Here is a 57,671-nt window from a genome sequence, read left to right as displayed (position 1 = left end):
GTGTGTCTCATTTGCTTTAATATTTGAAGTTTTAAGGATGCACACGACAATAATAGGCAATGATAAGCAAGATCACAAAAGCCACTGTGCAATAACTCTCATTTGCGAAAACTAGAATTTATTTTTTTAAGTTTGCTGATGGGCCGCGATTTATCACAAAACATACAAAATTAATAGGATCGCTTTAAACCTTTCCAGCCTGTTCGAATTAAAAATTGTTCCCAGGAAAGGCTTTGCGGATTAACTTTTTTGCTCCATTGTAAATCGCGATTTTCTGCAAAATAACCATATTCAACAGCATACTCGGCCATTCCAATTATCTCCTCCACTAAAGTTTCATTGGAACTGAATTCTGGAAAATGTTTCAGAAAATCGTTTCGCGTATATGCCGAACTGTACATAGCTTTCTTGCCCGTAACCTTTATAAAAGTATCAACTATTTCCTGAGGCGATAAAATATCACCAATCACAGGTAATGAGCTGCCTGCATATTTATCTGCATTAGAGAAAATTTCTAAAACAGCTGGACCTGTAGCAGTAAGAGGATCAACAAACGGTGCACGAAAGTCTTTTGGTAAGTAAATTGGAAAGACAAGAACATCATCTTGGATAATCGGGGTATAAAATTCGAGGAAGTTCGTATAAAAAAAGGCCATATAAATGAATGAACTTTTAATTGGCAGTGTTCGTATATACGTCTCAATATTGGCTTTGTCGGTGAAATGGGGCGCAAACTTTTTCCTGACGTAATTCTATCAACATTTTCCAGGCTGCTAAAAATTAGGTGCTCAGCTTTTGCGTCAAGTGCTGCATCTGCAAGCTCCTTTCCCAATGCAAATTCATGCGTTTGCGGAGGTACAATACTGGGTGTTATCAAAAAAATGCCGTATGAGCCACGGAAAGCCTCTACAAAATCTTTTTTATAACCCAAAGCAAGAGGTATACTAATTAGTTCAACTCCTTGTTCTATCAGACTTACTGCTTCCGGAGAATCGAGTCTTCTGGTAATACCACGTACTTGATATTGTCCGCTCTGTATTAGGGACTGTGCAACGCTGTAGCCTTGTTTTCCTAAAATACCAACAATGGTAATAAGCGGTTTGCTACTTTTAATACTTGATTTGGCTGCGCTAAAATTTTTTTCCATAAGTTCTATTACTTTGATTAATTTTGGACTATAAAAATTATAGTTGCAAAACTATTCATAGTTAGATAAATTTGCAATAACTATCTATTTGGATAGTTGGTCTAAAAAAGAAGTTTATGAAAATTGAATGTCAAAGTGATTATATAAAACTGGATAGCAAATTGTACCCATGCACTGTTAGTATAGCTATGGATTTAATTGGTGGAAAGTGGAAAGCGGTTATTTTGTATCATTTAAAAGACACCGATAAACGGTATAGTGAACTTAGAAGAGATATTCCGGCTATTACAGAAATGACTTTAAGCCTCCAGTTAAAGCAGCTTGAAAATGACGGTCTTTTATCACGCACTGTTGAAGGGAAAAACCTCCGATAAAAGTTGTCTACAGTTTAACAGATTTTGGAAAATCCTGCATTCCATTACTAAATGCAATAACGGAATGGGGAAATAAGGCTGCCATACATAAAGGTGAATTTGTAAATCACAAAATACTTTAAAACAGTAGATTGTAAATTTTAACAATCGCATAAAGGGCCATAAACGATATCGCTGGCCGTTAATTTGTAAATGCTTTTAAGATTATTGCCTGGTGGCAATTTTAGTAAGCATTTAAATAGTACTTTTGGAAATTGTAAAACCGTTTTGACATGATAAATTCTGAAAACCCAGTTGGAACTACTAAAGACTTAAATGAAATCGAGCCAGTAAAAATTATATTGGCTGAGGATGACAAAGATGATCAGGAATTATTTAAGGAAGCTCTTGATGCAACAAAAGTTCCTACTGAAGTTATTACAGTAGACAACGGCGAGGAACTGGTTAATGCCTTAAAGGATGGGTCTGAACCAAAACCTGATATTGTTTTTATCGATATAAATATGCCGATTAAAGGAGGTAAGGAGGCGCTGGAAGAAATAAAAAGCGATCAGGAACTGAAGGAGATTCCTGCGGTTATGCTCTCGACTTCTAATAACCCTAAAGATATTGAAGATACTTTCAATAAGGGAGCAAACCTGTATATACAAAAACCAAATTCTTTTAGCAGTTTTATTCTCATTCTGAAAAAAGTATTTATTCTGCACTGGACAAAAGCTTTAATGAATCCGGTTAAAAATATTTTTTTTGTTTCTGAAAAGAATATATCTCCGAAGGATTAAATAGGTTTTAATCGAACCCATTTCCCTTGCAGTACTGAAAGTAAAATTATAATTACAGCAATCTTTGTGTTTTTTAATAAAGAATCGATCACCACTCAGATATTTTAATTGTTTATTGGCAGGTAGACGTTAAATACCGCTCCATTTTCATTGCTTTGTAGGGCGTCAATTTCACCATTATGATTCTGGACAATTTTTTTGCACATAGCAAGTCCGATTCCTGTGCCTGCAAATTCACTTTTACCGTGCAGCTTTTGGAATATATTGAAAATTTTCTCTGTATCTTCAGGCTTCATGCCGATGCCATTATCAGTAAATTGAATTTTATAATAAGCCAGCCCTTCTTTTAGATTTACTGACTGGATCTCATCGGGAGAGGCAATACTACAATGAATATGAATTTTGGGCTGCACACCAGGGCGTATAAATTTTAATGCGTTCCCTATCAGATTAAAAAACAGCTGGGACATCTGCAAGGGAATGCCTTTGATGACCGGAAGCGCATTCCATGTAACTTTAGCACCTGTGCGCGCCATTACTACATCATAATCTTCCAGCGCATTTTTGGCCGTATCATCAAGGTTTACCGTAACGAAATTGGCATCGTCTTTCGGCAGGGCAGAATAGGCGAGCACATCTCGAATAAGTTTGCCCATACGGCTTGTGGCGTCTTTTATTTTATCTATGTATCCTAGTGATTTTTCGTCAAGATGTTCCGTGATTTTGCCCTCCAGCAACTGCACAAAGGTGCTGATTTTGCGAAGCGGTTCCTGCAGGTCATGCGAAGCTATGTAGGCAAACTGTTCCAATTCCTGATTAGAATGTATCAATTGCACGTTGGTCTGTTCCAATTCTTCATTTGTAGCCCTTAATTCCTCTATAACAGCGCCAATTTCTTCGGTACGCTGCTGTATCTGGTTTTCCAGTTCCATCTGCAGTTCCATCTGGATGGTAATATCCTGGGCAGTCCCGTTCATACGGACAGGTTTGCCCTCGGGATCAAAAACAGTTTTACCCTGCGCATGCAATATTCTTTTCTTTCCGGTAGTGGGATGTATTACCGTGTAGGTCTCATCATACAGCCCTCCTGAAGCAGGATTCAGTCCCCATGCCACGGCATTTGCTACTCGTTCGCGGTCTTCTTCGAGCAGAATCGGTATAACTTCATTATAGTCCTGGGCGGCAGGATCATATCCAAACCATTCAATAAGACGGTCTGAATAGGTTAACCCGTTTGACGCCACATCAATACTCCATGTGCCAAGCTGGGCAAGCTCAACTGCGCCTCTCATGTTTTGTTCGGCTTCTTCCAGCTTATTGCGCGCAATTACCTCTTCGGTTACGTCAATAGCCGTACAGATGACACCATGGATTCTGCCTTTTGCATCGTACAATGGCTTGTAAGTGTAATCATAATAACCGTAATATGGCGAACCATTCTTAACAAACATGATGCGGGCGGCGGTTTCGGTATGAATTTTTCCCGTATTTAAAACATTACTATAGGCCTGAAACAGATGCGTCTCTTTTATTTCCGGTACTGTTTCAGTTATAGGCCTGCCGATAATCGAATCTCCTTTGCCAAATATTTCAAGCATTTTCTCGTTGGCTTCGCGTAAAACCATTTCAGGTCCGGTGTACACCAATTTCGCCACCGGTGAATTATAAAAAACGGTACGCGCAAATTTTTCGCTTTCTTCCACTTTATGCCTTTGATTGACCTGCACTGTATTGTCCATTACCCAAACAGCCACTTTTTTTACATCTCCGGAAGCATCTTTTAAAGGGGCATAAACAAAAGTCACGTAACGAGTCTCTTCCTTTCCGTGTCTGATCAGCTCAAGTTCAGCCTCATTGACAGAGTAGGACTTCCCTTGAGAAATAACATCCGCCAATGCACTTTCGTAGTAGGAGCGTACTTCAGCGAAAGTATCCCAGTAAAAATGACCAAGGATTGCTTCTCGCGGTTTTCCGGCCACTTCTATAAAGCTGTCATTTACAATTTCGGCAACCAGCGTTTGGGCATCTAAAACGCAGATGCCGACCGGCGCATTCATAACTAGTAAATAGAGTTCCTGTTGATTTTCGATATTCATATACTTTAGATTAAATAAGGGAGCAGAAGATTCGAAAGTTCTTTGATACTGCTGGGTTTGTCAGGAAACCGCTGGCACCTTCAGCTTTGAGCTTACAGCTGTTACAGAATCCGAAGATGTAGAAAAAATAATTAAAAGAATAATTACTGGTATATCCTGTAAACCTGCTGTCGCTTTTAAGTATCCTGAAATTCTTTGCAATGCTTCGGACGCATCAGTAAACGAAACCTAGCTAACAGCATCGGATAATTGAGTTACTGCCGTGGCAAAAAAATCAATATCGTCATCGTCGTCATCAATGTAAATTGTTTTATATCTCATTATAGAAAGTTAATAATTATAATGAAAATAAAAAAATATTTTATTGAATCCTTAGATTAGACTATTATAATGATACGTCACTTTCCTTATCGATTATGTTTTCCACATTTCTAAATATTAGTTTACAATGTTTTTAATTATCATAGTGGTAAAAGTACAAGTAAAAAAAACTTTAATTTATAATATCGAAAAGGAGGTTTATATAATTATCATTGATTAGTCCCAATTAGACCTATGAACAAAATCCAAACTGTTGGAACTAATTAAATGTAACAGTATTGTATAATTAAAAGTAAAAGCAACGATATATCGTTGGCAGTCAATTTTCGTATATTTTAAATTTAAATAAAGAATTATCAATACCTTCGTTAAGCTGATTAATTCCAAAAAAAATGCTCTTAAAGCACTACAGAATAATTCTGTTTCTCCTTGTATGGTTTACATTTGGAGAAGTAAACGCATTGGCTTTTTCGAAGAGCACAATGGAGATAGGAATTGTAGAAAAAGAGCTGTCTAATCTGAGAAATGACCTGGCTCAAGAAGTAGTTTATAACGAACTGCAAGTAAAAAAAGCAGAAGAATTACTAAGTAAATTACCTGAAAGCACAGACAAAATAAAAATTTTATTAAAAGTAAGTGACTGGTATGAAGCTTCTTACAATAACCCTAAAACATTGCAAAAGGCATTTCAATATGCTGAGGAAGCCCTTCGGATAAGCCAGATACTTCATTCTAATATTTATTCTGGTAAATGTTATCTTCAACTTTCTATGGTCCAGGAGTTGAGAAATAACAATTCGATGATAGAAGTCAACGCCAGAAAAGCAATAGAAGTATTAACCAAAACAAATCAAACAGATGATTTGGGAGAATCATGGGTAATGGTTTGGTCAGCTAAAATGCGTACTAATGCACCAATAGCAGAGAGATTAGATCCAATTTTTAAAGCAGCTTCTCTATTTGAAAAGTCCGGAAATAATAAAAGAAGCGGTGACTGCTACAGAGAAATCAGCGAATTGTATTTTTCAATCTCAGATTTTCACAACGCTCTAAATTCACTCAAAAAAGCTATATTTTTCTATAAAAAAGCCAATCTTAAAGAAAGCGATATTTATCCTATTTCCTCCAGACTCAATATTATCTATGAAACTGAAAAGAAAAGCATGGATATTATCAAACTTAAAAACAAAACACTGTTGCAGCAAAGCAAACTTAAAAACGAAGTGTTTTTACGTAATTCCATGGTCATTTTTGTTTTGCTTTTACTTATAATACTTGGATTACTTTATAAAAGTTTTATGTTTAAGAAGAAAACAAACAAGGTACTCGAAATACAACAAAATGAAATCAACAAAAAAATAATACACTGCAAAAGCTGGTCGTTGAAAAAGAATGGCTTTTGCGTGAAATTCATCACAGAGTAAAAAATAACCTGCACATGGTGGTCGGTTTGCTTGCAAGTCAGACTGAATTTTTAAAAAATGAAGAAGCTCTTCAGGCAATTAATAGTAGTCAGAACAGAATTCATGCCATGTCTTTAATCCATCAGAAATTATATCAATCAGAGAATTTATCGATAATTGATATGCCGTCTTATATATTTGAATTAACAGAATATCTAAAAGATTCATTCGAAATCAGAAAATCAATAAGGTTTGTATTAGATGTTGACAGCTTTAATCTGCCTTTGTCCCATTCAATACCTATTGGACTAATTTTTAACGAAGCAGTTACAAATGCTATTAAATATGCTTTTCCAGATCATAAAAACGGATTAATTAATATTTCCCTTAAAACAGAGGATCATAAAAATTATATTTTAATAATTCAGGACAATGGTATTGGTCTTCCTGCGGATTTTGACCCTTATAACAATCCTTCATTGGGAATAAAATTGATGCATGGACTTTCTGCTGATATCGATGGAAAGTTTCTAATTACTAATGCAAATGGTACTAAAATAACGCTGAAATTCATTTTTAACGAAAATAGTTCTCATTTATAATTTCGATAAAATGGCAAAACAATTAAAAATACTTATAGTTGAAGATCAGTTTGTTGAGGCAAATCATTTACGACTGATGCTGAAAAAAGCCGGACACTCTGTTATTGGGATGGCAAGGTCAGTTCCTGATGCTAAATATTATATTGCAGAGCAGAGGCCGGAATTGGTATTATTAGATATTTTCCTTTCAGGAAAAGAGACCGGTATTGATCTTGCCGAAATACTCAAAAACGAAAATATTCCTTTTATTTATCTCTCTGCCAACTCTAATGAAGAAGTTCTTAGCAAAGCTAAACTGACTCATCCCCAGGGCTTTTTGGTAAAACCTTTTAGAGAAAAAGATTTGTTGGTAACAATTGAAATTGCCGAATATCACCAGCAATATGGAATAGAATCATCAATTAGAAAAGAGCTTTTGTTTCAAAAACAATTAAAAACTATAGTAACGAAAAGCGGTACCTGGGATGAAAGGGTTCTCAATATTATTACCGCCCTGCAGTCTCTTATTTCTTTTGATCTTGTAATGGCTGTTTTTTATATGGAAAATAAATTATCCAGCAGAGTTTTGGGTTACGCAAGAACAGGTTTACACGAATATCAACGAATAGGAATTGAGGAGTTGCAAAATATTACCGCCTTAAAAGAATCTGAGATTACTGAATTGAGAAACAAAAGCAGCGTCGAGACAGATGCGACATTCTATAATGGTCAGGATTTTATAAAAATATGCGATAAAACCCCTATCAAAAAATTGATTGCGACCTCAATGAATATGAAATCGAATCTCATGCTGCCGGTTCCCTTGACATTGACAGAAAATGGCGGGCTATATCTGTCTTTTTTCAGCAGGCAGACAGACAATTACAATAAAAATCATTTAACGCTGTGTGAAAGACTTCAGGAGCCTTTGATTTTTGCAATTGAAAATTTGATCAGTCATGACAAAAAACGGGATAAAAAAACACTTCTTCTGAAAATATTGTGTCAGTTAATAATATAAAAGATGCAGGTTTTGAATCGATCATTGGTAAAAGTCCGGCGTTGTTAAAAATATTTGATCATATTTTACAAGTTGCTCCCGCCGATACAACAGTTTTAATTACCGGGGAAAGCGGTACTGGCAAAGAGAGTATCGCCCATAGTATTAAGGAACTTTCAAATAGAAAAAATCAGCCGTTTGTAAAAATTAATTGTTCAGCACTTCCCCAAAGTCTGATAGAATCAGAATTATTCGGACATGAGAAAGGATCTTTTACCGGTGCAGCAGAAAGACGAATTGGTAAATTTGAACAGGCAGATAACGGCACTTTGTTTTTGGATGAAATTGGTGATATGCCCTTAGAAATGCAGGCAAAATTACTGCGGGCAATCCAGGAAAAAGAAATTGAACGTGTTGGAGGAAATGCCTCAATAAAAGTTAATGTGCGAATTATTGCAGCTACAAATTGTAATCTTGAAAAAGAAGTTGCTGACGGCCGTTTTAGACTTGATTTATATTACAGGTTAAATGTGTTTCCAATTCAGCTGCCCCCTTTAAGAGAGCGGAAAGAAGATATTGGACTTCTTGCCCGTCATTTTATTGCTGTCTATAGTTCTAAAACGGGAAAAAATGTGACCGAAATATCAGAAAGTGCTTTAAAAAGTCTTTTATTGTATCAATGGCCAGGGAATATTCGTGAACTCGAAAACCTTATTGAAAGAAGTATTCTTTTGGCAAAAACAAATACCATAGAGCACATTCCGCTTCCGGCTTTTGATGACGCTAAAATAAATACTAAGTCAAATGACTGGTATTTTAAAACTATTCAGGAAAACGAAAGGGAGCACATCATCAATGTGCTTGAAAAATGCAATGGAAGAATAAGAGGTATCGGAGGAGCATCAGAAATCTTAGGATTACCGCCTACAACATTAGCTTCGAGAATGCAAAAATTGGGTATAAAGAGAAGCCACTTTTAAATGATGAATTATGAATTATGAGTTATGAATGAAAAGTAACGCGTAGTTGAAACGTAAAATGTGCTTTTAATTTTTTTTAATATTATTATTTGTATTGTATATTTTTCAAATTGCTTTCTACTTTTACTTCTAACTCATAACTCAAAATTCATAACTCAAAAAACGATATTAAGTTGCTTTATTTTCGTTGTACGACGAAATATAGTCGTTCCAAATTTCAATTTAAATATTTAATTAATTGAAAATCAATTAAGTACAAAATAGGTTCGGTTTTAGTTTCTTCTTTGGCATAACATTAAAAAAAATGTATTATGCTGACTGAAAACCCTACTACAATACTTTTTATTACAGGTGCATTTGTAAGCAATAAATGCTGGGATGACTGGAAAGTCTTTTTCGAAAGTAAAGGATTTACAACTCTGGCGCCAGCGTGGCCGTACAAAGACGCTCCGGCTGCTGTTTTACGAGATCGTCATCCAGATCCTCAAATTGCCGGTCTACGCTTGACCGCTTTGATAGATCATTTTGAAAATATCACAAAAAACCTTCCTCAAAAGCCCATAATAATCGGCCATTCTATTGGTGGGCTTATAGCTCAAATACTTTTACAGCGTAATTTAGCCTCGGCCGCAATTGCCATACATTCGGTTCCTCCTCAGGGAATTATGACCTTTAAATTTTCATTTTTAAAAGCCGGCTGGGGACCGCTTGGTTTTTTTACCTCTGCAAAGAAAACTTTCTTAATGACTTTTAGCCAATGGCAATATGCATTTACTAACGGAATGCCAGAAGAATGGCAGGAAAAAGCATATTATGATTCTGTTATTCCCGAATCTAAATTAATCGTGCGAGATACCATAACCTCGGCTGCAAAAGTAGATTTTAATGCTTCTCACAATCCATTATTGTTAATTGCAGGATCTGCAGATCATACTATTCCCGAGTCACTTAACTATTCTAATTACAAAAAATATACGGATAAAAATTCTATTACAGATTTTAAGGTTTTTCCCGAAAGAAATCACTTTGTTTTAAATCAGCCGGGCTGGCAGGAGATTGCAGTCTTTATACAAGATTGGATAGGAAAACTGCCAGCTTAAAAAAATATAATAACCAATTATTCTAATAACCAATTAAAATTTTAAATTATGAAAACGAATTTATTAAACACTACTTTTTTAAACTTTAAAAGTAAAACAGTCCACATTTTAACCTTTTTATTTTTACTAATGGTTTTAATATCCTGTAATAAAAAAACAGAAGAAACTACTGTAACAGAAACCACACCTGCGACATCATCCGAAACAACTCAGGCAGTACCTGCAAATCCACCTGCAAATTTCAAACATGCCTATGAAGAAGTAAATGGAGTTAAAATTCATTACGTGATTGGCGGAAAAGGAGATCCGCTGGTATTGGTTCATGGTTTTGGACAAAACTGGTACATGTGGAATCGTTTACTTCCGGAACTTTCAAAACATTTTACCGTTATCGCTCCGGATTTAAGAGGTGTTGGGGAATCTGATAAGCCAGAAGGAGGTTATGACAAAAAAAATATGGCAAAAGATATTCATGAACTGGTAAAAAAATTAGGATACAATAATATCAATCTGGCAGGACATGACATCGGACTTATGGTGGCTTATGCTTATGCTGCACAATATGGAAGTGAAGTTAAAAAATTAGCTTTGATGGATGCACTTCTTCCTGGTATCGAACCGGTTTGGTCGCAGGTTTCGGCTTCTGCATGGTGGTTTGGATTTTTTGCCTGGCCAGCTTCGGGAGATATTGTAAAAGGAAAAGAAAAAGAGTTTTTAACCAATTTCTGGCCAATGGTAGGACATGTTAAAGACCCGTTTACTGCTGAGGAAACGGCTGAATTCGTAAGAGCTTACGCTGTTAAAGATGGTGCGAAATCAAGTTTTAAATGGTTTGGAGCATTTCCGCAGGACGGGAAAGACAATTTAATTTTGGCAAAAACAAAACTTAAAATGCCGTTGCTTGCTATGGGAGGAGAATATTTTGCCGCAGCTTTCTTAAAAGAGCACTCTAAATTGGTTGCAGAAAATGTAACCGAATCTAAAATTGCAGGTTCAGGACACTGGTTGGTTCAGGAAAATACAGCTCAGGTACAAAAAGATCTTTTGGCATTTTTCCTTGCGAAATAAAGCTCTAAAATAAACAGACCAATTAAATCTCATAAAATGAAACAAATATTTATCATACTATTATTTTTCTTTGGTCTGTTAATGCAGTCTCAGGAAAAAGCCGATCTGATTATTTACAATGGAAAAATTGCAACCATGCAAAAATCAGGCGAATTTGTGCAGGCGTTGGCAATAAAAGACGGGATTATTCTGGAAACAGGAACTTCAAAAAGTATTCTGGAAAGTTATAAAACCTCATCTGCAAAAAGCATCGATGCAAAAGGAAAAACGGTTATTCCGGGTCTAAACGACAGTCATATTCATGTTATTCGCGAAGGCTTAAATTATAATGCAGAATTGCGTTGGGATGGCGTAAAAACCTTAAAAAGAGCTATGGAAATGCTCAAAGAACAAGCAGCCAGAACACCGCCGGGAGTTTGGATCAAAGTAATTGGAGGCTGGAATGAATTTGGATTTGAGGAAAAAAGACAGCCAACCATTGAAGAAATAAATGCCGCAGTACCTGATAAACCTGTGTTTATAACCTATTTATACGGCAAAGCTTTTTTAAACAAAAAAGGAATCGAAGTTTTGGGTTATACCAAAGATACACATTACGAAGGAAGTGTTCTCGAACAAGACAAAAATGGAAACTTAACTGGATTAATGTTTGCAAAAGAAACTCCAAAAGCCATTTATACCACTTTGGGATTAACCACAAAATTAACTCCCGAAGAAAGAATCAACAGTTCACTTCAGTTTAATCGTGAACTCAACCGTTTTGGATTAACGTCTGTAATCGATGCGGCAGGAGGTTCTCAAAACTTTCCTTCAGATTATGCAACTTCTATGGAATTGGCCAAACAGGGAAAACTAAATCTTAGAATCTCATATTATCTCTTTGCACAGCAAAAAGGCAAGGAACTTCAGGATTATGAGAAGTGGGTTGCCGAAACGATCATTAATAAAAATGATAATCTTTTGACAGCCAATGGTTATACCGAAGAAGGGGCAGGAGAAAATATTGTGGCATCTGCAGCAGATTTTGAAAATTTTCTGGAACCCAGAATTGTTCTTTCTGATGAAATGGAAAAAGATTTGGAACCTATAATTCGCTTGCTTGTTAAAAACAAATGGCCTTTTCGATTGCACGCCACTTACGGCGAATCGATTGACAGAATGCTGAATGTATTTGAAAAAGTAAATAAAGAAATTCCGTTTAACGGATTACGTTGGTTTTTTGACCATGCAGAAACCATTACACCTCAGGAATTAGAAAGAGTAAAAGCATTAAATGGGGGAATTGCAGTTCAATTCAGAATGTATTTTCAGGGCGAATTGTATGAGAAAATGTATGGCGCCCCAAAAACACAATTGCCTCCGATAAAAAAAATGCTCGAAATGGGAATACCTGTCGGAATGGGAACTGATGCAACCCGTATTTCAACTTATAATCCCTGGATGGCGCTGCATTGGCTCATTACAGGAAAAACATTAGGAGGAATGCAGTTTTGGCCGAAAGATCAGGTTTTAGATAAGTTTACTGCACTTCAATTATATACTTCAGGCAGCGCTTGGTTTTCAGGTGAAGAAAAAGAGAAAGGAAAACTGGTAAAAGGAATGTATGCCGATTTTTCGATTTTATCAGAGGATTATTTTACAGTTCCAGCCGATAAAGTACGAAATATCGAATCGGATCTGACTGTTGTAAACGGAAAAATTGTTTATGGAGCAAGAGATTTTAAAGTATTTGATCCTGTAATTGCACCTGTAATTCCGGATTGGTCGCCGGTGAAATATTTCGGAGGATACGCTAAAAAACTTTAATCATAAATAAAATTCGTTGGGTGTAATTAGTTTTAATATATAAAATGCAGACTTTAAAATAAATGCCACAGATTAAAAAGATTAAAAAATCTGCTTAATCTGCCAAATCTGCGTGAAAAACTAGCACATAGATTTATGTGTTTTTAAACCAATTATATCCAATGAATTTAATCAAACAAAATCTATAAAAATTTAGATCATGAAAATTCAAAAAATAATCTCTGCATTGACAATTATCATGTTGTGTACATTAGTGAATACAACGGCTTATGCACAATTTCCAATGCCCAGTCACGTACCCATTTGGGACGCAAACAAAGTGACTTTAAAACTGCATAAAATTTCAGAAAATGTTTATGCCGTATCTCCAAGTACAACCGAAACCGAAACCACAAAAGGAATTGCGCAGGCAACTTCGGCAGGCTTTATTGTGGGCGATAAAGGGGTTTTGCTTATCGAAACGATGTTAAGCAAAGGATTATACGATCAGCTTTATAAATTAATACGATCTGTAACGCCAAAACCTATAGTTTATGCTATAAATACAAGCGATCACGGCGATCATTGTTTCGGAAATTATTTACTTCCAAAGGAAACAATTGTCATTCAGAATGAATTCTGCAAAGACAATCTGGCTAAGAATTATGATAATATCAAACAGTTTATGATCATGCTTTTTGGAAAAGGAAGAGGAATTGAAGAGAGCGTTTACCGTCCTGCCGACATTACAATAGCCATCAACCAAACCATGAAAATTGATATGGGAAAAGGCAATATCGTTGAAATTATAAATGTGGGAACCGCGCAATCTCCAGCAGATCTTTTTGTGTATTTAAAAGCGCCTTCAGGAAATGTGTTGTGGGCAGGAAATCCTTTTATTGCTGAGAGTCCGACAATTCCGTGGTTATTTGACGGCTATTTTTTGGAACCGGTTCAAAACCTGAACAAAATTTACAATATGATTTCTGATAAAGATATTGTAGTTCCGGGACATGGTAGAATTACCAATAAAGCAGGAATTAAATGTACAATAGATTATGTTACGGCTTTGCAGTCTAATGTTGAAAATGCCGTAAAAAAAGGTTTGACATTAGAAGAAACTAAAGTTGCTGTAACCATGAAGGAATTTGATAAAGGATATGAACTTTTTAACTGGCTTCATTTCAATTTTAATGTTCCAAATGCATATAAAGATATTAAGCAAAACGGGGTTAAATAATTAAAAAATAACCCTGTTGGGAGTAATTATTTTTAAACACATAGAAACATAGGATTATTGAACTCAAAAAAGACGTTTCACTTGCATTAACAAACATAGCTATGTGTTAAGAAACGAGTTTCTTTTTGATTTTCTTTTTTTCAAAATTATAAAATCTATGTTTCTATGTGTTTAAAAATAATCTCAATAGCGTGATAATAATAAAAATTGAATTATGAAAAACAAAATCCTATTAGTGGTTTTATTGCTTTCATTTTCTGGTTTTGCACAGCGGTACCCTGATTTTAAATCACTTCGGTTTGATGAGAATTATAGTGTTTTGGAAAATGATACAGTAAGCAATGACTGGTATAAAACAGTAAAATTTCTGCCAATTTCTGCTTCTAAAAAAACGTATATCAGTTTTGGGGGCGATATACGTTTTCAGTACTTCTATGCTAAAAATGAAAATTGGGGCGATGGTCCGCAGGATAACGATGGTTATGTTTTAGGAAGATATTTGTTTCATGCCGATTTTCATGCAGGAAAATTTTTCAGAGCTTTTGTTCAGACACAAAGTAGTATGGCAGATGGCAGAATTGATCCGAATCCTGTGGAACAAAACCCACTGGAAGTACATCAGATTTTTACTGATTTCAATATTATAAATGAAGGCAGCAAAAGACTTATTTTAAGAGTAGGAAGGCAGGAACTCACATACGGATCTCAACGTTTGGTTGCCGTTAGGGAAGGACCGAATAACAGGCAGTCGTTTGACGGAATTAAAGCAATTGTATCCAGACAAAATTTTACAACCGATTTGTTTTATACACATTACGTTGTCGCGCACGATGGTATTTTTGACGACGACTCGAATAAAGACCGACAATTATGGGGAAGTTATTTGGTGTTTAACAAAATACCAATTATCAAAAATATTGATGTTTATTATTTAGGTTACGAAAGAGCCAATGCAGCATTTTTTGACGCAACAGGTAAAGAGAAACGACAATCTGTTGGAACAAGAATTTGGGGAAAAACAGAAAACTGGCGTTATGACGCAGAAGCTGTTTACCAATTTGGTGATGTTGCTGACAAAAACATAAGTGCCTGGACAGCTTCAATAAATGCAGGATATCGTTTTAATACCGTCAAATTTCGTCCGGAAATTGGTTTTAAAACCGAAATTATAAGTGGAGACAAAACGGCGGGCGACTCTAATCTGCAAACTTTTAATCCGCTTTTTCCAAGAGGTGCTTATTTTGGACTAGCTTCTGTAATTGGGCCATCGAATTTAATTGATTTTCATCCTTCATTGAGTCTTGAAATTGTTAAAAACGTCGATTGGGTTATTGATTATGATATGTTTTGGAGATACAGCAGCAACGATGGTATTTATGCACCAAATACAGCATTGATTTATCCCGGAGACACAACGACAGAAAAGAAAATCGGAAACCAATTAGAAAGTGAAATCATCTGGGAGCCTAATCAATATCTGTATTTCAGGCTCGAAGCGACTTGGTTTCAGGCTAAAGATTATATAAAAGCATCAGGAACCGGTAAAAACATATTTTTTACGGGAATTACGATGCAGCTCCATTTTTAAGTTTTAAAATTGAATTGCATCAGAAACATTAAAAAATCTCATTATGAAAAAAGCTGTTTTTAAATCAAAAATGGAAACAATAATATTAATAACAGCAATGCTATTGATTGGTTTCTCGGCACAAGCCCAAGTATACTCTGAAGAAGAAATAAAAACAAAAGAAACCGTAGAGAAGTTTTTTGGATATATAGGATCTAAAAACCCGGAAGGAATTGCTTCCATGGTTTCAGAAAAAGTAGATTGGTATATTTTCGAATCGAAGTATATGCCGTGGACAGGACATCGTTCAAAGCGAGAAGAAATTTCAGTGCTGTTCAAAACACTCTTTAGTTATTTTGTTGACGGAAGTGAAAAGCTGGAGGCGAAATCTTTTTTATTGAGAGGAAATGAAGTGGCTGTCTTTGGCTTTGTTGAAAGAACAGTGAAAAAAACGGAAAACATTTCAAGATGCCTTTAGCGATTCATATCACGGTTGAAAATAATCTGATCTCCAAATTTTCACTTTATGAAGAAACGCTGATTATTGAAAAAGTACTTAAATAAAATCAAGAGATATGAAAGATAGAAGAACATTTATAAAACAAGCAGGTCTTGCTGGTCTCGCGGGATTCGTTCCGATAAACCCATTGCTGGCAAGCGATCTCAAAACAGATAAATCTGTACAAGATGAAGTTTCTAGTACCAAATGGCCTGACGGATCGCGTTTGGTAGTATCGATATCTATGCAATTTGAAGCAGGCGGACAGCCTGTAAATGCTGAAAGCCCATTTCCGCAAAACATGCAGAAAGGATTTATAGACCTTCCGGGCGAGTCCTGGTATCAGTATGGATATAAAGAAGGAATTCCCAGAATGCTCGACAATTGGGATAAATTTGGAATCAAGGTTACCTCGCACATGGTTGGTTCGGCAGTATTAAAAAATCCGGAGCTTGCCAAAGAAATTGTACAAAGAGGACACGAAGCTGCAGCCCATGGTATGGACTGGGCGACGCAATATTCTATGCCGTATGAAACAGAAAAAAAGTTTATCAAAGACGGTGCAGATGCTATTAAAAAAGTTACCGGTTTTGAACCTGTCGGCTATAATGCAAATTGGTTAAGACGCGGAACAAATACATTGGAAATTTTACAGGAACTGGGCTTTAAATACCATATTGATGATTTAAGCCGTGACGAGCCTTTTTTATTAAAAGTAAAAGGAAATGATTTTGCAGTGGTTCCGTACACCATTCGCTGTAATGATATTGTGTTGGTAGAAGGCAAAAACTTTAGTGCAGATCAATTTGCGCGTCAGGTTATAATGGAATTTGACCAGCTTTATATAGAATCTGAAAAAAGCGCCGACAAATGTCAATAAGTTTTCATGATCGAATAGGAGGGACACCGCAAATGGTCGCAGCCACGACACAAATCCTTAGTTATATTCAAAAACATAAAGGAGTTAGTTTTAGACGAAAAGACGAGATTGCTCAAATGGCTTATCAGGATAAAAATATCATTAGAGAATGATTCAAAAGCACTTAAAAGACAATTCAACATTTAAAATAAACAATTATGAAAAATGAAAGCAAAACGTGGTTTATAACAGGAACTTCTCAGGGAATTGGTCTTGTTTTAGTCAAACAACTATTGGCTCAAGGATTTAATGTTGTTGCTACTGCAAGAAATGTAGAATCGCTTAAAAAAGCGGTCGGCAATTCGTCTGATCAGTTTTTACCATTGCAGGTCAATTTGATCAGTGAAGAAAGCGTAAAGCAAGCTGTTAATTCAGCGATTGAGCAATTTGGCTCTATTGAATATTTGGTCAATAATGCCGGTTATGGTTTAATAGGCGGAATTGAAGAAAGCTCGGATGTTGAAGTTCGTGCCAATTTTGATGTAAATGTTTTTGGTTTGCTAAATGTTACAAGAGCAATTTTACCTCATATGAGAGCCGCACAATTTGGACACATTATAAATCTTTCTTCTGTTTTTGGCTTAATTGCCGGGGCAGGCTGGGGAATTTATTGCGCTACTAAGTTTGCCGTAGAAGGGCTTTCTGAAGCACTTGCACAAGAGGTTAAGCCATTTGGAATTAATGTAACCATTATAGAACCCGGTTATGTACGTACGAACTTTTTAAATAGTTCGTCATTAATTGCTTCGAAAAATCCTATTGAAGAATATACAGCTATACGTGAAAGTGTAAAGGCACATCAAAATGATATTCCGGGCAATCAACCAGGAGATCCTGAAAAAGTTGCCGAATTAATTATAAAAGTAACACAAAAAGCAGAACCACCGCTTCGTTTGCTGACAGGATCTGATGCATATGGATTTGCTACCTATAAAATTGATTCGTTGAAAAATGAAATTGAAGCAAATAAAGAACTTACTTTTTCGACAGATTACAAGTTATAATTCAAATACATAAATAACAATTATAATGTTTTCGTATTGATCCATAAAAAAAACCCATTTCGTAAGAAATGGGATTTTTTAGTTTGTACCTATTGATGTCAAGTATAAATATCATTTCCTAATAGAGCGGTGCTGAGAAAAGCCTTGCCATAAATATCTTAGCGGAAGCGATTTATCCTTCTACTGTTCCATTGCGTCATTGACATAGACAGGGATAGCATGTGAATTTAAAATCTACTTTAAAAATAAAAAACTGGCTCAATTCTTTAAATTAAGCCAGTCTTGATCTTGCAAAAAAACTAATTACTAGTTACAGAATAACTGTTACATGTAAAATTTGCCCCATTTCCGTTTGTCCCATAACAGGATGAGATTTCAAATCCATATTGTATGTCTCCAACGGTGACATTACCAAACCATCCCTTGTTTTTTATCCAATTATAGATTGCTTTTGCATCTATTGTGCCGCTGTTGGTTTTTGTCGTGCGTAAAAATGAATAAACATTATTAGATCCATTGTTTCCGCGGAATACGTTCCAGGTGTGACCACCTATGCTTTGGTTTGTGTATACCGGAACAGAAGCACCAGTTGATGAATAATTATAAGAAATTGGTTTTACATTTCCTGAACCGTCCGAATTTCCTGTGTAGTTTAACCACAGCATTATTTCATTGGCTTTATTGCTATCCCAAAGATCATAAGCAGACACCCATGCTCCACCACTTGGAGTAGTTGCATTAAAGCTGGTACTAAGAGTGTTGATTGTATTTAACACTTTACCTACATATTTGGTTGAATTTGGGTATGATTTAATACCTGCAGTATTTGGATGGTTTGCCCAAATACCCCAATTACTGTAATTATTTGCCCATATGGATTGGCTTCCTGCACCAGAACCCCATATATTATTATAAACGGTATAACCGCCATTTGACCAACTAGCATATTGATCAGATGATGACCATGCAGCTTTAACTTCTGAGTCATTCTTTACCTCGCTTGTTTCGCACCCTATAAACATTAGGCTTAATACTACAAATAAAATTGTTTTTCTCATAAATTTTAATTTTTAAGGTTAAATAATTAGTTGTACTAAGGTATTGATAATTAAATATTTATATTAATATTTATTAAAAACATGCTTATTTTTAAACAATAATCATAAATAACGGATTTTAACGCATTAAAATTTAAAAATATTTTTTAGTTATGGTAAAAATGACTATATATAAAATAAAAAACTGAGAATAATATAATTTGTAAATAATAAAACAGACTTATTCTCATTATCGTAAGAATAAGTCTATTTTTTTGTAGTGAAAATAAATTGTTTATCAATGTGTTGTTATGGTTAATAACAACTTCTAGAAGAGAATTAGTTTACTTTCCTAAATTTGAAACCCATATGTTTCCTGATTTTCCAGCACCCATTTCTACATAAGTATTACTCATCATGGCTTTACAATGGTCTTCGCTGTTTTTCCAGCCTATTACAACTTCGGCAGAAGTACTGTAATTGCGAGCAATCACTTCACCTACGTATTTTCCGGTATAACCAACAGCAGCGGCTCTTTGTATAGGACTTGTCCCTTCAGGCGATATATGCGCGAAATAATTACGTGCATTCATATCCTTAGCATAATTAATAGCTGTTTTTGTTAATAATGTATTGCTTACCAATGCAGGTACAGCAGGCATATCATCGGATCCACATTTACATCCTGTTGTTCTAAGTTTATTTATTTCAATCAAAACAGAATCAGTAACGTCTGTCCCATCAATGAGAGTATCATCATCATTACTACATGAGATAAATAATAAGGAGGTCAAAAGAATATAAATAACACGCTTTGGAAACATAATAATTGATTATTTATTAAGGAGGTATAAAAGATATTTGTTTTATTGTTTTAAGATTTTCTAAAATTAAGGTTCTTTGCTTTTATTATTGAAATTTTTTCTCAAAAAGATAAACAACAGTTTAGTTCATCACTTGTAACTCTACGGGGAAACCAAACCGCTGGGTATTTACATATTCATACGTATTAAATGGGGGTAAAAGAACATAAAAAAAGCTCCAAATCAACAATTTGGAGCTTTTTTATTTGTGACCTCGACTGGACAAATTTCTATAAATTTTATGGAAGATTAATGTAAAAATTGTGTCACTTTTACCAGAATTTGCACCCTATTTTAGATATACTTTTTTTAATTGTCGCAGAACGAACCAATTTGCTTTAAATGCCTTTCGGTCTGGTATTTATTAAAATTGTCCCATTTTGGAGCGGTACTTGTTTTTTGTCCGTACATGGCATCCAGGCAAATGTTGTTGTCCTTGTATTTGTCATGTAAAACAGCTAAAATTTTAAAGAAAAATTCATCCAGCATGATGATGGCTTCAAATTCTGATTTTAGGGTACTGTAATTAGAATCTGAAGGATTTAATAGTTGCAGTAAATTTAAAAGCTCTTTCTTTTCTTCTTCATTGATTTCAGTGGCATAACCCGTTTTTAAGGTTTTAAAGACCAGATTATTCCAGGCTTTGCTGTCATGTCCCCATTGCACATCAGGCAGGTTCAGGGAATGTTCGCAAATTAGAATAATAGAAAAAAGAACATCATTTAAATACTCCGCCGGGAATTCGTCAAAGCTTCTGAATTCGAAACCGCTCTGGTACATTTTTTCCTGATTAAAATCAAGCCCCACTTCCGAAAGCATTTCATATTCCATATCGGCTTCAATCTGATCGCGCCACCAGATATTTTCTTCTTTTGTAAATTTCAGTAGTTTTCTAAAATTGTCTACCTTATAGGTTAGAATTTTACCTTTTGGCATTGATTTGTTATAAGTCCCAACACCAATGTAACGGGACATGGCATTTCGCATTGAACCCAAAGTGAATTTTTTGTCTAAACTGTATTTATCACTTATCACGCCCATAATATCAGGGCTTCCGAGCGTGGATATGAAAAAAGGCTCAAACCACTGTAATAGATAAATGGCGTTAGCATGTGTTTTTTCAAAATCATTGTAATCCACAATTCTGCTGTCTTCTGTTAATGACGGTAAGGTGATATGAAAATGGTAGGTTCCGTTATTGAATAAAACCAGGTTTTCCTGATTGGTCATAAACATATTAAGGCCGTTATTATAATCCGGAAAATTTAATTTTCCGTTTAACACAGACGATTCGTTGATTTTATCCAAAAACAGTTTTTTGGTAGCTTTCAATTCTTTGCAGGAATCAGTAATTGTTCTGTTTTCAAAATATTTGGTTACAAATTCAATAGAATCACCATCAAAATGCACTGATCCCATCGTTTTGTTTCTTTGGGTAATCATACTCTGAATGTTGTATGGCTGATCTTCAAGGAAAAGTTCCATGATCGATTTGCCCAGATATTCCGGATTTTCAATCGGTTCTGCGATCGTCTCACCAACTTCCGTATCGATTACTGTTTTTACTGGCGATAATGTCTTGTGCTGATAATTGATATCGAGCTTTTCCAGCGAATGACTGTTCATCATTCGGCTTACTTTATAGTTTTCAGTCAGGTTAAAAGCTTTTTTCAGCATAGGAGCCAGGCTTTCGGGTTTATAGCATTTTCTGTAATCAATACTATATTTCTCAAAGCCAATTTTTTCTTGTATAAATTCACCAGAAACTATTAGGGGTTCTTCAAACTGCATGTAGGTTTCGTTTTCCAATCCTATTCCCCAATAATATTTTTTTGTCTGATTGTCTTTCATTTATACTTACTTTCTTTTTTAAGGTTATTTTAATTTATAAAGTCATTTTTATTCAGAAATACAAATTCAATCTGTTAAAACCAGAGACAAGAAACCTATAACGGATTAAGCATATTGTTGCCTCCATTATAAAAGTTTTCGTTTACTTTTAAAAATATAGGAATTTATATTTTAGATTTTTTGCAATTTTATCGACTGAAACATCAATTTAGAAGTAAAATTTTATGATAAGGTTATAAAATTACTTTCGTTATCAATCACTTTTGTATCAATAATTTAGGTAAGAGAATAGCTAAATCACAACTTTTGCTGTTCTTGTTTTTTCTAAGTTGCAAAAATAGTTTTTTATTATCGTATTTCCAAGTAGTTATCTCGTTGATAATCAATATTTTTTTAGAATGTTTAACGATATGGCGAATTGCGTTTTTATTCGTGATAATAAAACACATACGAGGAATACAAATCATCATTCCACCAGTCTTTTCTCACCTCCGAAAAGTAATTGTAATTCAGTTTTCCTGCCTGTGACTGCAGCGGATATACGACAACGCCATTTTCGCGGTACGCTTTATGCAGCTCAGTTTCGGGAACCACGGGAACAATGTGTCCGGAGAGACCTTTTTCTCTTCTCTTGGCGCAGATTATTCCAATTCCGCCATTGGCATTTACCTTATTCTGAATTTCATCAACAGTAGAAATTCTTTTCCATCCAAAATTTGGTCCCCATTCTAAAAACCAGTCGTGTATGGCACTGGAATAGATACGGTCTACGGTTTGTTCAAAAACAGCTTCTACATCTTGTCCTTGTATAATTTTTTCAAGGGATTCGGGAGTCCACCAAACGGTTGGAAGATATACTTTAGCAAAATAGCAATAATCATAAGAGTATACATTGCAATAGGTATCTTCTACAGTTCTTTGATATCTAAGACTGGTTTCAACGTCCAGTTTATCAATTATTCGGGCAATACTTTCTTTTTTACTCGCTGTATCTGTCAGGTCCCTGTAAGGAATGGTAGAATCCATTATCGGTTTTTCTTTCATTTCCATAGAATCCAGCCTCGATTGCAGATCTGGTAACAAATTGGCTTTCTTAATTTGAATATTCGATAGTGTATGATCATCTAAAGGTAACGATGCTACTGTTACAGTATGTTTTTTCATCTTGACTGCTTAAAATTAATTGACCTGACGCTGCTAAATTGATTAATTATACAGCGAAATTTGATTAGCCAGCGGGTAAATGTAAGGATTTTAAGTTGCTAAAGAGTTTTAGAAAAAGACAAATTACAGAAAATTGTGTGATTATTTTAATTGTTTTGCCCTTTTAAACACAAAAAAGCATACCATTTAGTACGCCTTTTGCTTTTGAAACTATGATAGATTTCGTTAATATTTGTCCTTTTTACTTCCTCTTGGTATTTTGGTTTGGATGTCCTGTTGATGATTGATGTAAATTCGTATCTTAGGTTGTCAGAGAATTTATTAGAATGCCTGTGTAAAGCTAATAGTTATCCGCGTACCATTTTCCTTGACATAATTCATATTATTAGACTGCCATTGGGAGATAACCGAATAATAATCTTTATTAAATAAATTTTCGACACCAAGGCGAATTGTACTTTTTTCTTTTAAAGTATAGCTTGAAGAAAGATTAAAAGCCGTGAAAGATTTTATTGGACCAGTTCCGTATGTGTAAGCGCCATTAACAGGCTCAAATCTGTCCCTGCCGTTTGTACTTGTCATTTGTAGAAATATTGACCAGTCTTCAAGTGGTCTAAAAACAGTATAAGCTGCTATTTTTGGCGGATTTATACGATCTCCTCCTAAATATACTTTTTTATCTGTTAGTTCGCGTTTTCCTTCCGTAAAGGAATAATTTGCTCCAATATCAATTTTTGGATGAAGACGATACTTTGCTGAGAGTTCAAAGCCATAAATTTTTTCAGGTGAGCGGGAAATCTGTGGATTACCATCAACATAAACATAAGACGCGCCTAATTTTGATGTACTGTAATAAAAAGCTCCTTCGTAAGAAAGTTTAGCCAGTGATCCGGAGAATCCAAATTCATAATTATTAGCCGTAACCGCTTTTATGGATGTATTGCTAACTGTATTTTCTTTGGCAGCGCGAAGTACCAGACCTAAATCAGCTACGCTGAAACTTTGAGAAAAACTAACAAAAGGTTTAAAAAGAGCCCATTTTGTATAACGCAGTCCGGCATTAAACATAAGGGCATCGAAATCCAATGCTCCGCCATTTACGGCAGTCCCGCCGCCTACATAAGTTCCATTTACATAATTACGAATACCAATAGTAGTGTAATCCGGTACATCGATATTTACATTCTCAAGCCTTAAACCTGTTTTTAATACCAAGTTCGGTCCAAACATGTTTTTAAGCTGAAAATAAGGTGCAATATTCGTCATATTCATTTCAGGAATTACCAGTCTTCCATCCGTAAGATGTGTATCTGTTATATCCGAAAGAATATCCAATCCATAAGTTAAATTACCTGATATAAGAGAACTGAATTCGTATGGTGTGTTTAAATTTAAGCGAAAACCCAGTTTCTTGCTTTGTGTTGCAGGCTGTCCGTTATTTTCAAAAAAGTCACTGTAGTTGATTAGTGTAAGATAGTCCTGAAAGTAAAGCGTTGCGTTAACATCCGTATTTCCAATTAAATTTTCACTAGTATAACTTAAACTTGCATTATGGTTATAAGGTGTTCCTTCAGGTTCCCCCGGGCGCTGTCCTCTAATTCCGGTAGTTGGCGAATCAAAATTACCGTAAATACCGGCTTTTGCTATATAATCGGTATGCTGTGTACTCTGAAAATAGTTATACATTAATTCCAGGCGGTTATTGGTATTGATATCATAACCAATTTTTGCAAAAGCATTCCAGTTTCTTAGATCATTCATTCCGTATTCCGGAGAAAGTACTCGTCCTTTCGAATCCCGATAAAGTCCCGTCTCTTCATAACGCCCACTGACTACGTAATCGAATTTCTTTATTTTTCCAGAAAAAAGCTGGGAAACAAAAAAACCGGCGGTTCCTTTAGGCTTTATAAGAGAGAAAGCTGTTCCTGCCTCTGTTGATCCGCTAATCGCTTTATCAGTATTGGCTTTTTTGGTAATATAATTAATCAAACCGCCGTCTGAACCATTACCATAAATAGCAGTTGCTCCCTTAATTACTTCTACACGCTCTAAAACAGTTGGATCAAGAGATCGCATGTCTTTGGCGCCATCTCTTAAAGGTGTACTTTGAGGAATACCGTCAATCATAACCAATACACGACGGCCTCTTAAAGTCTGTCCTAAATTCTGAGTTCTATTGGTAGTAAAACCAAGACCTGGTACGGATGCCCCCAGGATATCACTAAGATTAGAACTAATGCTTAATTGTTGCTGTATTTGTTTTTTGGATAATAAGGTAACTGAAGAAGGAACTTCATCTAAAACCTCTGCCTTCCTTGATGCGGAAACAACAATTTCCTGTAATTCATTATCAGCCGCTGGCTTATGAGTCAAAATACTATCCTGACTTTGTGGATCTGTTTTTTTATCTTTTTCGGTTTTAGTGTTTGATTTAGAAATTTGCTGTGCAGAGAGTGAACTTATAGTGAAGCACACCATTAAAAGTAGCGTATAAATTTTCATTGATATTATTTAGACTTAATTTAAATAGTTGCAAATATATAAAAATCAATGACAAAATCAATTGAATAATACATGCTTATTAAAGGGCGTTGGCGGGCTGGATTAAATTTTTGTTAAAAAAAACACTAACGCCGTAAATACAGAATTTCTTCAGATTTCATGTTGAACTTTGCCTTATTAATCTTTAACAGTAAGAACTTATTGTCTTAATTTAATCTGTTTTCTATGAGGAAAAACTACGTTTATTTTTTATTCAACAAGCGTAATTAGTAATTTCTAATCTTTTTAAAATGTTAAAAACCTTCCTCTTATTCCTTTTTGGTATGACTTCGATTTGTGCACAAAACACAATAAGTGATACAATTGCTGTACAAGATACCGTACCTAATTTAAAGTTTAATTACAAACAATTAATCATTCCCGGGGTTCTTTTGGGATATGGATTTATTGGTTTGGAAAGTGATCAGCTTAAGAGTTATAATTCAGAAATTAAGGAAGAAGTAAATGAGGATATTGATCATAAAGTTTCTATTGATGATTTTTCTCAGTGGGCACCCGCAGCTTCAGTTTATGCACTTAATGCTTTTGGCGTAAAAGGGAAAAATAACCTAAAAGACCGCTCTATTATTTTGGCCAGTTCTTATTTAATGATGAGCGCTTCGGTATTTGCCCTGAAAAACATTACTAAAGTTGAAAGACCAGATGGGTCTTCGAATAACTCATTTCCTTCTGGACATACAGCTACTGCTTTTGCGGGAGCCGAATTTATGTATCAGGAATATAAGGACCAATCAATTTGGTACGGAATTGCAGGATATGCAGTGGCAACAGGAACGGGACTTTTTAGAATGTATAATGACAGGCACTGGCTTACAGATGTTGTTGCTGGAGCAGGTATAGGAATATTAAGTACAAAAGCTGCTTATTGGATATATCCTTATCTGCAGAATAAGGTCTTTAAATCCTCAAAAGAAAATAAAACCACATCGATGATTATGCCTTTTTATAACGGAAAAGAATTGGGATGCAGTTTCGTAAGGCAATTTTAAAGCAGTATATAAATTAAGAATTACAAAAATTAATTTCCATAGACAGATTATGTAAGTCTCTCTATGGAATTTATGTTTTTTATAAATGAACAAGAACCTGCAAAGCGTTGGGAAGTATGCTTACTTTTATTTCATTTGTTTTTAAATTATACTGTTCTCCGTCAATTTGGGCATCAATGAAGATTTTGGACGGCATTTCGATTTGAATATCTTTTACTAAAAAGTGTCTTGCCTTTTCAAATTTTTCAATTGAATTTCGAAGCACATGATAACCCAGCATAATTTTTTCAGAAAAAGACAATTTCGGTATAATAATCATATCCAATAATCCGTCGTGAAGACTTGCTTTTGGAGTTAGGCTCATGTTATAACCCATTTCGTTTGAGTTAGATATGAATAACATCAAAGGATCTGTTTCCACAATCTGATCGTTAAAATGTACAATGGTTTTTTGCGGTTTAAATTCTAAGCTGGAAGATAATGCAGCCTTGATATAAGCGGGAAGTGTCCTTTTTCCTGCTCTCTCATATTTTTTTATAATCATGGCATCAATGCCAATACCCATATTGCTGAAAAAGTATTTGTGATTTAGCTGTCCCACATCCATCGCTGTTGCATTTCCTTTTTTAATGATAGCAATTGCTTTGTCAAAATTTCTGGGAATGTTTAAGTTTGAGGCCAGCCCGTTTCCTGAACCTACCGGAATAATTCCTAACTTAATTGAAGTTCCCACAAGGCATGAAGCTACTTCGTTGATGGTTCCGTCTCCGCCACAAGCAATTATATAATCGGGATTGTGTACAATAGCCGCTTTTGTGAGCACTATGGCATGCTTTTTTTGATTGGTATAATCAATTTCAATTTTATATTTTTCTTTCGGAAATTGACTTAAAAGATAGGAAGCAGAAAGGTTATGTTTTCCGCTTCCGGATATAGGATTGATTATAAAATGAATGTAAATCATTATTTTAAAAGTTTATTGGTAAAAAGAAAATCGGCAGTCTGGTACCATGAAATAGTTTCTTCTAAAAATGATTGATCGATAGTAAGAGCTTTAAGACTATTATCTTTTTTGTTCCATGAGTAAAAGGCTTGTTTCTTCTGATCTGATAAAATCATTACCTTTTCCTTTTTCATCAAAACCAATTTGCGATACGTTCCCATTAATGCTCTTTGTTCAAAATTGGCATCCAAAACATTTTTCCCAAAAAAATCAGATTCATAGTTCCAGTGAAACAAAGAAAAAAGAGTAGGCCATAGGTCGATTTGCGAACACTGTTTGGCTATTTTTTGATTCTGATTCTCTGGTAAATTCACAATGAAGGCCGGAATATGGTAATTGGCAACATCTATTTCATCTTTTCCGGCGCTGCTGGCGCAATGGTCTGCAATGATTACAAATACTGTGTTTTTAAACCAGGGTTTTGTTTTGGCTTTTTTGAATAATTCTTTCAAGGCAAAATCGGTGTATTTTACCGCTCCTTCACGGCTTGTTCCCGATGGAATATCAATTTTTCCCGAAGGATAAGTAAAAGGCCTGTGATTGGATGTTGTCATTACAAAATTAAAAAATGGCTTTCCGGCTTTGTATTGTAAATCTGCCACTTTTAGCATTTTATTGAAAATGTCCTGATCACAAATTCCCCACGCATTTTCAAAAGTAACTTCGTTATCATTTATATTATGGCGTACGGTTTTGATTTCGTCGCTCAAAACGCTTCCTCGTCCACGATCATAAATCGTAAATCCGTTGCCTCCAAAATAGGCATTCATATTATCAAAATAACCATCTCCGCCATAGAAAAAATTACAATCGTATTTTCGGGTTTTAAAAACATTAGAAACCGTATATAGATTTTGGTTATTAGGTCTTTTTACAATGCTCTGGCCCGGCGTGGGAGGAATACATAAGGTAACGGCCTCCATGCCTCGAACCGTTCTGGTTCCGGTGGCATATAAATCCTCAAAGAAGATACTTTTTTGGGCGAGACTGTCCAGAAATGGAGTTATGTTTTCCTTATTTCCAAACTCCTTAAGAAAACTTCCGCTAAGGCTTTCGACCAAAATAAAAACGACATTTTTGTTTTTAAGGGAAGTGGCACTGTCTGTTATTTTTCTATGAATAGAATAATCACTTTTAAAATAAACAGCATTATCAGCTGCCAGTTTCTTTCTTATAACACCAAAAGCTTTGTCGTTATGAATTGAAGTATAGAAGTCAACATATTTCATCTGGTTGTTTCTAAAAGCAGCAAAAAAGGAATAAATTCCTGATTTTGAAATTTCAGAATTATAGCGGTTTGAAGACCATTCCGCCTGGTTATTGCTAATAAAGAAACCAAAAAAATAGCCACAATAATGGATGAGGATAAAACTGAAAGTCTGGTTTTTAAAGTTGATTTTGAAGTAAAAGTTGTTGTAAAAGCTTTTTGCTGATAAAAAAGAAACAGAAATGCTGCACTTAGCAGTAAAACCCCGCCAATTAGCAAAGGAAGCGGATAAGATTGTTTGATATTGGCTACTACTTCATGCGTATAGATAAGATAATCAACGGCTATAAAATTAAATCTGGTTTTAAATTCATCCCAAAATGTCAATTCGGCAAAAAAAGTAAATACAAGAATAAAGACGGTGAGTGATGTGAAAAAATAAATAAGGACTTTATCTACAATAGATCCAATCCATTTATTGGGCATTAGACTATAATAAAATATACTGCAGAGTGAAATGAAAGTAACAGTACCAAAATCAAAAAACAAACCTGTAAAGAATGTTCTTAAAATGGAAATTAAATTCCACGAAACTTCGTCATATTGCCATATAAAAAAAGCAATTCTCAGCAACAGTGAAAGGATTAAAAACCAGATAATGAAATGAAACAACAGCGAATATCTGCCGTATTTTGAAGATAATTTATTCATATATTTTTAGTATTGAAAAGCAAATTTTATAATCCAATTCTGAATTTATTTTGAATTTTGGTTTTTATTGGGAAATCAGAATTTATAGCTGTAGCCAAAGCGAACTACTTGTGTCTCATAGTAATCCTTGCTGGTGTAGCGGAAACCTTCACCCTGAATTTCCTTTTTATTACCAGTGTATTGAAGATATCGGTGGCATTTATGAATACTTCGCCTTTTCCTTTCTGCACAGTCTTTTTTACGCCGAGATCTGTAGAAAAGCGAGAGTCAATTTTTCCCTGTGGAATAATGTCCGGTGCCAGATAAACCATAGCAACCTGTACGGAAAGTGTTTTGTTAAATTGAAAAGTATTATTCCATTTTACATTTCCCGAAGTTGCTTCCTGAAGACTTCCGCTATAAGTTGACGCAACTGGATATAAATTGGTAATCGTAAAAGCGTCTATTGTATTTTTATATAAATTTCCATTCAGATTAAAAGAATACCAAGAAGTGAGTTCTTTTGCGTAAACAAGCTCAATGCCAAAAGAAGAACTTTCCATGGCATTCTGAAACACATTATAAATGATAGGACTGCCGGGAACCGTTGTTGCAATTCGGGTAATTGTACCGTTTACAACTCTGTAATAGAGAGAACCTAAAAAATAGCCCTTCTTAAAATCGGTTTTATACCCCACTTCAAAAGCACTTGTGTACTGCGGACGAAGGGCAGGATTTCCTACTTTAATAATTTCAGCATCATCGTATTTAGGAAAAATACGAATATCGACTTCATTAGGCCTGTCAACACGGCGGTTGTAAAAAGCGGTAAATTTATTTTTATCATCTATTTTGTAAGCAAGCTTAACACTCGGAAAAGGTTCTGTATAATTATAACCGTCACTTTTATAAGTAGGGTGATTGGGGTTTACCTCATACTTTAGCTGTACATATTCATAACGCAGTCCCAACTCAGCTTCAATTCTTTCTGTTTCATAAATATAGTTTCCATAAACAGCAGGAATGATTTCTTTATAAGTGGCCCAGCCACCTGCATTGGCATCGATAGGGAGTTTTCGCCTGGAAAAACTGCATGTTGGTTGGAATTTCCCGATTTCTAAATTTAATTCCCGTTTCAAAACGACCGTATTTTAAAGGCTGAACATAATCTAAATTCAGATCGATTACTTTTTCATCTGAAAGTAATTTAAAGGCATCTTGTCCTGTAGAAGCTGGCAGAATATTATCAAAGAAATATTTTTCATCTTCCTGATGGTACGTGTAATTAATTCCCGCATTTAATTTTCGCCCAGCTTGTCTAAATTTATGCTGGTAAGAAGCGCTTGCCATCACGGTTGTCTTAAGCTCATCTTCTAAAAATTGCCATAAGCGCAAACGCTGAGAATAATCTTGGTTAAAAAAAGGCTCATCTCCGTGATCGATAATTTTTTCGCTTCCAAATAATCCGGAAAATGAAAAAGTGTTTTTGTCATTATAATTCCAGTCGATTCCGGTTTTAATAGTCGTAAAATGCGTGTCGCGATTTCGTTTGGTTTGCTGGTTAATTATGGTGCCATCATCATAGGTTCTGGTTACAAATTCATTTTTGTTTAGGGTTTCGGTATATAGGTAATCGGCTTGTAAATAAGTGTTTACTTTGTTTTTTCTGTAATTTAAAGAGAGGCTCGGATTGATTTTTGGCGTCATGTGATATTGATTGCGAATGGTGGGAAGATTCGCCTGACGCTCCCATAATGCGCCATAACCCGAACTGATTCCAATTTTACCATTTAAGCCTTCCTGTTTATTTTTTTTATAAATGATATTGATGATTCCGGCATTTCCGTTTGCATCATATTTAGAAGAAGGATTATTAATTATTTCAATTTTTTCGATGGCAGAAGCGGGAATATTATCCAGTCCTGACTGGTTTCCAAATCCTGTTAGCGCAGTTTGCTTCCCGTCAATTAAGATGGTGACTTTATCATTTCCTCTTAACTGAACTTTACCATTCTGAACCGTAACACCGGGCAAACTCTGCATCGACTGCAAAACTGAACCTCCGCTTTGCGTAATATTATCAGCGACTGCAAACACTTTTTTATCCATTGTAACAGGATTTTTTTGCATGTTGGAGCTTACCATTACTTCAGATAAAGTATTGATGTCTTCTTCAAGTTCGACAGTTCCAAGATCCAGATAATCAGAAAGACTGCCAACAAATACGGACTTTGATTTTGTTTTAAAACTAATTGAAGTTACTTCCAGCGTAAAATTTCCTGAATTTACTCCTGTTATGGTAAAGCGTCCATCTTCGCCGCTAACGGTTCCGAAGAAAATTTTAGAATCTTTTGAAGATTTTAAAACAACATTGGCATACGGTATTGCAACTTTGGATTTACTATTGGTAAGAATTCCCGAAAGAATTACTGTTTTTTTCTGGGCAGATAATTGCATTACGGCTATTAGCAGAAAAGAGAAGAGCAGTAGTGTTTTTGATTTCATTTGTACTATTAAAAAAAGAATAGTACAAAGCTCAAAAGTGATTCTGTAGGAAGTTTGAATTTTTAGAAAATCACCTCAAAAATATGCAGATTTTCAGTAAAAGAATAACGGATATCCCAATGGTTAATTTCGCAGATTTTTTTGATAATTGCCAGTCCCAGCCCATTTCCCTGAGATGACGGATTTACTTTTGAAAAACGGTTAAAGATACTCTGCGCTCCCAGCGGTGTTTCCTGACCAGTATTTACAAATTTAAGCGAGTTATTCTCTATTATAATATCTATTACACCATTTTTCACATTGTGACGAATGGCATTCAGGAATAAATTATTAAGCAGCACTTCTGTAAGTGCCGCATTTCCTTTTGTTGTAATGATATTTATAAAATGTGTATTGATTTTTATACTCTTGGATTGTGCCTGTTCGATAAAAAAGTCGAGGTGTTTATCAATATATTCGTTGAGAACAATAGTATCCTGTTCCAGATAACTTTCATTATCAATTTTAGAAAGTAAGAGCAGGTTTTTATTGAGTCTGTTCAGTCTTGAAACATCTTTATTGAGAGATCCCACCAACTCAGATTGTTCGCGGGTTAAGTCCAATTGCTGCAGCGTGTCAATTTTAGTCTGAAATAAAGCTAAAGGGGTCTGAAGTTCATGAGCTGCATTTTCTACAAATTCTCTTTGACTTTTATAAATAATAATGTTTTTTTCTATTAAGCGCTCCAGACTTTTATTAAGCCTGTCAAATTCATCAATATCTGTTGCAATAAATTGTGGCGAATTGTTTTTATCAATTTCAAACTCCTCAATCTGGCTCAGTGTATTATAGAAAGGTTTCCAGATTTGTGCAGCCGATTTTTTGGATATCCAGATAATCCCTGTCAGCAGGATAATGATGATAAAAAGGAACATGAACGCAACGCTAATGACCATTCCTTCCATTTCTACCAGATTACGCTTTTCTATATAAGTATACTTTTTTCCGTTTATTTCTACCGGGGCATAAAGTATGCGAAAAGGCTCTTTTTCATTGGCTATGGCTTCAAAAATCATCTCACCAACGATGGAATCTTTGGTTACGCCCATATCGGGCACAATAGTAACATTGTGATTGTATTTGTTCCATGCCGCAATGTCAGCAGCTTTATAATTGCTATGGCTCTCATTTACAAAAGCCCCTTTATGAAAAAGCAGTACTTCATCTGTTTCATAAATGTAGAGCCATTGGCAGGTATAATAAAATACCGGTGCTGCTATTAAAAGTATAACAACAGCATAAATAAGAAAACTGTTGGTTGTTTTAAGAAGTAGTTTTTTATTGCTCATTTTCCCATTTGTATCCTAAGCCGTATACTGTTTTTATATAATCTCCGCTGCCGGCCTGAGTTAGTTTCTTTTTAAGATTTTTGATATGGGCATATATAAAATCATGATTGTCCAGCATATCTGCCATATCACCGGAAAGATGTTCTGCAATGGCAGATTTTGATAATACTTTATTTTCGTTGCCAATTAAAAACAAAAGTAAATCTAATTCTTTTTTGGTAAGATCCAGTTTTATATCATTTACAGCTACTGTTTTGGAGAAAATATCGACCGCAATTTCATTAAAGACAACACTATTACTTCCTTTAAAATTTTTACGACGTATAAGCGCCTGCATGCGAACCAATAATTCAGCCAGATGAAAAGGTTTAGTCAAATAATCGTCAGCGCCCAGATTAAATCCCTCCAAACGCGTTTCAAGGTTTTCTTTTGCTGAGATAATAATTACGCCTTCGGTTTTATTTTTAGCTTTTAACTCTTTTAAAATATCAAATCCATCACCATCCGGCAGCATAAGATCCAATAAGATACAGTCATAATCATAACTGTCTATTTTGGTGAGTGCCAAATTATAGTTTTCGGCGGTTTCGCATTGAATGCCGTTTGTTTTAAAGTAGTCTTTGATGCTTTGCGCAATTTCGCGCTCATCTTCAATAATCAAAATTTTCATGCTGCAATTTACAAATGAATTCTGAAGAAAAACTGAATAAAAGGGTTCTTAATTAAAATTTAATAATCCTAAAATGTTTTAAAATAGCAGATTGTAAAATTCTTACCATCGTATGAAGGGGCTATAAAAGATGTCGATTTATTTTGTTCACCATGAAATAATTTTCTTGAAATATAGGGATTCATCCAGTAGGCAATTTTGGTACTCAGAATTCCAATTCCTGCACCTGCGGCTACATCTGTAAGCCAGTGCCTGTTGTTGTACATTCTAAATATTCCAGTACCTGCAGCCACCGCATACCCCGCCACGCCGTACCATATGGATTTGTCTTTATATTCCTGATATAAAAATTCAGCGCCCGCAAAAGCGATAGCAGTATGGCCAGAAGGAAATGAATTGTTGGAAGATCCATCCGGGCGTTCTACATTAGTAATCGACTTCAAAGCAAAAACAGTTCCCACGGTTATAATAGTTGAAGTCGCCAGAATTACAGATCGGTCCCGCATATTATTTTTTCCCTTGACCCCAAACGCATTAAGCGCATAAACAGAAACAGCAGGAACATATCTTGAAAAATCATCTATTGTAACCTTTTGATCAATGTCCTCTGTAAATTCGTCACGGATTTGAAAGTTGAAACTTTTTATCTGGCCGCTTTCAGCTCCCCAAAAACCATATCCTATTAAAACTCCCGGAATGATAAGCTGTTTGTAATTAAACCTGATATTTTTAACGGTATCATTTATTATAGAATCCATTGGAGAGGCATTTTGCCCTAAAGTAGAGTAGGATAAAAACTGTAAAATAACAAGGATAATTATTTTTCTCATCAAATGATTGGTTTGTTGTTGCTAATATACATTGATCAGTCTTTATTAAAGGTATTATTATTTTTAAGTCAATACCAAAATATAAGGTAGAAATTTAATTATAATATTACACGTAAGATTATTTCATTAAATAAGTATAATATTTACCCGAAAACATTAAAAAGAAAAGATCAGAATTAAAGTACTGCCAATAGTCTCTAACCGCAATCGTAGAGATTTTGGCAAATTGAAGTTTCATTTTTTACGAAGAAATTATGATTTTATTTTGGATGTCCCATTGGGGATTGATAAAACTCATAAGATCGCTTCATGCTTCGAACTCAATTTGACAGTTATTGATTTATTGTGTTTTCTGTTTTTAAAATCCCCTAGTGCCACGATTCTGCAATAAAGCTTATATGACTGAGATATCTTTAAAAATCGCCTTTATGTTTTGTGGTAAAATTTGAGGCAACTCCAGTAATGCGAGAAATTATTTAAGTAACAATAGTTTAATATTCTCTAAAACTAGTTTAGGCTCGTCAAGTTGGATAAAATGCCCAGAATTTACTGTGGTAATATGTGTAAAATCAGTTACTCCGGCCTTTAGAGATTGGTGGGCATCATACCATTGTTGTTTTGATGCGGCATCATTTTGGGCATCAATTTTCATACTTGTCAGTATAATGGTTGGAACATCAGGTAAATTAGGCAAAACTTCCATATATTTAAAATCTTCAATTAATTGCAGAGTTTCAAGTGCTATGCCTGAATTTGCGCCATAAGTAATTTTATAATTATTATAAAATGTATTTAGTTCGTCTTGCGAAATATGATTTTTTTTCGTGAGAAGAATCAACGAATAATAATCCTGCAACTTTTGCAGGATTTTTTATTGCATAATCTCTAATAATCATTCCTCCTAGTGAATGACCTACAAGTACTACTTTTCTGCCTTTTGCAAATTGATCAATAACTGTTTCAAGCTCACTTCTTAATTTATTAATATCTCTGGGCTCAGTATTGAATTCTGATTTCCCATAACCGGCTCTATCGTATAGTAAAACGTCAGAATCTAAAAAATCAGCGATAGATAAAATCTCAGAAGATTTTCCGCTGCTGTACCAGGACGTGTGATCATTACCATGCCCGGATTCAAAAACAACCAGATATTTTGAGTTTTTAGCTACTGTATAGGCCATGAGTTTATGAGTTCCTAAATTCACTGTAGTTCCCGGATATTCGGCAGTACTATTTTTATCATCATCGGAACAAGAAGTAAAAATAAGAGCAGAAATAGTGAGTATAAAAGTACATAATAATGTAACGTTTGTGGTTTTGTTTGGATTTAATTTCCGGGATGCTTTTGTAAAAATCATGTGTGTATTTTTTAGTAAATAGAACACAAATATTGCTATAATTTAGCCATTATAGGTTCTGATTTATGAATCAGAACCTATTTAAAATAAGCTGCAAAGCCACTAACACAGAAAAAAAATAATAATAGTGTAAAAGAGTTTATATTAAAAGGTTAGATTTTTTAAATTCAGACGGGGTCTGATTGGTACTTTTCTTAAAAGTAGTATTAAAGACCGTTTTAGAATTGAATCCAACTTCAAAAGCAATTCCCATTAAACTTAAATACTGCATACCGGGATCCTGAATCATTTTTTTTGCTTCTTCGATTCTGTACCTATTGATAAATTGATAAAAATTTTCGTCACAGCCATTATTGATGACATAAGAAAGCAGATGAGATGAAATATCCAATTGAGAAGCTAATTTAAATAAACTCAATTCAGGATTCAAAAAAGGTTTTTCATTGTCCATTATGTGAATTAGAGCAGATTTTATTTCTTGTAAATCCTTATCAGAGATCAGTTTTTTGGGTTTGCCTTCTAAGCCAGAACTCTCAGAAATAATGGTGTCGATTTGCTCTTTTTCCTGTTTATTAAGTGGATAATATTTTTTTTGTTTTAAAGAAAAATAGGAAATATAAAAAATCCCGAAAAGATAGATAGCACTAGCGATAATGTCAAAAAAAGCATAGATTTTTGCTAGTTTAAAAACATTATCAATTAACCACACCCCAGTTATGATTAATACACAAACTACTACTTTTTGTAGCCATTTTAAATTGGTTTCCGATGTGTTTGAAGTGTACAGAAGTAAATTCTTTTGATAAACTGTGATTTCTCTATAAGCAGCAATACAATAAGCAGCAACTTGACAAGAGAAGACTAAATTAAAAACAGTAATAATTATAGCGGCATTTTCTTTATCCTCTGCTCTAGGAGGATCTTTTATCTCTATTAGGAGCGAAATTGAAAGCAGTACTAAAATTATAAAAGCAAATACAAAATGAAAAAGATCTCTTATTTGCCATTTTCTATTAGGCGTAATAAAATAAATTACACTAAAATAGAAAACCGGAGCTACGATAAAATCCACTATGCCCAAGAAATCATTTGTAATCCTTCTTATTTTTAGAAACTCCGTTTTTTCTAACAGATCATTAAACTGAATAAGGAAAATGCATAAAATAAAAAAACAAACCATCGATTAACTTTACTGTTTGTCTGATTGATATTTGCAAAGATTAAAAATGCCAGCAGTAAAGTAGTTCCTGCAACAAAAAAGCTCATTAGTTGGTCCATATAAAGCATTTTTTAGCCTAGTATAGGTTTCGATTGTTTTTCTAAAAAGGATAAAATTACTAAATAAATGCAGATTCTAAAATTATCATTTTTTAATTTTTCCTCACTATCTGGGAAGTAATTGGCTCTCCTCTCTCTGTAAAAACATCGTCGGCATAGTAGTTTTGAAATTGCATAGGGAGACCAACACCAGTTGTAAGAGATGAAGTTGTCTGCAGATGATAATGCAGATGCGGCCCTGTAGAATAACCGCTGTTTCCAGCCAGACCAACCTGCTGACCTCTCTCTACCGTATCTCCGACCGCTACTATTATAGAATTCTTTTTTAAATGAAGCATAAAGGAAAACTCCCCATTCAAATGATTAATAATAATATAATTCCCTAACGATTGCTTACTGTTTTTAATTCCGGGAACATTATCCTCAATTGCGTTTTCCATCGCTATTATCTTTCCGTCTCCAGGCGCATTCAAACGTTTCCCAAAACAATAATAATCTTCATTTTTGGTTCCGTCTCCTGTATTCCCTCTTCTGTTTATTATATGAACAATGTCCAGTGCATATCTCTGGTGCCGGTTAGGCATAAAATGATGATTTAATTCTAGAGATTTCCCTCCTGCGACTATATACCAGTCGTCTTCAAAAGGCAATTCTAATACTGTTTTTGTCTTGTAATTTAAATAGATGTCTTCATCGTATTTTCCTTCATCACCCATAAGCATGTCTGCACAGGAGGTAAATAAAACCATAAAGATAATTGCAAAAAAGCATCCCAAAGATTTGATTTGTTTCATAATTAAAATTTATAGTTAATACCCAGATTAAATTGATGCTGCAGTTCTCTGTATGCACTTGGCACCTGAAGCCTCGCATAATTAAAATTATAGACTGCTTTTACATCAAAATGATTAGAAAGCTTATAACCATACTCCAATTCCCATAAAACACTTTGATAGTTGTCTATGGTATAAAACTTACCTTCTGCGTTGGTAACTCTAAGTAACACTACAGGAAGAGTTAATTTTGATGATAAATATTGTTTTTCACTAGATTGGTATCTAAATCTACCCGTTATTCCAAATTCCTGATGTAGCGTATAATAATCCTCATTATTAAAAGAAGAAGTGTTTGGATTGCTATAAATAGAAGTATTGGTCTGTGATTGAAGTCCTCCATATATAACAAATCGATCTTTATCATAAATCTTTTTGAGATAAGAAAAACCCAACCCGACTTTCGCAAAATCATTATTGAGATTGGAAAGTTTATCGGTTTTTAGTTCAGATGAAAGATAATCCACCTTAATTTCAAATAGATTTTCTTTTTTACTAGTATGTGTATAATTTAATTTATACACCGAGCCTTCATACTCATACATTGACACTGGCGCAAACTCGAGGTTTTTCAAATAGCCAAAATTATAGCCTGTCGAAAATTCCAGCTGGTTCTTTTTTCGGTAGTTTGTGCTTGGACCGAGACTGCAGACAAAATCGCAGTCGTAAAAATGAGTCGATTTAATTTCATATAAATTGCAATGATTAAGTTGATTATGATGGCAAACCTAAATGAAATAAAAACCGATAAAGTCCAAATATATTAAGACTGGAGAAATCCGAACTTATTTATTGGTATTCCGAAAACTGTTTGGTGTCATACCTGTAGATTTTTTGAAGGCATTGTGAAATGTTGTCTTCGAAGTGAATCCAGATTCTAATCCTATTGCCAGTAAGCTGTAGTTTTCATAGTCTGAATCCAGAATCATTTCTTTCACGGCTTCGACCCGATAGTTATTTATATAATTTGCAAAGTTATCTCCCGTAATCATATTAATGAGTTGCGAAACATATCCTGCACTTATTCCGAGCTGTTCTGCTACTTTTTCTCTGTTTAGATTGCTATCTTTATAAATTTGATGCTCTTCGCAAAGTATTTCCAGCCTCTTAAAATAAGGGTTTTCTTTTGTAAAGAGATCTAAACCATTTGTATCATTTCCTTTTTTAAGGATTACTTCTTCGACAGATATTTCATCTTCTGACAAAGTCTTTTTATTTAACAGTTCTTCTATTCCTGCTTTATTGTCGGCCAGCCTGTATCTAAACACACCATAATAAGCTGTGCAATGAATTAAAAATGTAGCAAACAATGCCAGAATCTGCATAACATACGAAAGATCATATTCAAAAAGCAAGCCTGTCAGAATAGCCACCATCCAGGAAAGCATTAATACATAAACCAAAAACCATAAAAAAGTGATCCATTTCTTTTCCTGTTTATCTTTTGAAAATTTAATAAATCCGAAGGTATAAACAGCCATAAAGGGCATAAATACCAGAACAAGATAAAAATCAAAACTTCCAATAGTTTCTAAAATGCTTTTAAGAAAATGCGGAATTGTAAAAATATGCGCTACAGCATCGCAGTCATAAAAAACATTTGTAATGGCTGAATATAGAAACGGTGCATACAACCATCGAATCTTTTTTGAATTTCTGATGGGATGATTCAACTGATGTATAACAAACATAAAAATTAAAACGGGAAAGAGAAATGCCCATTCGACATCATCAAGAAAATGCAGGAAAGGTATACTGCTGTAAAGATCAATTATTTCAAAGACGAGGTTAGCAATAAGAATAGAAAGCGTAAATATTGCATAAGCCAAATATTTATTGGCTTTGCTTTTGAATAATGGTGATTTTAAGATTATTGCTCCTAAAACTATTCCTTGAAAAATTGCTGTGTTAAAAAATATTGTAAAGATCAATCTATATAGCTGTTGTTTAAATATACTGATGCCATAATGCTTCCAGTACAAAATTATTTTTAGTCTATTGCCTACATTTTATTTCACGAAACTATACTTAATTCATTTCATTTTATGTTAAAGGAAATACAATTAAAACTAAATAAAAAAACAATTAATAAGATCCAGAATTACAAATTATGAAGTCGCGATTCTTTAATTATTTTAGTTATGGAAAAACCAATTTTTTGATTCAATCGAGCAACCATTATATTTTAAAAATGAGAGCAGGAAATTCAAATAATTATGAAATATTAAATCATTTAAAAATGAGATTTCATTTTCTGAAATTGAACAGTAACTAGAAAAAATAGGATATTATAAAGTCATAGTTTCTCTTCATTCTTAGTGTTCGAATCCTGTTAAGTTATCGAACGATAAATCAACTATTTGTGTTATTTTTCATATAAATATATACACTGATGCAGTTGACTCTTAGTATTATTTTAGAGAAAGAAATAAAGGCAAAAAATAATTCAAAGTTATCGTATTTAGTAGAAGGGGTAAAAAAATGGAGCCAATTGTCAGCGATCAAAGTCTATAACAAGCGTTCGTTTTCAAAGATTAAAATTCGACGGTGTAAATATTTCAACAATATTGTAGAACAGGACCATGGATTTGAAAAATGGAGAATACAAAACGGGTTAGGCTTTAAAAGCTTTGAATCGGCCAGACAAACATTGAGTGGAATTGAAGTTATGCATATGCTTATAAAGAATCAGATGGTCAAACCAGGGATATCTATGTTTAAATCAATCTACAAATTTTCGGGCTAAATTTTAAATTACTTAAATTCTTATATTTGATTCTGACAGATGCGACAGAACCCCAATAATATATCATACATCAAATTTTGTAAAACTATGCTTTAAAAATTAATTCTGTCATTTGATGTTAACAATAAATGGTCAATTCTACTGATTTTTATAAAAAAAGATGGCGTCATTTTTCTTTGGTTGACGCCATCTTTTACTCATCGAGTATTATAATTGAATAAGAAATAAAGATCTTACTTAATGTTCAGAAGCAGATTGAATTTTATGTACAGCAGTATCATTTAGAAGGGCAAATATGAATCCAAAGATTAGTGGTACTGCTAATTCTAAAAGTGGCAAAAGTTCAATTTTAGGGTGAATACCAAAAAACACGATAAGTCCAAGAAACCAGGCAGGGATAGTACTTAAGCTTTTTATTTTTGAAATGTATGCCAATGAACCAATGAAAATAAATATGGATAAAGGCAGGCCAAATGCACCAAGATAGCCACCAAAAAACATTCCGGTTAATTGGATCATAGCGCCCATTACAATTCCTAAAATAATTTGAATAAAAGCAAAGGTTGAGTTTTTGATATTTCTGCCAAAAATGTAATAACTCACCCAGGCAATAAACATAACCCAAGTTGGCCATTGTGCCGCGAACGATATGGAAACAGCAACTGCTCCAAAAAGGCCAAAAATGATGGCGGTCTGAAAAGTTTTCATGAGTATTTATATTTTTAATTGATTAAACTAATTAGTATGTCTGGGAGTTATGCCATTCCGCCATTAACTCCAATGTTTTGAGCTGTAATCCATTTAGCATCGTCGCTGGCTAAAAAAGCAACTGTCTGTGCAATATCTTCCGGTTCTCCAAGGCGATTAAAAGCAGAAAGTGAGGCCAATCTATCTATAACTTCCTGTGGTTTTCCGTTTGTAAAGAGCTCTGTATTTGTTGGACCGGGAGAGATAGAGTTAATGTTGATTCCTCTTGCGCCAACTTCTTTAGCCATTACTCGGGTTAATTGTTCTACAGCAGCTTTTGTAGCGACATAAGTGCTGTATGTAGGCAACATGATTCTATTTACAGAAGTAGAAAAATTGATAATACTTCCATTATCCGCCAATCTTGTGGCAGCTTCTCTAAGGGTGTTGAAAGTTCCTCTTACATTGATATCAAATTGTCTTGTAAAATCTTCGTCTGTTGTGTCTTTTACCAATTTTGTAATCATAATACCGGCATTGTTTACCAATACATCAATTTTACCGTAATGAGAAATGGCTAAGTCAAACATTGCTTTTACTTCGTTTGATTTACTAACGTCTGCCTGAACAGCAATAGCATCGCCTCCGGCATTTTTAATTGCATTCACAGTTTCTTCTGCAGCTTGCAGGCTGCCGGAATAATTAACGATAATTTTTGCGCCTCTTTCGGCTAAATTTTTAGCTACTGCTGCACCAATTCCTCTGGAAGCTCCTGTTACCAGAATTACTTTGTTGTTTAAATTTTTCATAATTATCTTTTTTAATTTATTATTTGTTGTTTTAATCTGTTGATACAAAGATTGCTATTCTTTTATTTTTAAAAATGCAAATCCTAAAGGATTGCGTATACATTTTAAAGATTGCTTCTACGGTTTATTCTAAAAAAAGAAAACCTTAATAATTTGCCTGTCCTATATCTAGTCTTGTAATTTTTCCCTCTTTATTGATTTGAAATTTGAAATAAGTTTTAAAATTACCCCACACATCACTATGAAATTTTCCGTAAATGTCAAGTGAATTATTCTCTGTTTTGTCGATCGAAGTAAATTGTTCATGTCCTAATGCTCTTCCAAAAAAACTTTTAAAATTCTTTTTATTCCCATCATCATACAGTTGGGCATCTTCAGTAAATAATGAAAACCATGTAATTTCATCGGCATTTTGCAAAGCCTCAATGGCTTTTTTTACCGTTTGATTTTTTATTTTATCTAAATTCACTTTCTCTAATTTATTTGAGGCATGCCCGCAGGTGAGGCAAGTAAAAAGCAGCCCCATTATTAATGTTTTCATAGACGGTTTGATTTTAGTTTGTAGCCCCACCATTTACCAATAAGTGTTGTCCGCTTACAAAAGAAGATAAATCACTTGCAAAAAATTCAGCCACATTTGCTACATCTTCCACTTCTGCCAATCGTCTCATCGGGCAGCTGTCTAACAGCTGTTTTCTTAGTTCCGGATAGCTGTCTGCTTCTGCAAATATTCCAGAGTGATCTACAGCAAATGGGATAATTGAATTCACGGTTACACCTCTGTGTCCTATTTCCTTAGATAAAATATCGACTAAATATCTTGGTGTAGTTTTACTTCCTCCGTAAACAGCCATTCCGGGAACAGGGAAAGAAGTAGTACTCGAAGCGATGTAAATAATTCTGCCGTTATCTTCAACATGTTTCGCAGCCTGCTGAAGCGTAAAATAAGTTCCTTTGGTATTAATAGAAAATACTTTATCAAATTGTTCTTCTGTGAATTCAGTAACAGGAACTTCTACCATTTCGATTCCTGCATTGGCTACTACAATATCAATTTTTCCAAATGCTGCTTTTGCCTCTGCAAACAATCTTTCCAAATCGGCCACTTTGCTCACATCAGCCTGAACAGCGATTGCTTTTACCCCCATTGCTTTAATAGTACTTAAAACCGCATCTGCCGAAGTTTTGTCTTTGGAATAATTAATTACGATGTCTGCACCCATTGCTGCATATCTTTCTGCAATTGCTTTTCCTAATCCTCTAACCGAACCTGTAATTACCGCTACTTTGTTGTTTAATTTTTTCATGATTTTAATTTTTTAAATGATTTTAAAATGTTGTTTTAATTTGACAGGACAAATGTATGGCGGTGGTAAGCGTTGAATATTGTAAGAAATAAAGCATTGTATGCAAATTTTAAATATTTAAAATTTGCAGCTGAAGTTTTTCCAGAAATGGCTTGGGTATTAATAAAAAAGCCTGCAAAATTTGAATTTGCAGGCGTGATAATTTTTAGCGAGTGGTTTGTTCCTTTCGATAGAGTACAGGAGAGGAATTGGTATGTTTTTTAAAATAATTGCTAAAATGTGCCGCTTCTGAAAAACCTAGCAAGAAAGCAATTTCTTTAATTGAGATTGTTGAATTTTGTAATAAAGATTTGGCTTCCGATATTGTTTTATCGGCAATCCAAGTGGCGATAGGTTTTCCTGTTTTGCTTTTTATTACCGTGCTCAAATAATTGGGATGCAGATTTTGGACATTGGCATAATCCTGCACTCTAAAAACAGTCTGAGTTTTACCGCTGCTTAAATCGCGATAATGCTGTTCTAATGTGCGCTTAAAATCTTTTACAATCTGTGAGGATCGATTACCTTCATATATAGGATTATAATCTTCCCAAAAATATTCCTTTATCTTTATTAATAACACCACAAACAAGCTGCCTATTATTTTGTATTTGTATCTGGAATTGTTTAAATATTCCTTATGAATTTGAAGATAGAGTTGTTCAATTTGCTGATAAAACACTGCATTCAATATTTTAGGCTGTACCGTTTCGGTCAATAAAAACGAAAACTCATTAAAAACATCCTGATGTACATTTTCTTTCAGAAATGTTTCATCAAAACAAATTAGATAAATTTCATCAATTGTGTTCCATTCAAAGGTTCTGTAATTACTTGGGTTTGTAAAATAAATAGATCCGGGTTCTGTCAGGAAAGTTTGATTGTCAATGGTGTATTGTCCGGAACCTTTTTTTACAAATAGAAACGAAAAATAGTTGGGTCGAAATGGAGGCGATTTATAAGGGAGCTCAAAACCGACATCGTTTAAATTAACTACAGCGAAGCCGGCTTTAGGGTCAAGCATATCTACCGATACACCTAATTCGATGTACAAATCATATAATGATCTCGTGGCGGTATCTTTTTCACTCATTGTAGATTGGAATGGATTAATACAAATCTACTAAATTTGAGCTTTAAGAAATTATGTGATTCATTTTATTTCATTTAGAAAATTAAGTTAGAGAAAAAGTTTATTATTATTTTTTATACCAGTGTAATTTGTTCTTTAGAATTGGAGTAAATTTTCATCTCTTTCCAATTATAAATCTTAATTTTTTCTGTCTGATTTAAAGAAGCATTATTCATTGCTTTTGCAATTTCTTTTCCGTCGATTTCTTTGTAATCAGTCTGTCGGCCAATAAAAACAGGATGAATAAGTTTCCATATTTTCATTCCAATTTTTTCGAACGGACGTTTATCTTTTCGATTTCCAACAATCATTGTAGGTCTGAAAATATGGGTGAATTCAAAATCTAATGCAATAATGTCTCTTTCTGTTTCTCCTTTTGTTTTTACATACTTGAATTTTGAATTTGGATTTGCTCCGGCTGCTGTTACCAGAAAAACAGATTTTGCTCCATTTTTTTCAATATTTTTGCTGCTATAACAGGATAATCATGATCAATTTGATAAAATTCAACTGAGTTTTGTTTGCTGTTTTGAATGGCACCAAGCGCAATAAAAACAATATCAGCACTAATTTTTTCAATTAACCCAGGCATAGAATTAAAGTCTCCTACTAAAATTCTCAACTTGGGGTGGGTAGTATTTAATGGTTTCCTTACAACAATAGTTACTTCTTCGTAAATTGGATTGTCTAATAATTCCAAAAGTAATTCAGAACCAACAAAGCCACTAGGTCCAAATAATATCGCTTTTTTCATTTTATTGTTTTCTAAAATTGACATTATTTTGTTGTAAAGTGAAGTTGAAGAATATTTTGTGCAATTAGTTTGTTTTCTTTTACTTCAAGAATTTTATCAGCGGGGATTTGACTAACAAGAAGTGCTCCCGATGCTGTTAAAATTGGAAGATAGTTGATGTAAAATTCGTCTGCATGCCCTTCTTTAAGAAAAGATTGATAGGTATAGGCACCCCCGGCAACAAATATTTTTGAATATCCTTTTGTTTTATAAAATTCCATAACCGCATCTATATTCTTTAAAACGGTAACACCTTCTAGTTCTTCTTTGCAATTTGCCGAAAGTACTACAATTTCTACTCCTTTAAAGGCTTCAAGAGCATTAGGGTTACTGGAAAAGAGGCGGTATGTATTTAATCCGATCACCATATTTCCTGTTTGGTGTGCTAAACCTATACAGTCCTGGAATAACTCGACTGGTATTTGATAATTGCCTTCGCTTGTCAGTAAAATTAGTCCATTAGCTGAAACGGCTACATAAATAATTGTTTTCATTGTTCATATATTTTTAAGCAAAATTACTTCGCATTAAAAGCATAAAATTGTACACAATGGACATTGAAAAATTAAATGGAACACAGCGGGCCAAAATATTTAGCTCTTAAACCGGATAGTTTTTTAAATTCTCTTGCAAAATGAGCCTGATCGTAATAACCAGATTGATAGCCAACATGTGTTAACGAAGGAGTGGTTTCTTTTATAATCAATTGCCTGGCTAATTCAAATCGGGCTAAACGCCTGTAGGTTTGAATATTAACTCCTATTATCTGTTTAAACATTCGGGATAAATGACGATAGCTTATCTCTGTTCCTAATGCTATTTTATATTCAGGATCTGCTTGAATAGTTGCTGCAAGTTTTGCAAAACAAAAAATTTGTTCGGTAGTATTATTAAGTAAACCGGTAAAAAAAGTATCTAGTAAATTTTGTCTTTCTTTTGTATTTTTTGTCAGTTGAAGCGCTGTGGCAAGTGAGTCAACAGACTCTCCAAATACATCTTTTGCATCAATAATAGTATTAGTCAGAAAAGAAGTCTGTGTAGTATTTAAAATAGAGAAAACGGCAGGACAACAATGAACTATAATAGTATCAATATCATTTTCATCAGGTTGTATTGTATGAATACTATCATGTAATCCTACTATAGCAACAATAGGGCTTAATTTGTCATTTAATTTTGTTTTTTTGAAATTAAATATAAAGGAAGCATTAGCACTTGGCCATAAATTTTTTTGCAGTATTTTTTCACTTGAAGAAGAAAAATGAATGTATTGATGAATGTAGAGCAGCAGTACATCTCTTTCCGGGGTATTTATTTCATAGTGGTATTGCATTGTACTTTCTGATTCTTTCACAAGATTTATGGACAACTGGTAATTTGATATTTAAGGTAAGGCTTTAGGAAGATAGAATTTCCAAAAAGAATAACAAATTTACGAATTTATCTTGCGATATAACCATAATTAATAAACAGAAGATTTATTGCGATGTAAAAAAATGGAATAAATAGAATTTGAATTTGATCGTAAGTAGTTTCCCATGAGTTTTAGGGATTGTGAATATTTTTAGTTTTAAAACTTTACTATTTTAAGAGTTTCATAAGATTACAGAAAGGTCAAATAGCAAGAAAAACGCATAAAAAAATCCCATTTCATAAGAAATGGGATTTTAATTTTGTGACCTCGACTGGACAAATTTCTATAAATTTTATGGATGATTTGAAGAAATTGGCTTACTACTGGTAGGGCATGACTTTCAGCGGCTTGAGCAATTTGGTTTGGATGTCCTGTTGGGGATTGATGTAAATATTGATTTGACTGCAAGAAAAAGTTATAATAATCTATTTTAAAGTAGAACAAACTTCCTTAACTTTATGTGGCAAATTTGAAGGCCACTCCATTTGCGATTTGCCACGATTTTTGCCACAAAAATAAAATCGTTTAGAATTTAAATCTTAACAAACTTAAATGCTTTTTTATAAATCAATATTTTTGACGTAGTTTTATACCGTGATTTGTCTAATCCTTTCGCATGCGAAAAAATAAAAATAAGATACCTGTTAATACTATGGATAATACCTTCAGGTTAGGTATTTCAATTGATAAAAACAGTATTAAAAAGTCTGATTTTAAAACTTCGAATCAGGAAGAAGAGGCAACTCAGGCGCATCGGGATGAAGGATACACATTTCATATCCTTGAACAAGGCGAGGTTACAATTGAAATCGATTTTCAAACCTATTGTATTTCGTCTCCGGCAGTAGTATACCTTCATCCAGATCAGGTACATAAAATGCTGGATATTGATGATATTATTGTGTGTACAATGTCTATTAGCAATGCAAACCTAAATGAAGGATACCTAAAGATATTAGAAGATCTTAGCCCGACCGCTCCATTATCCTTAAGCCGCGAAGATTCCTTAACCATATCGAGCATCTTTTTGCTTTGTCTTAAGTTTTACAGACAAAAGGAGAATAAAATGTATTTTCCACTATTAAAAGACAGTTGTAATACATTGATTGGTTTTTTACTATCACAATTTTTAATTATAAAAAAGTTAGAAGATAATTTTTCAAGATTTGATAAAGTGGCCAAAACTTTCAGAAAATTGCTTGAAAAAATTACTGTACTTTAAAACGTCCTGGTGAATATGCTGCTCTACTGCACATTTCTACATCTTATCTAAACGAGTGTGTAAAAGAAAGTACCGGCTATTCTGTTTCTTACCTTATTCAGGACAGAATCATTTTAGAAGCGAAACGTCTTCTTTATCATACTGATAAATCTGTAAAAGAAATTGCCTTCGAACTTGGATATTCTGATTATCCTTATTTCACGCGTTTATTTTCTAAAGTAACAGGAATTTCGGCAATAACATTCAGAAGAAAAAACCACGATTAGTCCAATCCTTACTTTGTTTAACCATTTTTTGTACGCAGTAAATCGATGAGCTTTGCAGTGTAAATATTAATTAATAAAGGAAATGGAACTAAATAAAAAAGTGCTGATATCAGGAGCAAGTTTTGCTGGGTTAACTACTGCTTACTGGATGAATAAATTTGGTTACAAGGTAACTATTGTAGAACTTGGTGATGCGCTTAAAAAAGGCGGAACACCTGTTGATATAAAGGATCAGACAGTGGAGATTGTAAAACGAATGGGACTTTTTGAAGAGATAAAGAAGCGCAGAATTGGTCCTGAAAAGTGGGAGTTTAAAAATGCCAATGATCAAACAGGCTACAGGTTGATATTAAGGCAGCCAGGAGAAGAATTGCCCGATGATGAATTTGAAATCGAAAGGGATTCATTACTAAGCATGATGTATGAGCAGATAAAAACAAATGTAGAAATCCTATTCAATAACAGTATTGATGCAATACATGAAACTCAGGATCATATCGAAGTATCTTTTAAAGATGGCTCTACAAATCAGTATATTTATGTCTTTGGATGTGATGGAATACATTCTGCCGTCAGGAAAATTTGGTTTGGACAAGAATCTGAATATGCTCACTATTTAGGGCAGTATTTTTCTATTGCCGTGGTCGATAAACTATTGGTTGAGAATGGCACGTATCAAATGTATGCGGAGCCAAATAAAGGTGCGGCGCTTTATGGCCACAATAACAAGACTGATGTGATTTTTACTTTTAGGTCTGAAAACGAGATTACGTATGATTTTCGAAATCAGAAAGAGATCAAAGAAATTGTATCGAACCAAATGAAAGGTATGGGCTGGCGATCTGATGAACTTCAATCGGAATTATTGAATTCCAACGCATTTTACTTCGATAAATTCTGCCAGATAAAAATGCCGTCCTGGACAAAAGGCAGAGTTGCTTTGGTCGGTGATGCAGGATACTGTGCTTCCCCAGCTGCAGGAATGGGCGGCTCATTGGCAATAATAGGAGCAACTGCTTTGGCTGACGCATTTGCTCTATGCCAAAATGATTATCAACAGGCGTTTGATACATATAACAAAAATCTCAGATCATTTATAGAAGAGGTACAGGCAGATGCTGTGCAGACTTTAGATAAATTATTACCCCGCAGTGAAGAGGAAGTAATGACCATGTGGAAAGATGGGATTTCATTTTAAAAATCAATCTTAAGCAATCGAAAACAATCTCGGAGATAAACATAATTTCAGCTATATTCGTTGTGTTCGAATCTTGCTAAGTTATCACATAATAAATTTAAATTTATCTAATTTTTCATGTAAATATGTATTCTTTTGCAATTTGCTTCTTTATTTTTAGCACGATTCTAAAATAGAAAATAAAAGCAAAAATGATTCAAAGTTATTTTATTTAATAGTATGAATAAAAAAATGGCGTCAATTGTCTTCAATTGACGCCATTTGGCTGTGGTGACCTCTACGATACAAATTCCAAAACATTTTATGGAAGATTTGAAGAGATTGGCTTATTGGAAGTAGAGGCTGTCTTTACATGTCTTCAATATTTTGATTTAGATGTCCTGTTGGGGATTATTAATAAACTTTAGTTATCATTTCATCTATAGGTAAACGAACTTTTTTCATAGCTGCCATATAGTCTTTTTCCGAATCCCGATATCCTAAAGCGAGGATAACGGTAGAATGCAGCCCTTTTTCTTTTAAACCCAAAACGGCATCGATAGTCGCGGCATTAAATCCTTCGATAGGAGTGGCGTCCACTCTCAATTCTGCCGCAGCAATAAGTGCAGTTCCTAGTGCAATATAAGCCTGTTTGGCTGCCCAAAGAGCTTTTTGTTCTGCGTTAATAGCGCTGAAATAGGAATGCAGTCCATTTCTAAATCCTGATAAGGCACCAGCATCAAGACCTCTTTGTTTCTCTGTCATTGCCATGTAATCGTCAATGTAAGTCGAAGACATGTCAGTGAATGCCGCAAAAACCAGCAAATGAGAGCAAGAGCTAATCTGTCCATTATACGAATCAGCACCTAATTTCTTTTGGATTTCCGGGTTGCTTACAACAAAAACACGATAAGATTGCAGACCACAAGAAGATGCTGAAAGATTTATAGCCTCTAAGATCTGATCGATCTTCTCTTCTGTTACTTTAATGTTATTGTAAGCTTTTGTGGCGTAGCGCCATTTCAAATTTTCTATCAAATTCATTGCTATGTCTGTCTTAAATTTTGGCAAATATAAATTTATTTGTTTTGTTTTTCGAGGCTTGAATTGCTATGGGAAACTTCAAATCAGTCATATCCTAGTTCTCTAAAGAATAATTATCTGTTTTCCTTTGTTATTATATTTATAAAAAGATTAATAATCTTAAAAATAGTGTTAAAAAAGAATAATTATCTGATTTTTTTTGTTTTGTGAAATATTAAATCTTTTATTTTCAAATTTGCAGGGTAAAAAACTAAACCTTGTCATCAAATGAAAGCGAACATACAAGAAGATTTAAGAATAAGCGAAAAGCAAGATATTGAAAACACCCAGAATAATTTTGCATTCACATTAGAGAGCACTTGTTTAGATGAAAACTATCACCCCTCAAGTCAAACGCGTTTGACAACCAATTTTGCAAACCTGGCTAGAGGAGCTAATCGCCAGCAAAACTTACGTAATGCCTTAAATATGATTAACAATCGATTCAATGCATTGGCTCATTTGGATAATCCAAAAGCTGATCGTTACCTTGTAGAACTTGAAATCATCACAGTAACGATGAGTATTAATGATAAGAATGGTGTTAACAATCTGCCGTTGATTGAAGTTTTAAAAACGAATATTTTTGACCACAAGACTAGCCAGCGTATCGAAGGTATTGCCGGAAATAATTTTTCGTCTTATGTTCGTGATTATGATTTCAGTATTTTATTGATCGAACACAATAAAAATAAAGCTAATTTTTGTATTCCTGAAAATTTTGGTGATTTGCACGGAAAACTTTATAAGTGTTTTGTCAATTCAGCCACTTATAAAGAGCACTTTAAGATGTCACCGATCATTTGTCTAAGTGTATCGAGCAACAAAACTTATACTCGCACTGAATATCAGCATCCGGTTCTGGGTTTTGAGTATCTGCAGGATCAGTATTCTATCACTGATGAATATTTCTCTAAAATGGGCTTAAAAGTTCGTTTTTTCATGCCTTCGAATAGTGTGGCACCGATGGCTTTTTATCATTCCGGAGATCTGCTTGCTGATTATACTGATCTTGGATTAATCAGCTCAATCAGCACGATGGAAACTTTTCAGAAGATTTATCGCCCTGAAATTTACAATGCAAATTCAGTGGCTGGGAAAATCTATCAACCTACTCTTAAACACGAAGATTATTCACTGACTCGCGTGGTTTACGACCGCGAAGAGCGTGGCCGACTGGCTGTTGAACAGGGTAAATATGCAGAAGAGCATTTCATTAAGCCTTACAAAAGTCTCCTGGAACAATGGTCTGCTAATTTTACCCTTTAATTGATTACAACGCATTAAAATTATACTATTATGAAGAAATTATTATTACCTACCTCTATTGTTGGAAGTTTACCCAAACCTGCCTGGCTTGCACCGCCCGAAAAACTTTGGTCACCATGGAAATTAGAAGGTGATCAGCTACTTGAAGGAAAACAAGATGCGTTGCGCATTTCTCTGCAGGAACAACAATTGGCAGATCTGGATATCATTTGTGACGGCGAGCAGACACGCCAACATTTTGTAACGACTTTTATCGAGCATTTAAGCGGTGTAGATTTTGAAAATCGTAAAACAGTAAAAATCCGTAACCGTTATGACGCGAGTGTTCCAGTGGTTGTAGGTGAGGTTGCACGTCAAAAAGCAGTTTTTGTTGAAGATGCTAAATTTTTACGTAAACAGACTAACAAGCCTATAAAATGGGCATTGCCAGGCCCGCTGACAATGGTAGATACCTTGTACGACGACCATTATAAAAGCCGGGAAAAATTGGCGTGGGAATTTGCGAAAGCACTCAATGAAGAAGCAAGAGAACTTCAAGACGCAGGTGTAGATATTATCCAGTTTGATGAACCTGCATTTAATGTGTTCTTTGATGAAGTAAACGATTGGGGAATGGCAGCATTAGAAAGAGCCATTGAAGGTTTACATTGTCAAACTGCGGTTCATATTTGTTATGGTTATGGAATACAGGCAAATACTGATTGGAAAAAGACATTAGGTTCAGAGTGGCGACAATACGAAGAAATTTTTCCGAAAATTCAAAAATCTAAAATTGATGTGGTGTCTTTAGAATGTCACAACTCCAATGTGCCTTTAAATTTAATGGAACTTGTTCGCGGTAAAAAAGTAATGGTCGGTGCCATTGATGTGGCAACCAACACTATCGAAACACCAGAAGAAGTAGCTGCTACCCTGCGTAAAGCTCTTGAGTTTGTAGATGCCGAAAATCTTTACCCTTCTACAAACTGCGGTATGGCACCGTTATCTAGAGATGTAGCCAGAGGCAAGTTAAGTGCTTTAAGCGCAGGAGCAGAAATTATACGTAAAGAACTTGGGATTTAGTCTCAATATATTAATAATGAATTCCGTGCCTCCACGGAGGAATAATATTTAAACACATTGAAGAAATTATTAGAAGTATTAAAAAAAGCAGGTTTCGACGGTTTCCTGTTAATGATAGCCACCATGATTCTGATGGCTTATTTTTTGCCAAAGCCAGGTATGGTCAAAGAACCTGTTTCGCTGGAGGAGATTGCCAATGCAGGCGTTTCGTTGATTTTCTTGTTTTATGGCTTACGGCTAAGTGTTGAGAAACTAAAAGCCGGACTTTCCAACTGGAAAATGCACATTGTCGTTCAGTTGACAACCTTTTTATTTTTTCCGCTCATTGTTTTGGCATTTCGCCCGTTGTTTGTCAATAACGGCTTCGAGTTGCTTTGGCTGGGCGTATTTTTTCTGGCAGCATTACCGTCCACAGTTTCATCTTCGGTGGTCATGGTTTCCATTGCTAAGGGAAACATTCCTGCAGCCATTTTCAATGCAAGCATTTCCAGTTTGATTGGAGTAGTCGTTACGCCTCTCTGGGTTGGGCTGTTTATTGCTTCTGCGACAGGCGATTTTGATGTCACTCAAATCGTCATAAAGTTGATTCTTCAAGTTTTGCTGCCTGTCATCATTGGCATAAGTCTCAATTCCCGTCTCGGCGCCATTGCCGAAAAATACAAGAAACAGCTCAAATATTTCGATCAGGCAGTTATTCTAACGATTATTTACACGTCGTTTTGCAAGTCATTTTCCGAACATCTTTTTGAAGGCTTCACTGCCCTTGAACTTGCCGGACTCGCTGCAGGGATGATGGCGTTGTTTTTTGCCGTATTCTTTTGTGTCGGACTACTGAGCCGCCTGCTTGGTTTTTCAGATGAAGACCGTATTACTGTCTTATTCTGCGGTTCTAAAAAGTCATTGGTACACGGCACCGTTATGTCAAAAGTACTTTTTCAGCACAGTACTATCACCGGCATCGTATTGCTGCCGCTCATGCTTTACCATGCCTTGCAATTGATTGCCGCTAGTATCATCGCTCAGGGTATGGCTCGACGAAAAAAAGTATAATTTTATTTAGGACGTGGCTCTTTATCTTTTTTTGATAAAGGGTACCAAGGATAACGCTCCCTGCTATAAAATAATGCCTTTTAGATTTTTATACTGTGAAGATAAACGCTGCAGTATGTTATGTTTTTAACTTGCGTAAAATAAGATTTTTGTATTGTTTTTCGTTATATTTGAAGAATTTTATTCTGATTTAAAAATAAAATAAACCTGTTTAAAGTAATATTCTATGGAGCAGATAGATGATATTGATCTTCAGTTATTAAATATACTTCACGATAATTCTAAGTATACAGTAAAAGAGCTTGCTAAGATGGTAAATCTTTCTGCATCGCCTGTTTTTGAGCGAATTAAAAGATTGGAAAACAATGGTTATATAAAAAAATATATTGCCCTGCTTGATGCAGAAAAATTAAACAGGGGATTCATTGTTTTTTGTAATATCAAGCTTAAACAACACGATCGTAATATTGGCAATCAGTTTGTTAGTGATATTATGAAAATAGAAGAAGTTGTAGAATGTTACAATATCTCTGGTGATTACGATTTTTTAATGAAGGTTTCTGCCAAAGACATGAAGCATTATCAGGATTTTGTGTTTAATAAATTGGGATCAGTTGAAAGTATAGGGAGTACCCAAAGTACCTTTGTTATGTCGGAGATAAAAAATCTCTACGGATAGTTCCGCGAGCAACGATAGTACGGAAATTCTTTCCGTGCCCGTTCCTATATTAATAAAAACTGGATTTTCTTTTTTTAAATTTGTTAGGATATATTTTGTGGGCACGGATTACAAATCCGCGCGATCGGGAAAAAGAAAAAATAAAAAGGGCTCTGAAGGAGCCTTTTTGCTATTTATTATTCAAATATTTTATTTCGCCTTCTGGCTTTGGCTTTATAGAAATAAACTCGATATAATCGAAACTTTTTAGATCAATTCTAGTGCCTTCCGCAATTACCTTATGACTCATTGTCCAATCGGGACTACCATAATAGATTGTCATAATATCTACTATAAAATCTGAAAGAAGCCTATCGATCGCTTCAGCTCTTACATTAATTGTCAGATAAAAAACATTCATAGACAGGTTAAAACTCAAACCATATTTTTCTTTATAATTAGCAATGCGCACAAATTGATAACCTAAGTCGGTATCGGTTATTTTTGTAATTATCTGTTCATATCTTTTTCTCTCAGTGTAATCTTCACGGCCTGGCTGAGCAATCGAAATATCTATTTTTTTTAGCATGAGGAGTGAAAGAACAAAATCATATTCCAGTGAATACTGAAAGTTTATAATGTGCAACAGCTCAAAAAGATTAATGAATTCGCGAATCTTGGGAAGAGAGCTGTCTTTATGAGACTTTATAAAATCGAGAAATTTATCTTTAGATCCAAAAATCTCAACGACGGTATCCGAAATTTTAAATGACGTATTTGAAAACGAATCAAGTTCTGTTAGCTGGACGCATAAAAGCTCAATACTGTTTCGCGACCAGAAGTCTTTTAAAATATTATTTATTTTTTCCTGATCAACTAGCTTGGCTCCATGATATATGTTAAATGTTCTGAAATTATTTATGTCCCATAGAATGGTATCAAAAGTGGATAGATAATTTGTATATAATTCAATAGTTCTATTAATTATGTAATCCTCTTCCAGATGCCAAAGTTCGTTGAAGTGCTTAACTTTCCAAATTGTGCTTAGTAATATAAGCTTTGTCCCCTCGTTAATTGAAGTATTAGAAAATATAGATTCATCAATCCATTTACGATACTCAGAAATTCTGCCTTCGCCAAGCACATCAATTAGTTCAGAAGTAAATTTATCTATAAGCTTGTAAGTATCCATATCATATTGATTCTTAAGACCGTTCATTTCATAAATAATGACTAGATACTCAATAATGCGTTCTAACTTAGTCTGGTCATTAGTTGAGAAATAGCCTAGCCGCCCGATCAGTTGTTCGGATTTGCCTTGACCCTGAATTTTAAGCAAGTTATCTTTTATTGAGAGCTTGTCAGCGGTAAATAAGGCTTCAAATTCGGACTGTTTAAAGAAATCTGCAAAGATACGCTGTTGGATCAGCATTTGAAAGTTATTGGCAAATTTGATGGAGTCTTGTCCCTCAGGATTATTTTCTTCTCCAAAAAGGTATGCTAAGGTTTTAATTAGTAGTACCTTATCGTTTCTGCTGACTTTTTCATAATCGGTTTTATACTCCTTTTTATTATTTAGAATTTGATCATAAAACTGGTATTTATCCAAATACCAAATACTGTTGATTGATTCATTGGCTATCGAGCTAAAAACATCTTTAACAAGATCTCGCTCATCCTTTTGAACTTTTATTAAATTATAGGTTCCTTTTGACCTATCAATAGTTAAAAAGTCTCCCCTATTGTCATTTAACTGTTTTAAAACCTGTGGGAATTTCAGTTTAAAAAAAGTAAAGTTTATAAAATCTTTCAGGTTCAGATATGCAAAATCTTCCTGGAAAAGAGAAATATCGTATTTAATTTGATTTACAACCCTTTTGACATCTCTAAAATTTTTCACATAATCTTCAAAGAGTAAATAGGGCTCCATTAATGCTACCCTTAACCTAGGTTCTAGATCCTTAGGAGCTGGGCTGAATGGGCGAAGCATTTCCGTTGTAAAATATTGTTTTAGTGCACTATTGTCTATTTCAGGTAGGTATATTTCAAGCTGGAAGAACTTATCTACAAACTTTGTATCGAGAATATTTCCTTTTTCGGTCAGGCGTTTTATAACATACTGTTTGTCCATGGCCAATACAAAAAAGGTATTAATAAAGTTTGCAGTATTACGAATAAGCTTAAGGGTCTGCAGAATTTCTTTCTGGCTGAGACGGTCCAAATCATCAATGAAAACAATAATTTTTTTGTCTGTTTCTAAAAGCATCTTATTAATGTTCTCGTAGAGCTCGCAGGCAGAAGACTGCGCAAAATTTGTGATGTGATTCTCCAAAAAGGTGCTCAGGCTTTTGTTTTGGTAGAGATCTGTCAATTTTTGAGAGTAGTCAACTATTTGATTAGAGAGTCTTCCATTATAAGGTGATAATGCATTACTCAGTAAGGTAAAGAACTCGTTTATAATTTCATTCTCATTGTGATTTAGATAGGGCAGGAAATGAATTGAGATTATTTCATTTTTTTAAATTCCTCAGAGGCATCAATTTTAGATTTAGTCATCTGGATGACGCTGGATTTTCCATTTCCCCATGGACCAATGAGCCCAATAGATATTGATTTTGGATGTTTGTCGCTTAGTAATATATCAGTTAGTTTGCCAACAGTGGGAGAGAAGTCAACTAGGTCCTCAGCCTCAGTGGAGATAGGATCGTCGCCTGTTAAAAAATTCATTACTGGCACTAGTTTTTTGCGTTGTTTTAAATACCAGCCAATGGAGTTAAAAAAAAGTAAAAAAATATAAGTGTGAGTATTAATTCAATATATTGAACAGAAAAATAACGGTTAGAAAGCGCTGCATGGAGGTTCCAGTTTAATCCATTGCCATTGCACCGGTAATATAAAAATAATAGAAACGATAGGGAAATAA

Annotated in this window: 54 protein-coding genes and 3 pseudogenes; 24 read left to right on the top strand and 33 right to left on the bottom strand. The window is 34.4% G+C overall.

Annotated features, from left to right (window positions below; all coding sequences use genetic code 11):
• Positions 1–170: 170 nt before the first annotated feature.
• Positions 171–1,147: pseudogene (locus ACZZZT_RS16240) on the bottom strand (NmrA family NAD(P)-binding protein).
• A gap of 116 nt (positions 1,148–1,263) precedes the next feature.
• Here ACZZZT_RS16240 and ACZZZT_RS16235 point away from each other — a divergent pair.
• Together ACZZZT_RS16235 and ACZZZT_RS16230 are read left to right on the top strand one after the other, a co-directional pair.
• Positions 1,264–1,643, top strand: a pseudogene (locus ACZZZT_RS16235) (winged helix-turn-helix transcriptional regulator).
• A 150-nt stretch (positions 1,644–1,793) separates the two neighbouring features.
• On the top strand, positions 1,794–2,303 hold the full coding sequence (locus tag ACZZZT_RS16230) for a response regulator (RefSeq protein ID WP_463461148.1): 510 nt from the start codon (positions 1,794–1,796) through the stop codon (positions 2,301–2,303).
• Between the two features lie 104 nt (positions 2,304–2,407).
• On the opposite strand, the gene ACZZZT_RS16225 is transcribed toward ACZZZT_RS16230, so the two are convergent.
• Positions 2,408–4,399, bottom strand: a complete 1,992-nt coding sequence (locus tag ACZZZT_RS16225) for a PAS domain-containing protein (protein ID WP_463461147.1) — start codon at positions 4,397–4,399, stop codon at positions 2,408–2,410.
• A gap of 713 nt (positions 4,400–5,112) precedes the next feature.
• Between ACZZZT_RS16225 and ACZZZT_RS16220 the strand changes: the two genes are divergently transcribed.
• The 13 genes from ACZZZT_RS16220 (at position 5,113) to ACZZZT_RS16160 (ending at position 17,866) form a co-directional block, all read left to right on the top strand.
• On the top strand, positions 5,113–6,144 hold the full coding sequence (locus ACZZZT_RS16220; RefSeq protein WP_463461146.1) for a hypothetical protein: 1,032 nt from the start codon (positions 5,113–5,115) through the stop codon (positions 6,142–6,144).
• On the top strand, positions 6,120–6,725 hold the full coding sequence (locus tag ACZZZT_RS16215; RefSeq protein WP_463461145.1) for a sensor histidine kinase: 606 nt from the start codon (positions 6,120–6,122) through the stop codon (positions 6,723–6,725). The genes ACZZZT_RS16220 and ACZZZT_RS16215 overlap by 25 nt, the downstream gene beginning before the upstream one ends.
• Before the next feature lie 10 nt (positions 6,726–6,735).
• Positions 6,736–7,725 carry a response regulator gene (locus ACZZZT_RS16210; RefSeq protein WP_463461144.1) on the top strand — a complete coding sequence of 330 codons (990 nt, stop codon included), beginning with the start codon at positions 6,736–6,738 and terminating at the stop codon, positions 7,723–7,725.
• Positions 7,707–8,684 (top strand): sigma-54 interaction domain-containing protein, encoded by a 978-nt coding sequence (locus ACZZZT_RS16205; protein ID WP_463461143.1) that lies wholly within the window; start codon positions 7,707–7,709, stop codon positions 8,682–8,684. Before ACZZZT_RS16210 ends, ACZZZT_RS16205 begins: the two co-directional genes overlap by 19 nt.
• A 311-nt stretch (positions 8,685–8,995) precedes the next feature.
• The gene (locus ACZZZT_RS16200) at positions 8,996–9,784 is read left to right on the top strand and encodes an alpha/beta hydrolase (protein WP_463461142.1); all 789 of its coding nucleotides are present in this window, start codon (positions 8,996–8,998) and stop codon (positions 9,782–9,784) included.
• A 48-nt stretch (positions 9,785–9,832) separates the two neighbouring features.
• The gene (locus ACZZZT_RS16195; protein ID WP_463461141.1) at positions 9,833–10,852 is read left to right on the top strand and encodes an alpha/beta fold hydrolase; all 1,020 of its coding nucleotides are present in this window, start codon (positions 9,833–9,835) and stop codon (positions 10,850–10,852) included.
• Between the two features lie 36 nt (positions 10,853–10,888).
• Complete coding sequence (locus ACZZZT_RS16190; protein WP_463461140.1) at positions 10,889–12,658, top strand: amidohydrolase; 1,770 nt, start codon at positions 10,889–10,891, stop codon at positions 12,656–12,658.
• 199 nt (positions 12,659–12,857) lie between these two features.
• Positions 12,858–13,877 (top strand): MBL fold metallo-hydrolase, encoded by a 1,020-nt coding sequence (locus ACZZZT_RS16185; protein WP_463461139.1) that lies wholly within the window; start codon positions 12,858–12,860, stop codon positions 13,875–13,877.
• 214 nt (positions 13,878–14,091) lie between these two features.
• Positions 14,092–15,465, top strand: a complete 1,374-nt coding sequence (locus ACZZZT_RS16180) for an alginate export family protein (protein ID WP_463461138.1) — start codon at positions 14,092–14,094, stop codon at positions 15,463–15,465.
• Between the two features lie 43 nt (positions 15,466–15,508).
• Complete coding sequence (locus ACZZZT_RS16175) at positions 15,509–15,922, top strand: nuclear transport factor 2 family protein (RefSeq protein WP_463461137.1); 414 nt, start codon at positions 15,509–15,511, stop codon at positions 15,920–15,922.
• Positions 15,923–16,019: 97 nt separating this feature from the next.
• The gene (locus tag ACZZZT_RS16170; RefSeq protein ID WP_463461136.1) at positions 16,020–16,823 is read left to right on the top strand and encodes a polysaccharide deacetylase family protein; all 804 of its coding nucleotides are present in this window, start codon (positions 16,020–16,022) and stop codon (positions 16,821–16,823) included.
• Entirely contained in the window at positions 16,814–16,975 is a 162-nt protein-coding gene (locus ACZZZT_RS16165; RefSeq protein ID WP_463461135.1) for a hypothetical protein, read from the top strand. Before ACZZZT_RS16170 ends, ACZZZT_RS16165 begins: the two co-directional genes overlap by 10 nt.
• Positions 16,976–17,020: 45 nt before the next feature.
• Positions 17,021–17,866 (top strand): oxidoreductase, encoded by an 846-nt coding sequence (locus ACZZZT_RS16160; RefSeq protein WP_463461134.1) that lies wholly within the window; start codon positions 17,021–17,023, stop codon positions 17,864–17,866.
• 299 nt (positions 17,867–18,165) lie between these two features.
• Here ACZZZT_RS16160 and ACZZZT_RS16155 read toward each other — a convergent pair whose 3' ends face one another.
• The 5 genes from ACZZZT_RS16155 to ACZZZT_RS16135 all read right to left on the bottom strand — a co-directional run bounded on the left by ACZZZT_RS16155 (position 18,166) and on the right by ACZZZT_RS16135 (position 25,283).
• Complete coding sequence (locus tag ACZZZT_RS16155; RefSeq protein ID WP_463461133.1) at positions 18,166–18,924, bottom strand: GH12 family glycosyl hydrolase domain-containing protein; 759 nt, start codon at positions 18,922–18,924, stop codon at positions 18,166–18,168.
• Between the two features lie 323 nt (positions 18,925–19,247).
• Positions 19,248–19,727, bottom strand: a complete 480-nt coding sequence (locus ACZZZT_RS16150; RefSeq protein ID WP_463461132.1) for a CAP domain-containing protein — start codon at positions 19,725–19,727, stop codon at positions 19,248–19,250.
• Positions 19,728–20,075: 348 nt separating this feature from the next.
• On the bottom strand, positions 20,076–21,617 hold the full coding sequence (locus tag ACZZZT_RS16145) for a hypothetical protein (RefSeq protein ID WP_463461131.1): 1,542 nt from the start codon (positions 21,615–21,617) through the stop codon (positions 20,076–20,078).
• A 426-nt stretch (positions 21,618–22,043) separates the two neighbouring features.
• A complete protein-coding gene (locus tag ACZZZT_RS16140) occupies positions 22,044–22,781 on the bottom strand; it encodes a hypothetical protein (protein WP_463461130.1) in 738 nt (245 codons plus the stop codon).
• Positions 22,782–23,102: 321 nt separating this feature from the next.
• Entirely contained in the window at positions 23,103–25,283 is a 2,181-nt protein-coding gene (locus tag ACZZZT_RS16135) for a TonB-dependent receptor (protein WP_463461129.1), read from the bottom strand.
• A gap of 290 nt (positions 25,284–25,573) precedes the next feature.
• On the opposite strand from ACZZZT_RS16135, the gene ACZZZT_RS16130 reads away from it, so the two are divergent.
• The gene (locus ACZZZT_RS16130; RefSeq protein ID WP_082037006.1) at positions 25,574–26,332 is read left to right on the top strand and encodes a phosphatase PAP2 family protein; all 759 of its coding nucleotides are present in this window, start codon (positions 25,574–25,576) and stop codon (positions 26,330–26,332) included.
• A 79-nt stretch (positions 26,333–26,411) separates the two neighbouring features.
• Here the strand turns inward: ACZZZT_RS16130 and ACZZZT_RS16125 are convergent, their stop codons facing one another.
• The 14 genes from ACZZZT_RS16125 to ACZZZT_RS16060 form a co-directional block, all read right to left on the bottom strand.
• Positions 26,412–27,296 (bottom strand): diacylglycerol/lipid kinase family protein, encoded by an 885-nt coding sequence (locus tag ACZZZT_RS16125; RefSeq protein ID WP_463461128.1) that lies wholly within the window; start codon positions 27,294–27,296, stop codon positions 26,412–26,414.
• On the bottom strand, positions 27,296–28,564 hold the full coding sequence (locus ACZZZT_RS16120; RefSeq protein ID WP_463461127.1) for an LTA synthase family protein: 1,269 nt from the start codon (positions 28,562–28,564) through the stop codon (positions 27,296–27,298). The genes ACZZZT_RS16125 and ACZZZT_RS16120 overlap by 1 nt, the downstream gene beginning before the upstream one ends.
• Positions 28,561–29,253 carry a hypothetical protein gene (locus ACZZZT_RS16115; RefSeq protein ID WP_463461126.1) on the bottom strand — a complete coding sequence of 231 codons (693 nt, stop codon included), beginning with the start codon at positions 29,251–29,253 and terminating at the stop codon, positions 28,561–28,563. Before ACZZZT_RS16115 ends, ACZZZT_RS16120 begins: the two co-directional genes overlap by 4 nt.
• Positions 29,254–29,357: 104 nt before the next feature.
• On the bottom strand, positions 29,358–30,371 hold the full coding sequence (locus ACZZZT_RS16110; protein WP_463461125.1) for an outer membrane beta-barrel family protein: 1,014 nt from the start codon (positions 30,369–30,371) through the stop codon (positions 29,358–29,360).
• Positions 30,265–31,737: a TonB-dependent receptor gene (locus ACZZZT_RS16105; RefSeq protein ID WP_463461124.1), complete on the bottom strand. Its 1,473-nt coding sequence runs from the start codon at positions 31,735–31,737 to the stop codon at positions 30,265–30,267. Before ACZZZT_RS16105 ends, ACZZZT_RS16110 begins: the two co-directional genes overlap by 107 nt.
• A 62-nt stretch (positions 31,738–31,799) precedes the next feature.
• Entirely contained in the window at positions 31,800–33,065 is a 1,266-nt protein-coding gene (locus ACZZZT_RS16100; protein WP_463461123.1) for a sensor histidine kinase, read from the bottom strand.
• Positions 33,055–33,735 (bottom strand): response regulator transcription factor, encoded by a 681-nt coding sequence (locus tag ACZZZT_RS16095; RefSeq protein WP_042567096.1) that lies wholly within the window; start codon positions 33,733–33,735, stop codon positions 33,055–33,057. Before ACZZZT_RS16095 ends, ACZZZT_RS16100 begins: the two co-directional genes overlap by 11 nt.
• A 68-nt stretch (positions 33,736–33,803) precedes the next feature.
• Positions 33,804–34,565 (bottom strand): phosphatase PAP2 family protein, encoded by a 762-nt coding sequence (locus ACZZZT_RS16090; protein ID WP_463461122.1) that lies wholly within the window; start codon positions 34,563–34,565, stop codon positions 33,804–33,806.
• Positions 34,566–35,037: 472 nt separating this feature from the next.
• A complete protein-coding gene (locus ACZZZT_RS16085) occupies positions 35,038–35,268 on the bottom strand; it encodes a hypothetical protein (RefSeq protein WP_463461121.1) in 231 nt (76 codons plus the stop codon).
• Between the two features lie 76 nt (positions 35,269–35,344).
• Positions 35,345–35,923 (bottom strand): alpha/beta fold hydrolase, encoded by a 579-nt coding sequence (locus ACZZZT_RS16080; protein WP_463461120.1) that lies wholly within the window; start codon positions 35,921–35,923, stop codon positions 35,345–35,347.
• 139 nt (positions 35,924–36,062) lie between these two features.
• Positions 36,063–36,995, bottom strand: coding sequence for a helix-turn-helix domain-containing protein (locus ACZZZT_RS16075; protein ID WP_463462449.1), 933 nt, complete (start codon positions 36,993–36,995; stop codon positions 36,063–36,065).
• Between the two features lie 298 nt (positions 36,996–37,293).
• Positions 37,294–37,950: a M23 family metallopeptidase gene (locus ACZZZT_RS16070; protein WP_463461119.1), complete on the bottom strand. Its 657-nt coding sequence runs from the start codon at positions 37,948–37,950 to the stop codon at positions 37,294–37,296.
• A gap of 47 nt (positions 37,951–37,997) precedes the next feature.
• Positions 37,998–38,609, bottom strand: a complete 612-nt coding sequence (locus ACZZZT_RS16065) for a hypothetical protein (protein WP_463461118.1) — start codon at positions 38,607–38,609, stop codon at positions 37,998–38,000.
• Between the two features lie 210 nt (positions 38,610–38,819).
• Positions 38,820–39,965, bottom strand: coding sequence for a helix-turn-helix domain-containing protein (locus ACZZZT_RS16060; protein WP_463461117.1), 1,146 nt, complete (start codon positions 39,963–39,965; stop codon positions 38,820–38,822).
• 461 nt (positions 39,966–40,426) lie between these two features.
• On the opposite strand from ACZZZT_RS16060, the pseudogene ACZZZT_RS16055 reads away from it, so the two are divergent.
• Positions 40,427–40,729 (top strand): annotated as a pseudogene (locus tag ACZZZT_RS16055) (DDE-type integrase/transposase/recombinase); the annotation flags it as partial.
• Positions 40,730–41,017: 288 nt separating this feature from the next.
• Here ACZZZT_RS16055 and ACZZZT_RS16050 read toward each other — a convergent pair.
• The 9 genes from ACZZZT_RS16050 to ACZZZT_RS16010 all read right to left on the bottom strand — a co-directional run bounded on the left by ACZZZT_RS16050 (position 41,018) and on the right by ACZZZT_RS16010 (position 46,901).
• Positions 41,018–41,488: a DUF1097 domain-containing protein gene (locus tag ACZZZT_RS16050; protein ID WP_463461116.1), complete on the bottom strand. Its 471-nt coding sequence runs from the start codon at positions 41,486–41,488 to the stop codon at positions 41,018–41,020.
• 47 nt (positions 41,489–41,535) lie between these two features.
• Positions 41,536–42,276, bottom strand: coding sequence for an SDR family oxidoreductase (locus ACZZZT_RS16045; RefSeq protein ID WP_463461115.1), 741 nt, complete (start codon positions 42,274–42,276; stop codon positions 41,536–41,538).
• A gap of 145 nt (positions 42,277–42,421) precedes the next feature.
• A complete protein-coding gene (locus ACZZZT_RS16040) occupies positions 42,422–42,817 on the bottom strand; it encodes a hypothetical protein (RefSeq protein ID WP_463461114.1) in 396 nt (131 codons plus the stop codon).
• 13 nt (positions 42,818–42,830) lie between these two features.
• Positions 42,831–43,583, bottom strand: coding sequence for an SDR family oxidoreductase (locus tag ACZZZT_RS16035; protein WP_073394115.1), 753 nt, complete (start codon positions 43,581–43,583; stop codon positions 42,831–42,833).
• A 205-nt stretch (positions 43,584–43,788) separates the two neighbouring features.
• Complete coding sequence (locus ACZZZT_RS16030; protein WP_463461113.1) at positions 43,789–44,715, bottom strand: AraC family transcriptional regulator; 927 nt, start codon at positions 44,713–44,715, stop codon at positions 43,789–43,791.
• A gap of 113 nt (positions 44,716–44,828) precedes the next feature.
• Positions 44,829–45,017, bottom strand: a complete 189-nt coding sequence (locus ACZZZT_RS16025) for a hypothetical protein (RefSeq protein WP_463461112.1) — start codon at positions 45,015–45,017, stop codon at positions 44,829–44,831.
• Between the two features lie 161 nt (positions 45,018–45,178).
• Complete coding sequence (locus ACZZZT_RS16020) at positions 45,179–45,508, bottom strand: NAD-dependent epimerase/dehydratase family protein (protein ID WP_463461111.1); 330 nt, start codon at positions 45,506–45,508, stop codon at positions 45,179–45,181.
• A gap of 23 nt (positions 45,509–45,531) precedes the next feature.
• Entirely contained in the window at positions 45,532–46,041 is a 510-nt protein-coding gene (locus ACZZZT_RS16015; RefSeq protein WP_463461110.1) for a dihydrofolate reductase family protein, read from the bottom strand.
• A gap of 71 nt (positions 46,042–46,112) precedes the next feature.
• The gene (locus ACZZZT_RS16010) at positions 46,113–46,901 is read right to left on the bottom strand and encodes a helix-turn-helix domain-containing protein (protein WP_463461109.1); all 789 of its coding nucleotides are present in this window, start codon (positions 46,899–46,901) and stop codon (positions 46,113–46,115) included.
• A gap of 676 nt (positions 46,902–47,577) precedes the next feature.
• On the opposite strand from ACZZZT_RS16010, the gene ACZZZT_RS16005 reads away from it, so the two are divergent.
• From ACZZZT_RS16005 to ACZZZT_RS15995, 3 genes are all read left to right on the top strand, one after another.
• Positions 47,578–48,183 (top strand): AraC family ligand binding domain-containing protein, encoded by a 606-nt coding sequence (locus ACZZZT_RS16005; RefSeq protein ID WP_463461108.1) that lies wholly within the window; start codon positions 47,578–47,580, stop codon positions 48,181–48,183.
• A 26-nt stretch (positions 48,184–48,209) separates the two neighbouring features.
• The gene (locus ACZZZT_RS16000; protein ID WP_463462448.1) at positions 48,210–48,449 is read left to right on the top strand and encodes a helix-turn-helix domain-containing protein; all 240 of its coding nucleotides are present in this window, start codon (positions 48,210–48,212) and stop codon (positions 48,447–48,449) included.
• A gap of 82 nt (positions 48,450–48,531) precedes the next feature.
• Positions 48,532–49,647 carry an FAD-dependent monooxygenase gene (locus ACZZZT_RS15995; protein WP_463461107.1) on the top strand — a complete coding sequence of 372 codons (1,116 nt, stop codon included), beginning with the start codon at positions 48,532–48,534 and terminating at the stop codon, positions 49,645–49,647.
• 393 nt (positions 49,648–50,040) lie between these two features.
• On the opposite strand, the gene ACZZZT_RS15990 is transcribed toward ACZZZT_RS15995, so the two are convergent.
• Positions 50,041–50,670 (bottom strand): nitroreductase family protein, encoded by a 630-nt coding sequence (locus tag ACZZZT_RS15990; RefSeq protein WP_073394121.1) that lies wholly within the window; start codon positions 50,668–50,670, stop codon positions 50,041–50,043.
• A 267-nt stretch (positions 50,671–50,937) separates the two neighbouring features.
• Here ACZZZT_RS15990 and ACZZZT_RS15985 point away from each other — a divergent pair, with 267 nt between their 5' ends.
• From ACZZZT_RS15985 to ACZZZT_RS15970, 4 genes are all read left to right on the top strand, one after another.
• A complete protein-coding gene (locus tag ACZZZT_RS15985) occupies positions 50,938–51,978 on the top strand; it encodes a DUF1852 domain-containing protein (RefSeq protein ID WP_463461106.1) in 1,041 nt (346 codons plus the stop codon).
• 30 nt (positions 51,979–52,008) lie between these two features.
• On the top strand, positions 52,009–53,040 hold the full coding sequence (locus tag ACZZZT_RS15980) for a methionine synthase (RefSeq protein WP_230038202.1): 1,032 nt from the start codon (positions 52,009–52,011) through the stop codon (positions 53,038–53,040).
• Positions 53,041–53,097: 57 nt separating this feature from the next.
• A complete protein-coding gene (locus ACZZZT_RS15975; RefSeq protein ID WP_463461105.1) occupies positions 53,098–54,090 on the top strand; it encodes a bile acid:sodium symporter family protein in 993 nt (330 codons plus the stop codon).
• 226 nt (positions 54,091–54,316) lie between these two features.
• Positions 54,317–54,769 (top strand): Lrp/AsnC family transcriptional regulator, encoded by a 453-nt coding sequence (locus ACZZZT_RS15970; RefSeq protein WP_035644147.1) that lies wholly within the window; start codon positions 54,317–54,319, stop codon positions 54,767–54,769.
• A gap of 169 nt (positions 54,770–54,938) precedes the next feature.
• On the opposite strand, the gene ACZZZT_RS15965 is transcribed toward ACZZZT_RS15970, so the two are convergent.
• The gene (locus tag ACZZZT_RS15965) at positions 54,939–57,206 is read right to left on the bottom strand and encodes a P-loop NTPase fold protein (protein ID WP_463462447.1); all 2,268 of its coding nucleotides are present in this window, start codon (positions 57,204–57,206) and stop codon (positions 54,939–54,941) included.
• A gap of 47 nt (positions 57,207–57,253) precedes the next feature.
• Positions 57,254–57,475 carry a P-loop NTPase fold protein gene (locus ACZZZT_RS15960; protein ID WP_463461104.1) on the bottom strand — a complete coding sequence of 74 codons (222 nt, stop codon included), beginning with the start codon at positions 57,473–57,475 and terminating at the stop codon, positions 57,254–57,256.
• Between the last annotated feature and the right edge of the window lie 196 nt (positions 57,476–57,671).

Source organism: Flavobacterium sp. AC274 (assembly GCF_979258275.1).
The sequence above is the reverse complement of the archived record's forward strand: the minus strand, read 5'-3'. Positions and strand labels throughout refer to the sequence as shown.

Excerpts from the sequence above, each read along its gene's own strand:
- ACZZZT_RS16230 (WP_463461148.1), top strand. The coding sequence starts at position 1,794 with ATGATAAATTCTGAAAACCCAGTTGGAACTACTAAAGACTTAAATGAA.
- ACZZZT_RS16225 (WP_463461147.1), bottom strand. The coding sequence starts at position 4,399 with ATGAATATCGAAAATCAACAGGAACTCTATTTACTAGTTATGAATGCG.
- ACZZZT_RS16220 (WP_463461146.1), top strand. The coding sequence starts at position 5,113 with ATGCTCTTAAAGCACTACAGAATAATTCTGTTTCTCCTTGTATGGTTT.
- ACZZZT_RS16210 (WP_463461144.1), top strand. The coding sequence starts at position 6,736 with ATGGCAAAACAATTAAAAATACTTATAGTTGAAGATCAGTTTGTTGAG.
- ACZZZT_RS16200 (WP_463461142.1), top strand. The coding sequence starts at position 8,996 with ATGCTGACTGAAAACCCTACTACAATACTTTTTATTACAGGTGCATTT.
- ACZZZT_RS16195 (WP_463461141.1), top strand. The coding sequence starts at position 9,833 with ATGAAAACGAATTTATTAAACACTACTTTTTTAAACTTTAAAAGTAAA.
- ACZZZT_RS16190 (WP_463461140.1), top strand. The coding sequence starts at position 10,889 with ATGAAACAAATATTTATCATACTATTATTTTTCTTTGGTCTGTTAATG.
- ACZZZT_RS16185 (WP_463461139.1), top strand. The coding sequence starts at position 12,858 with ATGAAAATTCAAAAAATAATCTCTGCATTGACAATTATCATGTTGTGT.
- ACZZZT_RS16180 (WP_463461138.1), top strand. The coding sequence starts at position 14,092 with ATGAAAAACAAAATCCTATTAGTGGTTTTATTGCTTTCATTTTCTGGT.
- ACZZZT_RS16175 (WP_463461137.1), top strand. The coding sequence starts at position 15,509 with ATGAAAAAAGCTGTTTTTAAATCAAAAATGGAAACAATAATATTAATA.
- ACZZZT_RS16170 (WP_463461136.1), top strand. The coding sequence starts at position 16,020 with ATGAAAGATAGAAGAACATTTATAAAACAAGCAGGTCTTGCTGGTCTC.
- ACZZZT_RS16165 (WP_463461135.1), top strand. The coding sequence starts at position 16,814 with ATGTCAATAAGTTTTCATGATCGAATAGGAGGGACACCGCAAATGGTC.
- ACZZZT_RS16160 (WP_463461134.1), top strand. The coding sequence starts at position 17,021 with ATGAAAAATGAAAGCAAAACGTGGTTTATAACAGGAACTTCTCAGGGA.
- ACZZZT_RS16155 (WP_463461133.1), bottom strand. The coding sequence starts at position 18,924 with ATGAGAAAAACAATTTTATTTGTAGTATTAAGCCTAATGTTTATAGGG.
- ACZZZT_RS16150 (WP_463461132.1), bottom strand. The coding sequence starts at position 19,727 with ATGTTTCCAAAGCGTGTTATTTATATTCTTTTGACCTCCTTATTATTT.
- ACZZZT_RS16145 (WP_463461131.1), bottom strand. The coding sequence starts at position 21,617 with ATGAAAGACAATCAGACAAAAAAATATTATTGGGGAATAGGATTGGAA.
- ACZZZT_RS16140 (WP_463461130.1), bottom strand. The coding sequence starts at position 22,781 with ATGAAAAAACATACTGTAACAGTAGCATCGTTACCTTTAGATGATCAT.
- ACZZZT_RS16135 (WP_463461129.1), bottom strand. The coding sequence starts at position 25,283 with ATGAAAATTTATACGCTACTTTTAATGGTGTGCTTCACTATAAGTTCA.
- ACZZZT_RS16130 (WP_082037006.1), top strand. The coding sequence starts at position 25,574 with ATGTTAAAAACCTTCCTCTTATTCCTTTTTGGTATGACTTCGATTTGT.
- ACZZZT_RS16125 (WP_463461128.1), bottom strand. The coding sequence starts at position 27,296 with ATGATTTACATTCATTTTATAATCAATCCTATATCCGGAAGCGGAAAA.
- ACZZZT_RS16120 (WP_463461127.1), bottom strand. The coding sequence starts at position 28,564 with ATGAAATATGTTGACTTCTATACTTCAATTCATAACGACAAAGCTTTT.
- ACZZZT_RS16115 (WP_463461126.1), bottom strand. The coding sequence starts at position 29,253 with ATGAATAAATTATCTTCAAAATACGGCAGATATTCGCTGTTGTTTCAT.
- ACZZZT_RS16105 (WP_463461124.1), bottom strand. The coding sequence starts at position 31,737 with ATGAAATCAAAAACACTACTGCTCTTCTCTTTTCTGCTAATAGCCGTA.
- ACZZZT_RS16100 (WP_463461123.1), bottom strand. The coding sequence starts at position 33,065 with ATGAGCAATAAAAAACTACTTCTTAAAACAACCAACAGTTTTCTTATT.
- ACZZZT_RS16095 (WP_042567096.1), bottom strand. The coding sequence starts at position 33,735 with ATGAAAATTTTGATTATTGAAGATGAGCGCGAAATTGCGCAAAGCATC.
- ACZZZT_RS16090 (WP_463461122.1), bottom strand. The coding sequence starts at position 34,565 with ATGAGAAAAATAATTATCCTTGTTATTTTACAGTTTTTATCCTACTCT.
- ACZZZT_RS16085 (WP_463461121.1), bottom strand. The coding sequence starts at position 35,268 with ATGGAAGTTTTGCCTAATTTACCTGATGTTCCAACCATTATACTGACA.
- ACZZZT_RS16080 (WP_463461120.1), bottom strand. The coding sequence starts at position 35,923 with ATGATTTTTACAAAAGCATCCCGGAAATTAAATCCAAACAAAACCACA.
- ACZZZT_RS16070 (WP_463461119.1), bottom strand. The coding sequence starts at position 37,950 with ATGGTTTTATTTACCTCCTGTGCAGACATGCTTATGGGTGATGAAGGA.
- ACZZZT_RS16050 (WP_463461116.1), bottom strand. The coding sequence starts at position 41,488 with ATGAAAACTTTTCAGACCGCCATCATTTTTGGCCTTTTTGGAGCAGTT.
- ACZZZT_RS16045 (WP_463461115.1), bottom strand. The coding sequence starts at position 42,276 with ATGAAAAATTTAAACAACAAAGTAATTCTGGTAACAGGAGCTTCCAGA.
- ACZZZT_RS16040 (WP_463461114.1), bottom strand. The coding sequence starts at position 42,817 with ATGAAAACATTAATAATGGGGCTGCTTTTTACTTGCCTCACCTGCGGG.
- ACZZZT_RS16035 (WP_073394115.1), bottom strand. The coding sequence starts at position 43,583 with ATGAAAAAATTAAACAACAAAGTAGCGGTAATTACAGGTTCGGTTAGA.
- ACZZZT_RS16030 (WP_463461113.1), bottom strand. The coding sequence starts at position 44,715 with ATGAGTGAAAAAGATACCGCCACGAGATCATTATATGATTTGTACATC.
- ACZZZT_RS16025 (WP_463461112.1), bottom strand. The coding sequence starts at position 45,017 with ATGAAAATATGGAAACTTATTCATCCTGTTTTTATTGGCCGACAGACT.
- ACZZZT_RS16020 (WP_463461111.1), bottom strand. The coding sequence starts at position 45,508 with ATGAAAAAAGCGATATTATTTGGACCTAGTGGCTTTGTTGGTTCTGAA.
- ACZZZT_RS16015 (WP_463461110.1), bottom strand. The coding sequence starts at position 46,041 with ATGAAAACAATTATTTATGTAGCCGTTTCAGCTAATGGACTAATTTTA.
- ACZZZT_RS16005 (WP_463461108.1), top strand. The coding sequence starts at position 47,578 with ATGCGAAAAAATAAAAATAAGATACCTGTTAATACTATGGATAATACC.
- ACZZZT_RS15995 (WP_463461107.1), top strand. The coding sequence starts at position 48,532 with ATGGAACTAAATAAAAAAGTGCTGATATCAGGAGCAAGTTTTGCTGGG.
- ACZZZT_RS15990 (WP_073394121.1), bottom strand. The coding sequence starts at position 50,670 with ATGAATTTGATAGAAAATTTGAAATGGCGCTACGCCACAAAAGCTTAC.
- ACZZZT_RS15985 (WP_463461106.1), top strand. The coding sequence starts at position 50,938 with ATGAAAGCGAACATACAAGAAGATTTAAGAATAAGCGAAAAGCAAGAT.
- ACZZZT_RS15980 (WP_230038202.1), top strand. The coding sequence starts at position 52,009 with ATGAAGAAATTATTATTACCTACCTCTATTGTTGGAAGTTTACCCAAA.
- ACZZZT_RS15970 (WP_035644147.1), top strand. The coding sequence starts at position 54,317 with ATGGAGCAGATAGATGATATTGATCTTCAGTTATTAAATATACTTCAC.
- ACZZZT_RS15960 (WP_463461104.1), bottom strand. The coding sequence starts at position 57,475 with ATGAATTTTTTAACAGGCGACGATCCTATCTCCACTGAGGCTGAGGAC.